Annotated in this window: 56 protein-coding genes (2 of these 56 running past the window's edge); 23 read left to right on the top strand and 33 right to left on the bottom strand. The window is 71.7% G+C overall.

What is annotated here, in order from left to right:
* Both ACIBSW_RS37390 and ACIBSW_RS37385 read left to right on the top strand, forming a co-directional pair.
* Positions 1-849: the 3' portion of a sensor histidine kinase gene (locus tag ACIBSW_RS37390; RefSeq protein WP_354727113.1), read on the top strand. 279 nt of this gene lie to the left of the window's left edge; 849 of the gene's 1,128 nt are visible here — the last part of the coding sequence; its start codon lies off the left edge, out of view; it ends in the stop codon at positions 847-849.
* Positions 846-1,508: a response regulator transcription factor gene (locus tag ACIBSW_RS37385; protein ID WP_354727115.1), complete on the top strand. Its 663-nt coding sequence runs from the start codon at positions 846-848 to the stop codon at positions 1,506-1,508. The genes ACIBSW_RS37390 and ACIBSW_RS37385 overlap by 4 nt, the downstream gene beginning before the upstream one ends.
* A gap of 9 nt (positions 1,509-1,517) precedes the next feature.
* On the opposite strand, the gene ACIBSW_RS37380 is transcribed toward ACIBSW_RS37385, so the two are convergent.
* Entirely contained in the window at positions 1,518-2,471 is a 954-nt protein-coding gene (locus ACIBSW_RS37380; protein ID WP_354727117.1) for a calcium-binding protein, read from the bottom strand.
* A gap of 251 nt (positions 2,472-2,722) precedes the next feature.
* On the opposite strand from ACIBSW_RS37380, the gene ACIBSW_RS37375 reads away from it, so the two are divergent.
* Positions 2,723-3,040 carry a hypothetical protein gene (locus ACIBSW_RS37375; protein WP_354727119.1) on the top strand — a complete coding sequence of 106 codons (318 nt, stop codon included), beginning with the start codon at positions 2,723-2,725 and terminating at the stop codon, positions 3,038-3,040.
* Here the strand turns inward: ACIBSW_RS37375 and ACIBSW_RS37370 are convergent.
* Genes ACIBSW_RS37370 through ACIBSW_RS37360 form a run of 3 tightly spaced genes read right to left on the bottom strand, consistent with a single transcriptional unit; the run spans position 3,037 to position 4,615 of the window.
* Positions 3,037-3,714, bottom strand: a complete 678-nt coding sequence (locus ACIBSW_RS37370) for a DUF2786 domain-containing protein (RefSeq protein ID WP_354727121.1) — start codon at positions 3,712-3,714, stop codon at positions 3,037-3,039. The two genes, ACIBSW_RS37375 and ACIBSW_RS37370, sit on opposite strands and share 4 nt — an antisense overlap.
* Before the next feature lie 52 nt (positions 3,715-3,766).
* A complete protein-coding gene (locus tag ACIBSW_RS37365; RefSeq protein WP_354727123.1) occupies positions 3,767-4,159 on the bottom strand; it encodes a hypothetical protein in 393 nt (130 codons plus the stop codon).
* A 36-nt stretch (positions 4,160-4,195) separates the two neighbouring features.
* Positions 4,196-4,615 carry a hotdog fold thioesterase gene (locus ACIBSW_RS37360; protein ID WP_354727125.1) on the bottom strand — a complete coding sequence of 140 codons (420 nt, stop codon included), beginning with the start codon at positions 4,613-4,615 and terminating at the stop codon, positions 4,196-4,198.
* A 189-nt stretch (positions 4,616-4,804) separates the two neighbouring features.
* Between ACIBSW_RS37360 and ACIBSW_RS37355 the strand changes: the two genes are divergently transcribed.
* Positions 4,805-5,053: a hypothetical protein gene (locus ACIBSW_RS37355; protein WP_354727127.1), complete on the top strand. Its 249-nt coding sequence runs from the start codon at positions 4,805-4,807 to the stop codon at positions 5,051-5,053.
* Positions 5,054-5,059: 6 nt separating this feature from the next.
* Here the strand turns inward: ACIBSW_RS37355 and ACIBSW_RS37350 are convergent, their stop codons facing one another.
* The 4 genes from ACIBSW_RS37350 to ACIBSW_RS37335 are packed head-to-tail and all read right to left on the bottom strand — an operon-like array spanning position 5,060 to position 8,308.
* Entirely contained in the window at positions 5,060-6,355 is a 1,296-nt protein-coding gene (locus ACIBSW_RS37350; protein ID WP_354727129.1) for a PrsW family intramembrane metalloprotease, read from the bottom strand.
* On the bottom strand, positions 6,352-6,921 hold the full coding sequence (locus ACIBSW_RS37345; protein ID WP_354727131.1) for a hypothetical protein: 570 nt from the start codon (positions 6,919-6,921) through the stop codon (positions 6,352-6,354). Before ACIBSW_RS37345 ends, ACIBSW_RS37350 begins: the two co-directional genes overlap by 4 nt.
* Positions 6,922-6,977: 56 nt before the next feature.
* Positions 6,978-7,535: an RNA 2'-phosphotransferase gene (locus tag ACIBSW_RS37340; RefSeq protein ID WP_354727133.1), complete on the bottom strand. Its 558-nt coding sequence runs from the start codon at positions 7,533-7,535 to the stop codon at positions 6,978-6,980.
* Positions 7,532-8,308, bottom strand: coding sequence for a methyltransferase domain-containing protein (locus tag ACIBSW_RS37335; RefSeq protein WP_354727135.1), 777 nt, complete (start codon positions 8,306-8,308; stop codon positions 7,532-7,534). The genes ACIBSW_RS37340 and ACIBSW_RS37335 overlap by 4 nt, the downstream gene beginning before the upstream one ends.
* An 18-nt stretch (positions 8,309-8,326) precedes the next feature.
* Between ACIBSW_RS37335 and ACIBSW_RS37330 the strand changes: the two genes are divergently transcribed.
* Complete coding sequence (locus ACIBSW_RS37330; protein WP_354727137.1) at positions 8,327-8,713, top strand: PPOX class F420-dependent oxidoreductase; 387 nt, start codon at positions 8,327-8,329, stop codon at positions 8,711-8,713.
* Positions 8,714-8,800: 87 nt separating this feature from the next.
* Here ACIBSW_RS37330 and ACIBSW_RS37325 read toward each other — a convergent pair whose 3' ends face one another.
* A complete protein-coding gene (locus ACIBSW_RS37325; RefSeq protein WP_014687221.1) occupies positions 8,801-9,010 on the bottom strand; it encodes a BldC family transcriptional regulator in 210 nt (69 codons plus the stop codon).
* 302 nt (positions 9,011-9,312) lie between these two features.
* A complete protein-coding gene (locus ACIBSW_RS37320; RefSeq protein WP_354727140.1) occupies positions 9,313-10,152 on the bottom strand; it encodes a hypothetical protein in 840 nt (279 codons plus the stop codon).
* Between the two features lie 324 nt (positions 10,153-10,476).
* On the opposite strand from ACIBSW_RS37320, the gene ACIBSW_RS37315 reads away from it, so the two are divergent.
* Together ACIBSW_RS37315 and ACIBSW_RS37310 are read left to right on the top strand one after the other, a co-directional pair.
* Positions 10,477-11,559 carry a Glu/Leu/Phe/Val dehydrogenase dimerization domain-containing protein gene (locus ACIBSW_RS37315; RefSeq protein ID WP_354725445.1) on the top strand — a complete coding sequence of 361 codons (1,083 nt, stop codon included), beginning with the start codon at positions 10,477-10,479 and terminating at the stop codon, positions 11,557-11,559.
* 216 nt (positions 11,560-11,775) lie between these two features.
* Complete coding sequence (locus ACIBSW_RS37310) at positions 11,776-11,994, top strand: DUF3073 domain-containing protein (RefSeq protein WP_184998193.1); 219 nt, start codon at positions 11,776-11,778, stop codon at positions 11,992-11,994.
* Between the two features lie 125 nt (positions 11,995-12,119).
* Here the strand turns inward: ACIBSW_RS37310 and amcA are convergent, their stop codons facing one another.
* From amcA to ACIBSW_RS37285, 5 genes are all read right to left on the bottom strand, one after another.
* Positions 12,120-12,344, bottom strand: a complete 225-nt coding sequence (amcA, locus tag ACIBSW_RS37305; RefSeq protein WP_354725447.1) for a multiple cyclophane-containing RiPP AmcA — start codon at positions 12,342-12,344, stop codon at positions 12,120-12,122.
* Positions 12,313-13,416, bottom strand: coding sequence for a cyclophane-forming radical SAM peptide maturase AmcB (amcB, locus tag ACIBSW_RS37300; RefSeq protein ID WP_354725448.1), 1,104 nt, complete (start codon positions 13,414-13,416; stop codon positions 12,313-12,315). Before amcB ends, amcA begins: the two co-directional genes overlap by 32 nt.
* Positions 13,417-13,560: 144 nt before the next feature.
* Positions 13,561-14,712, bottom strand: coding sequence for a phosphoribosylformylglycinamidine cyclo-ligase (gene purM, locus ACIBSW_RS37295; RefSeq protein ID WP_184998195.1), 1,152 nt, complete (start codon positions 14,710-14,712; stop codon positions 13,561-13,563).
* 104 nt (positions 14,713-14,816) lie between these two features.
* The gene (gene purF / locus ACIBSW_RS37290; protein WP_354725449.1) at positions 14,817-16,424 is read right to left on the bottom strand and encodes an amidophosphoribosyltransferase; all 1,608 of its coding nucleotides are present in this window, start codon (positions 16,422-16,424) and stop codon (positions 14,817-14,819) included.
* Positions 16,425-16,502: 78 nt separating this feature from the next.
* The gene (locus ACIBSW_RS37285; RefSeq protein WP_354725451.1) at positions 16,503-16,865 is read right to left on the bottom strand and encodes a sterol carrier family protein; all 363 of its coding nucleotides are present in this window, start codon (positions 16,863-16,865) and stop codon (positions 16,503-16,505) included.
* Positions 16,866-17,141: 276 nt separating this feature from the next.
* On the opposite strand from ACIBSW_RS37285, the gene ACIBSW_RS37280 reads away from it, so the two are divergent.
* The gene (locus ACIBSW_RS37280) at positions 17,142-19,142 is read left to right on the top strand and encodes a carboxypeptidase-like regulatory domain-containing protein (protein WP_354725453.1); all 2,001 of its coding nucleotides are present in this window, start codon (positions 17,142-17,144) and stop codon (positions 19,140-19,142) included.
* 216 nt (positions 19,143-19,358) lie between these two features.
* Here the strand turns inward: ACIBSW_RS37280 and purL are convergent, their stop codons facing one another.
* Genes purL through purS form a run of 3 tightly spaced genes read right to left on the bottom strand, consistent with a single transcriptional unit; the run spans position 19,359 to position 22,953 of the window.
* The gene (gene purL, locus ACIBSW_RS37275; protein WP_354725455.1) at positions 19,359-21,980 is read right to left on the bottom strand and encodes a phosphoribosylformylglycinamidine synthase subunit PurL; all 2,622 of its coding nucleotides are present in this window, start codon (positions 21,978-21,980) and stop codon (positions 19,359-19,361) included.
* Entirely contained in the window at positions 21,977-22,690 is a 714-nt protein-coding gene (gene purQ, locus ACIBSW_RS37270; protein ID WP_354725457.1) for a phosphoribosylformylglycinamidine synthase subunit PurQ, read from the bottom strand. The genes purL and purQ overlap by 4 nt, the downstream gene beginning before the upstream one ends.
* The gene (gene purS, locus ACIBSW_RS37265; protein ID WP_354725459.1) at positions 22,687-22,953 is read right to left on the bottom strand and encodes a phosphoribosylformylglycinamidine synthase subunit PurS; all 267 of its coding nucleotides are present in this window, start codon (positions 22,951-22,953) and stop codon (positions 22,687-22,689) included. The genes purQ and purS overlap by 4 nt, the downstream gene beginning before the upstream one ends.
* A gap of 325 nt (positions 22,954-23,278) precedes the next feature.
* On the opposite strand from purS, the gene ACIBSW_RS37260 reads away from it, so the two are divergent.
* Entirely contained in the window at positions 23,279-23,962 is a 684-nt protein-coding gene (locus ACIBSW_RS37260) for a trypsin-like serine protease (protein WP_354725461.1), read from the top strand.
* A gap of 63 nt (positions 23,963-24,025) precedes the next feature.
* On the opposite strand, the gene purB is transcribed toward ACIBSW_RS37260, so the two are convergent.
* The 3 genes from purB to ACIBSW_RS37245 are packed head-to-tail and all read right to left on the bottom strand — an operon-like array spanning position 24,026 to position 27,248.
* Entirely contained in the window at positions 24,026-25,447 is a 1,422-nt protein-coding gene (purB, locus tag ACIBSW_RS37255) for an adenylosuccinate lyase (protein WP_354725463.1), read from the bottom strand.
* Entirely contained in the window at positions 25,444-26,709 is a 1,266-nt protein-coding gene (locus ACIBSW_RS37250; RefSeq protein ID WP_354725465.1) for an MFS transporter, read from the bottom strand. The genes purB and ACIBSW_RS37250 overlap by 4 nt, the downstream gene beginning before the upstream one ends.
* Positions 26,706-27,248: a helix-turn-helix domain-containing protein gene (locus ACIBSW_RS37245; RefSeq protein ID WP_354725467.1), complete on the bottom strand. Its 543-nt coding sequence runs from the start codon at positions 27,246-27,248 to the stop codon at positions 26,706-26,708. The genes ACIBSW_RS37250 and ACIBSW_RS37245 overlap by 4 nt, the downstream gene beginning before the upstream one ends.
* 130 nt (positions 27,249-27,378) lie before the next feature.
* On the opposite strand from ACIBSW_RS37245, the gene ACIBSW_RS37240 reads away from it, so the two are divergent.
* Entirely contained in the window at positions 27,379-27,831 is a 453-nt protein-coding gene (locus ACIBSW_RS37240; RefSeq protein ID WP_184998204.1) for an SCP2 sterol-binding domain-containing protein, read from the top strand.
* Between the two features lie 83 nt (positions 27,832-27,914).
* Here ACIBSW_RS37240 and purD read toward each other — a convergent pair whose 3' ends face one another.
* On the bottom strand, positions 27,915-29,156 hold the full coding sequence (gene purD, locus ACIBSW_RS37235; protein WP_354725469.1) for a phosphoribosylamine--glycine ligase: 1,242 nt from the start codon (positions 29,154-29,156) through the stop codon (positions 27,915-27,917).
* A 229-nt stretch (positions 29,157-29,385) separates the two neighbouring features.
* On the opposite strand from purD, the gene ACIBSW_RS37230 reads away from it, so the two are divergent.
* The 3 genes from ACIBSW_RS37230 to ACIBSW_RS37220 are packed head-to-tail and all read left to right on the top strand — an operon-like array spanning position 29,386 to position 33,859.
* Positions 29,386-30,678: an adenylosuccinate synthase gene (locus tag ACIBSW_RS37230; protein WP_354725471.1), complete on the top strand. Its 1,293-nt coding sequence runs from the start codon at positions 29,386-29,388 to the stop codon at positions 30,676-30,678.
* A gap of 1 nt (position 30,679) precedes the next feature.
* The gene (locus ACIBSW_RS37225) at positions 30,680-31,648 is read left to right on the top strand and encodes a diacylglycerol kinase family protein (RefSeq protein WP_354725472.1); all 969 of its coding nucleotides are present in this window, start codon (positions 30,680-30,682) and stop codon (positions 31,646-31,648) included.
* A 48-nt stretch (positions 31,649-31,696) separates the two neighbouring features.
* Entirely contained in the window at positions 31,697-33,859 is a 2,163-nt protein-coding gene (locus tag ACIBSW_RS37220) for a chromosome partitioning protein (protein ID WP_354725474.1), read from the top strand.
* 407 nt (positions 33,860-34,266) lie between these two features.
* On the opposite strand, the gene ACIBSW_RS37215 is transcribed toward ACIBSW_RS37220, so the two are convergent.
* Together ACIBSW_RS37215 and ACIBSW_RS37210 are read right to left on the bottom strand one after the other, a co-directional pair.
* Positions 34,267-34,689, bottom strand: coding sequence for a DUF3151 domain-containing protein (locus tag ACIBSW_RS37215; RefSeq protein WP_354725476.1), 423 nt, complete (start codon positions 34,687-34,689; stop codon positions 34,267-34,269).
* A gap of 100 nt (positions 34,690-34,789) precedes the next feature.
* Positions 34,790-35,782 carry an ADP-ribosylglycohydrolase family protein gene (locus tag ACIBSW_RS37210; RefSeq protein ID WP_354725478.1) on the bottom strand — a complete coding sequence of 331 codons (993 nt, stop codon included), beginning with the start codon at positions 35,780-35,782 and terminating at the stop codon, positions 34,790-34,792.
* A gap of 18 nt (positions 35,783-35,800) precedes the next feature.
* Between ACIBSW_RS37210 and ACIBSW_RS37205 the strand changes: the two genes are divergently transcribed.
* Positions 35,801-37,009: a hypothetical protein gene (locus ACIBSW_RS37205; protein WP_354725480.1), complete on the top strand. Its 1,209-nt coding sequence runs from the start codon at positions 35,801-35,803 to the stop codon at positions 37,007-37,009.
* Between the two features lie 68 nt (positions 37,010-37,077).
* A complete protein-coding gene (locus ACIBSW_RS37200) occupies positions 37,078-37,326 on the top strand; it encodes a hypothetical protein (protein WP_354725482.1) in 249 nt (82 codons plus the stop codon).
* A 25-nt stretch (positions 37,327-37,351) separates the two neighbouring features.
* Here the strand turns inward: ACIBSW_RS37200 and ACIBSW_RS37195 are convergent, their stop codons facing one another.
* Positions 37,352-37,876, bottom strand: a complete 525-nt coding sequence (locus tag ACIBSW_RS37195) for a hypothetical protein (protein ID WP_354725484.1) — start codon at positions 37,874-37,876, stop codon at positions 37,352-37,354.
* 110 nt (positions 37,877-37,986) lie between these two features.
* The gene (gene fbaA, locus ACIBSW_RS37190; RefSeq protein ID WP_354725486.1) at positions 37,987-39,012 is read right to left on the bottom strand and encodes a class II fructose-bisphosphate aldolase; all 1,026 of its coding nucleotides are present in this window, start codon (positions 39,010-39,012) and stop codon (positions 37,987-37,989) included.
* 185 nt (positions 39,013-39,197) lie between these two features.
* Here fbaA and ACIBSW_RS37185 point away from each other — a divergent pair, with 185 nt between their 5' ends.
* On the top strand, positions 39,198-39,389 hold the full coding sequence (locus ACIBSW_RS37185; protein ID WP_354725488.1) for a hypothetical protein: 192 nt from the start codon (positions 39,198-39,200) through the stop codon (positions 39,387-39,389).
* Between the two features lie 183 nt (positions 39,390-39,572).
* Here the strand turns inward: ACIBSW_RS37185 and ACIBSW_RS37180 are convergent, their stop codons facing one another.
* Entirely contained in the window at positions 39,573-40,610 is a 1,038-nt protein-coding gene (locus ACIBSW_RS37180) for an LCP family protein (RefSeq protein ID WP_354725490.1), read from the bottom strand.
* A complete protein-coding gene (locus ACIBSW_RS37175) occupies positions 40,607-41,089 on the bottom strand; it encodes a SigE family RNA polymerase sigma factor (RefSeq protein WP_354725492.1) in 483 nt (160 codons plus the stop codon). The genes ACIBSW_RS37180 and ACIBSW_RS37175 overlap by 4 nt, the downstream gene beginning before the upstream one ends.
* Before the next feature lie 98 nt (positions 41,090-41,187).
* Between ACIBSW_RS37175 and ACIBSW_RS37170 the strand changes: the two genes are divergently transcribed.
* From ACIBSW_RS37170 to ACIBSW_RS37160, 3 genes are read left to right on the top strand one after another with little or no spacing between them, the layout of a single operon-like run.
* Positions 41,188-42,615 (top strand): 3' terminal RNA ribose 2'-O-methyltransferase Hen1, encoded by a 1,428-nt coding sequence (locus ACIBSW_RS37170; RefSeq protein ID WP_354725494.1) that lies wholly within the window; start codon positions 41,188-41,190, stop codon positions 42,613-42,615.
* A complete protein-coding gene (locus tag ACIBSW_RS37165) occupies positions 42,612-45,110 on the top strand; it encodes a polynucleotide kinase-phosphatase (RefSeq protein ID WP_354725496.1) in 2,499 nt (832 codons plus the stop codon). Before ACIBSW_RS37170 ends, ACIBSW_RS37165 begins: the two co-directional genes overlap by 4 nt.
* Before the next feature lie 54 nt (positions 45,111-45,164).
* Positions 45,165-46,097, top strand: coding sequence for a DedA family protein (locus tag ACIBSW_RS37160; protein ID WP_354725497.1), 933 nt, complete (start codon positions 45,165-45,167; stop codon positions 46,095-46,097).
* Between the two features lie 74 nt (positions 46,098-46,171).
* On the opposite strand, the gene ACIBSW_RS37155 is transcribed toward ACIBSW_RS37160, so the two are convergent.
* The 4 genes from ACIBSW_RS37155 to ACIBSW_RS37140 all read right to left on the bottom strand — a co-directional run bounded on the left by ACIBSW_RS37155 (position 46,172) and on the right by ACIBSW_RS37140 (position 49,821).
* Positions 46,172-46,849, bottom strand: coding sequence for a class II aldolase/adducin family protein (locus ACIBSW_RS37155; protein ID WP_354725499.1), 678 nt, complete (start codon positions 46,847-46,849; stop codon positions 46,172-46,174).
* Between the two features lie 99 nt (positions 46,850-46,948).
* A complete protein-coding gene (locus tag ACIBSW_RS37150; protein ID WP_092549981.1) occupies positions 46,949-47,326 on the bottom strand; it encodes a helix-turn-helix transcriptional regulator in 378 nt (125 codons plus the stop codon).
* A gap of 824 nt (positions 47,327-48,150) precedes the next feature.
* The gene (locus ACIBSW_RS37145) at positions 48,151-48,936 is read right to left on the bottom strand and encodes a hypothetical protein (RefSeq protein ID WP_354725502.1); all 786 of its coding nucleotides are present in this window, start codon (positions 48,934-48,936) and stop codon (positions 48,151-48,153) included.
* A gap of 87 nt (positions 48,937-49,023) precedes the next feature.
* Positions 49,024-49,821 (bottom strand): hypothetical protein, encoded by a 798-nt coding sequence (locus tag ACIBSW_RS37140; RefSeq protein ID WP_354725504.1) that lies wholly within the window; start codon positions 49,819-49,821, stop codon positions 49,024-49,026.
* Between the two features lie 397 nt (positions 49,822-50,218).
* Here ACIBSW_RS37140 and ACIBSW_RS37135 point away from each other — a divergent pair, with 397 nt between their 5' ends.
* On the top strand, positions 50,219-50,398 hold the full coding sequence (locus ACIBSW_RS37135) for a hypothetical protein (RefSeq protein ID WP_354725505.1): 180 nt from the start codon (positions 50,219-50,221) through the stop codon (positions 50,396-50,398).
* A 49-nt stretch (positions 50,399-50,447) separates the two neighbouring features.
* On the opposite strand, the gene clpB is transcribed toward ACIBSW_RS37135, so the two are convergent.
* Positions 50,448-53,033: an ATP-dependent chaperone ClpB gene (gene clpB / locus ACIBSW_RS37130; RefSeq protein WP_354725507.1), complete on the bottom strand. Its 2,586-nt coding sequence runs from the start codon at positions 53,031-53,033 to the stop codon at positions 50,448-50,450.
* Between the two features lie 160 nt (positions 53,034-53,193).
* On the opposite strand from clpB, the gene ACIBSW_RS37125 reads away from it, so the two are divergent.
* The 3 genes in view from ACIBSW_RS37125 to ACIBSW_RS37115 are tightly spaced (at most 22 nt apart) and all read left to right on the top strand, a layout consistent with a single transcriptional unit that may run on beyond the window.
* Positions 53,194-54,399 (top strand): sugar efflux transporter, encoded by a 1,206-nt coding sequence (locus ACIBSW_RS37125; protein ID WP_354725509.1) that lies wholly within the window; start codon positions 53,194-53,196, stop codon positions 54,397-54,399.
* A gap of 22 nt (positions 54,400-54,421) precedes the next feature.
* Positions 54,422-54,919 (top strand): cation:proton antiporter regulatory subunit, encoded by a 498-nt coding sequence (locus ACIBSW_RS37120; RefSeq protein ID WP_354725511.1) that lies wholly within the window; start codon positions 54,422-54,424, stop codon positions 54,917-54,919.
* Positions 54,920-54,929: 10 nt separating this feature from the next.
* On the top strand, positions 54,930-55,879 hold the 5' portion of the coding sequence (locus ACIBSW_RS37115; RefSeq protein WP_354725513.1) for a cation:proton antiporter. It continues 256 nt past the right edge of the window; 950 of the gene's 1,206 nt are visible here — the first part of the coding sequence; its start codon is at positions 54,930-54,932; its stop codon lies off the right edge, out of view.

The following is a 55,879-nucleotide window of genomic DNA, read 5'->3' as shown; positions in this document are numbered from 1 at the left end:
CGGCTGGCCGCCGCGACCGCCAGCGTCGTCTTCCTCGGCGGCTTCCTGGCCCGCGACGTCACGGCCGCCCCCGCGGACCGGGTCGGCCAGCAGATCCTCGAACGTACGGCGCTGCTGCTGGGCTGGTTCGTCGCGGCCAACGTCGCCGGGCTCGTCGCGCGGCAGCGCCGGGCCTACCTCGACCAGGTCGAGCAGCGGGCGATCGACGCCGAACGGACCCGGGAGGAGACGGCGCTGCGGCGCGCCGGCGAGGAGCGGCTGCGGATCGCCCGGGATCTGCACGACTCGCTGACGCACTGCATCTCGGTGATCAAGGTGCAGGCCGGGATCGCCGTGCACCTGGCCCGCAAGCGGGGCGAGGAGCCGGCGGCCGCGCTGCTGGCGATCCAGGAGGCCAGCGGTACGGCGATGCGGGAACTGCGCTCGACCCTGGACGTCCTGCGAACTCCCGCCGACGACTGCGTCGGGTTGACCCAGGTGGGTGAGCTGGCCGAACGGACCCGGGCCGCGGGGGTGCCGGTGCAGATGACCGTCTCCGGGCGGGCCGAGGACCTGCCCGCCGAGGTGGACCAGGCCGGGTATCGCGTCGTGCAGGAGGCCCTCACCAACGTCGCCCGGCACGCCGGGCCGGCCACCGCCCGGATCCACGTCGAGTACGCCCCCGAGCGGCTCGTCGTCTCGGTGACCGACGACGGCCAGGCGTCTCCGGCCCGTCCGGTGACCCCGGGGGTCGGCCTGCACGGCATGCGGGAACGGGTCACCGGGCTCGGCGGGACGCTGCACGCCGGCCCGCACGACGACGGCGGGTTCGCCGTACGGGCCACGTTTCCGCTGGGTGGCTCGGAGTGATCCGGGTTCTGCTCGCCGATGACCAGGCGCTGATGCGGGCCGGATTCCGGGCGCTGCTCGACGCCGAGGACGACCTGGAGGTTGTCGGCGAGGCCGCCGACGGTGCCGAGGCCGTTCAGCTGTCGCGCCGGCTGCTGCCGGACGTCGTGCTGATGGATGTGCAGATGCCGGGGCTGGACGGCATCGAAGCGACCCGGCGCATCGCCGCCGATCCCGATCTTGTCGAGGTTCGGGTGCTCATCCTCACCAACTACGGCCTCGACTCCTATGTGTTCTCCGCCCTTCGCGCGGGCGCCAGCGGGTTCCTTCTCAAGGACGCCGACCCCGCTGACCTGCTGCAGGCCGTGGCGGTCGTGGCGCGGGGCGACGCGTTGCTCGCGCCGGCGGTCACCCGGACGCTCATCAGCGAGTTCATCGCCGACCCGGCACCGGCCGATCCGGCGGCCGGGCGGGATGTGCTGACCGCTCGGGAACAGGAGATCGTCGAGCTTGTCGCCCGAGGGCTCAGCAACGGTGAGATCGCCGAGCGGATGGTGATCAGTCCCTTCACCGCCAAGACGCACATCAACCGGGCGATGATGAAGCTCTACTGCCGTGACCGTGCCCAGTTGGTCGTTTGGGCGTACGAGTCGGGACTGATCACCCCGCGCAGCCGGTGACTGCCCTGATCAGCGTTCGCAGTTCAGCCTGACGTCGTTCTCCAGCGCGGCGCAGGCGTCGCCGATGGTGATGTTGGTGCCGCCGTCCAGCTGGTCGGCGACCCCGGCGGTGTCGCCGTCGGCACCGAAGAGCTCGTCGTCGCCGGCGTGGCCGTAGATCCGGTCGCTGCCGCCCTCGCCGTGGAGGATGTCGTTGCCCGCCTGGCCGTACAGGTGGTCGTTGCCGGGTCCGCCCCGGACGACGTCGTTGCCGCTGTTGCCGCTCAGCCGGTCGGCGCCGCCGTAGCCCCAGACGCTGTCGTGTCCGCTGCCCGCGTTGACGACGTCGGCCCCGGCACTGCCGTGGATCTCGTCGTTGCCGGCCTGGCCGTACACCGTGTTGGGGCCGGCGTTCGCCTCGATGTAGTCGTTGCCGTCGCCGCCGTAGATGGTGTCGTTGCCGCCCTCGCGCCGGACGTCCCCGCCGGTGGCTCCGGCGTTGGAGACGTCGCCGAAGATGCGGTCGACGCCGCCGACCCCGCGCAGGATGTCCGCACCGGCACCGCCCCAGAGGGTGTCATCGCCCTCGCCGCCGGTGATCTTGTCCTTGCCGCTGCCGCCGTCGGCGGCCAGGTTCAGCGTGGACTTGTTGACCAGGGTGTCGTTGCCGTCGCGCAGGTAGACGTGGACGCTGACCAGCTTGGTCTTGGCGGTGCAGCGAACCTTGGTCTTGTCGCCCTTGACCTTCTCGCAGCCCTTGCCGGCCTTGATCGCGACCCGGTCGTCGATCATCACGGTGTTGCCGTACTGCTTGATGACGACCTTGTTGGTCCTGCCGGTGGCCGCCTTGTACCAGACCTTTCCGCCGCTCTGCACGTAGGCCTTGCCGGTGCCGGCGGCCTGCGCGGGCGCCGCCAGGGCGCCGGTCGAGACGGTGGCGAGCAGGGCCAGACCGACCCCGGCCAGCCATTGTGGACGTGACATGGAACCTCCCCCGTGTAAGCCGTGCGAACGGCAGCTTAGTGATGATCACCAAGTCGTCGAAAGACGTAACTCACGGTGATCAGGAGCTATACGCGACGAGGTCCGTAGGGGCCGCTCGTCGAGCGTCTAATCGCCTGGCCAGAGGCGTCCGCGGGCAGTTTGACCTTTCTTGCAGTCTGCGTGGTGACCTAGCGCTTCGGCGTTGCGTTCCGTAGAGCTAACCGGGAACAAAGTTCACGGGAGGAACAAACGTGCTGAAGTTCAGGAACGTGGAAGAGCAGACGGCCTGGAACATGGCGGAGGCCCTGAGCGAGAAGGGCTTCTCCTGCATGAGACAGGCGGAGGAGGCCGCCGAGAACTTCCGGGCGGGCAAGATGCAGATGCGGCGCAATTTCAAGGCACGCGGCCTGTCCGAGGTGGATGCCGACATCCGCTGGTCCGGGATGACCCAGGCGAAGAAGGCGCTGGCGGACAACGGCTGGTACATGTCGCAGGCGACCATGTACAACGAGGCCGCCGCCGCGCAGTACGCCAAGGCGCTCTATCTGAAGAACTGTGAGGATGCCTAGCTCGCCGGCAGGCCGGTGCCGCCCAGGGAGGCGGTCCGGCCGGCCGCGTAGCCCAGCCGGCGGCCGGTGCCCGCCAGCCGGCGGGGCCCGAGCCGGGCCAGCTTCGGGTAGGTCTCGTCGCGCCTGCGGTCCACCTGCTCGGTGCGGTCGACCAGGACGAGTGCGACGCCCGGGACGTCGGCGGCCGCCTCCCGCTCCGCCTCGGTCAGCCGGGCCCGGATCGCCTCGGTGAAACCCCACAACCAGGATCGCCGGAACGCGGCCGGATGGTCGAAGCTCGGCACCTGCGTCGCCGCCAGGCCATGCGCGGCCTGCACGAGCAGGGACGTGAACAGCAGGTCGATCCGCTCCAGGTCCGCGACGTGGCCGAAGAGATGGATCCGCGCCGTGCCGCGGCGCTCCAGGTAGACGACCCGCGAGCGCAGCGCGCCGGCGACGGCACCGAGCAACCCGGCCTTGTCTCGGGCGTACGGCGCCTCGATCGTCACCAGCTTGTCCCCGACCGGGTCCAGTGCGGGATCGGCGCCCGCCAGCAGCGCCTGGTCGACGCCGTACTTGGCGATGAGCTGCGCCGCCTTCGCGGTGAACGCCTCGGCCTCCGCGGGCGTGCAAGCCGGATCCTCGGCCTTGGCAAGCAGCTTACGTACCCGAGCGAGAAGCGGATCCTCGGTCATGCTGTCCCTCTGGGCATGCCCTTCTGGCCCTCGCTTCGCTCGGTGCAGTCGGTCATGCCGCGCGGTGGCGGAGCGTGGCGACCGTCGAGCCCGCGAGCGCGAGCAGGCAGTCCGGTAGCTGGCCGTCGGCGATCGCCGCGCCGAACAGCGCCTCGCCGGTGAAGATGTCCCCGTTCACGTACGCGCTGACGAACCGCGCGACCCAGCGCTTGTCGTAGCGCGCGTCGTCGATCCCGGGGAAGTCCAGGGTCCAGGCGCCGCCCTTGGGCACGTTCTGTCCCACCATGGTCGCGGCGAGACACCAGGCCACGTCGTAGGCCCCGACGACGCCGGAGCGGTCGACCACGGCGTCGAAGGTGCCCACCACAGCGTCGCTGTCGCCGCTGAGCGCGCAGTGCAGCACCTGCGTCGCGTCGTCGAATGCGTGCTGTGGTATTTCCGTCACGGTGAAAAGGTACGCGGATCCGTCAAGAAATGCCGGTCAGACGCCCCTGAGTAGGCACGTGATCCGGGCCGTGCAGACCCGCTCGCCGTCCTCGTCGGTGATGACGATCTCGTAGGTCACCGCCGTGCGGCCCCGGTGCACGGGCGTCGCGACGCCGGTGACGACCCCGGAGCGCACCCCCTTGTGATGGGTGGCGTTGATGTCGACGCCCACCGCGAACGGCCGGTCGACGGTCGCGCCGTGCAGCACCGCACCGACCGAGCCGAGCGTCTCCGCGAGCACGCAGGACGCGCCGCCGTGCAGCAGGCCGTACGGCTGGGTGTTGCCCTCGACCGGCATCGTGGCGACGACCCGCTCCGGGGTCGCCTCGGTGATCTCGATGCCCATCCGCTCGCCGAGCGAACCGCCGCCCGCACTGCCGAAAAGCCTCTGCAAGCCGTCCGCCGCTGTACTCATGTCGGGCAACGTTACCGGCGAGTTGCGCGGAGACCAGCGACATCTGTCACACCCGGCTGGCACGTTCCCGGGAGCAATCCGGCGCGACGGATCTTTAAAGTTCGATCTCGGTCTCGGGTCGCGAGGGGGCGGCCCGGGCCCTAGGTTGGGCAGGACCCACCCTGCGCCGCAGCCCCGAGGAGATGACTCATGAGCGAGCCCAAGGAGATCGTCGAGACCCGCGGCGACGACCGCGTCGACCTGCTGACAGGCGACACGAACGGCGACGGCAGGCCGGACGTCTGGATCTCCGACACCGACGGCGACGGTACGGCCGACCTGTTCCAGTTCGACACCGACGGCGACGGCAAGGTCGACATCACCATGGTCGACCTCGACGAGGACGGCACCCCGGACAAGATCGTGGACGGCGACGGCGGGCTGCCCCCGAAGGTCTGACCGGTACTACCCGCCGCCGAGCGTGCTGATGGCGGCCCAGAGCACGGCGATGGCAAGGGCCGTGGTGAATACCGCCGACGCGGTGCGCCGCCACGGCCCCTGGCCCTCGGGCGCGGTCGCCTCCGGGTGGCCGAGCCCGACGAGGATGCGGCGCTGCCGGCGTACCTCGTGGCACCAGCGGCCCAGGTCCGGCGTGCCGCGGCTGAGCTCGACCGCGAGCCGGGCCTGCGCGCGCTGCAACCGCCGCACCGCCGACCGGGCCCGCAGGCCCGCCCGGATGCGGGCGTGCCAGCGCGCGGTCGCCCGGCGCGAACCCGACTTCAGCACCTCGAGCTCGTCCGGCGTGATCAGTTCCGGGTCGTCGAGCTTGGCCAGCTGGTCGGCGTAGTAGTCCGCCTCGCGGTCGTGCGCGGACCGCACCAGCACCATGATCAGCAACAGCGGCGGCAGGCCCTTGAAGAGGAGCACCGCGAGCAGCGCCAGCGCGCCGTTGCCGAGGCCGTCGCGGAAGAGCGGCGAGTTCCAGAGCACGTGCGAGGCCCACGCGCCGAGGACCGCGAGCATGGCGACGCCGAGCCGGGTGCGCCAGTTGCGGTCCGCCCGGACGACCAGGTAGCCGATGCCGGCGCCGGCCAGCGCGCCGAAGAGCGTGTGGCTCCACACCCCGGAGAGGAAGCCGCGGAGCAGGAACGTCGTGATCACCGGCTCCACGTGGTCGCCGCGGCCGGCCAATGCGACCGCGCCGAGGGCGTACACGATGTCTTCGACGATCTGGAAGCCCAGGCCGACCATCGCGCCGTAGACGACGCCGTCGAGAACGCTGTTCACCTGCGCGCGGGCGATCAGCACGATCGCCACCACGCCGAGGGTCTTGGCGATCTCCTCGACGGTCGGGCCGGCCAGAGCGGCACCCCAGTCGGCCGCCAGGTGCGGCGAGCCCAGCTTCGCGATGAGGTCGTCGAGGGCCGCGCTGCCGGGCAGGGACACGGTGGTGGCCACCAGGCCACCCCAGGCGAAGGCCAGCACCAGCAGGGCGGTCGGCTCGCGCTCGAGGAAGTCGAGCTCGGTGACGACCAGCCAGAACGGGACGGCGAGCAGCGCGAAGAGCGCGGCCGCGGTCACCGTCGCCACCGGGTAGGTGCCGGCGAACCGCCCGGCGATCATCGTCATCCGGACGCCGCCGGTCACTAGCAGGGCGAGCACCACCCAGAACGCGGGCAGCCGCATCAGCCCCTCGCCCGGCGCGGACCCCGGCTGCACGGGTGCGCTCCGGGCGCTGCGCAGCCGTGGTTCGGCCGTCATTGCCCGGCCCTCGGCACGTACCGCAGCGTCCTGGTGCTGGCGTCGATCGCGGGCAGGATCCGGCCCAGGTCCAGGTCGGCGCCGCTGACGGTGACCTCGATGGTGCGGCCGTCGGCCACGAAGACCGCGTACCGGCCGCCGCGGCCGGGCGCGGTGTAGCCGCCCTGCAGGCCGGCCAGGCCGGTGCCGGTGGCGACGGTCAGCTCGGTGCCGGTGACCTGGTAGCCGGTCGTGCCGGTGATCCGCTGGCGGAGCCGGACCGCCGCGGCGGTCAGGTCACCGTCGAACCGGCGGACGGTGATCAGATAGCGGACCGGGCCGAGCCGGAACAGCACCGTGCCCGCGTCCTGGGTCGGCCGGGTCTCGGTGACGTCGATGCGCGCGCCGGGCGGCGGGACGACCGTCACCCCACCGCCGATCACGTACGGGCGGTCGGTCGGCACCGGCCGTTCGGCGGGCAGCGCGCGGTCGAACGCGGGGAGCCCGAAGGCGAGGCCGGCCAGGGCGGCGACGAGGCTGAGCGCACCGAGAAGGTTCGTCAGCTGACGCCGAGTGACCCACCCCATCCCAATACGCTAACGGCCCATTCGTGCGGACTCTCGGCATAGAACGTTATGTCCGTTTACTCCAAACGTTCGTGCAGCATCCCCGGTGGCACCGTTCCGGTCAGCCAGACCCCGTTTGCGCTGCGGTGGAAGGCGTACCCGGCCCGGGCCATGGCGCCGGCCGCCACCTCGAGTATCACCACGTTCGTGGCGCGGCGGCGGCCCACGAGCAGGGCCGTCGCGACATCGGGCGACAGGTGTACGTGGTCCCGGCTGCGCGGCCGCAGCCCGTCCCTCATGATCGAGTCGAGGTTGACGCGGGGCGTGCCGTGAAACAGCGTGGCCGGCGGCTCGACGACGGGCAGCCCGAGGTCGACGTGCACCCGGCGGGAGTGGCCCTGGCTGGCGCGGATCCGTTCGACGCCGCCGGGCCCGGCCTCGATCGCGAAGCGGGACTTGTCGTTGCCCGCGACCACGGCGTCGAGGTCGGTGCGGGAGATGTTCAGCGCGGCGAGCAGCTCGGCGACCGGCACCCAGCCGTTCGGGTCGAGGGTGAGGCCGGCGGACTCGGGCCGGTGGCGCAGCACCAGCGACATGCGCTTGCTGAGCCGAACCTGCTCACCCGTCAATGTCACGCGCACAACTCCATGACCGCCAGGTAGTAGGGCCGGTCGTCGTTGTCGACCGACCTCAGCCGCCACCGGGAACCCTCGAGCAGCTTCTCCAGCTCCTCGACCGAGCAGTTCAGGTAGTCGAACCACTCGGTCGCCAGCTGCCGGTACCGCAGCCGCAGCCGCAGCTGGCCGCCGAGCCGGCCCCGCTCGGCGTTGCGGCGCTGGTAGCCGACGTGCACCGGATCGGTGGTCCCGTACGGGTCGGTGCCCTGCGCGATGATCTGGGCACCCGGGCGGGCCAGGCTCGCGAGCGCGGCCAGGAAGCACGGCGCCCGTTCCGGCCCCTCGATCAGCCCGAGGTTGTTGCCCAGCAGCAGAAAGGTGTCGTAGCCGGCACCCGAGCGGGCGTACGCGTCGACGGTGTTGAGCACCGTGTCCCGCAGCCCGCGCTTGCGGGCCACCTCGATCGCGCCGGCCGAGGTGTCCAGCCCGGTGACGGCCATACCGCGCTTCTGCAGCTCCAGCGCGGTACGCCCGGCACCGACCCCGATATCGAGCACCGCGCCGCGCACCAGCCGCAGCGCGCGGTGGTCGTGCGGCTGCCACTCGTCCGGACCGGCCAGGTAGTGGTCGGCGGGCGCGCCGTTGATCAGCCCGTCGTCGCGCTCGATCACCTCGATGACCGGCCGGGGCACCCGCCCACCGGCCAGCGGCCGCGGCCCGATCCCGGTACGCACCGCGTACGCGTCCCGGATCATCTCCCCGAACACGTCTCCCAGCAGCGGCTGATCCATTGTCACTACTCTTGGTCCATGGCGACGCTGGAGCAACTAGGTTCCGAGAAGTACGTCCTTCTGACGACGTTCCGCCGGGACGGCCGTGCCGTGCCGACCCCGCTCTGGGTGGTGCCCGACGGGGCCGGGCTGGCGTTCTGGACGCCGAACGGCACCGGCAAGCTCAAGCGGATCCGCAACAGCGGACGCGTCACGGTGGCGGCCTGCGACATGCGCGGCAACGCCACGGGAGAGCCGATCGAGGCGCGGGCCCGGATCGGCGACGCCGCGGACCGTCGCCGGGTCGGCGAGGGCCTCAAGCGCAAGTACGGCCTGCTCGCCCGGCTCACCCTGCTGGGCAGCCGGCTGCGCCGGGGCGTCGACGGCACGGTCGCCGTCCTGGTCTCGGCGGAACCGGCCGCCTGACCCCAAACACCTGAGAAACGAAGAAGGGGCGACTGCCTTTCGGCATTCGCCCCTGCTATCGATCTCTCGGCCGACTGAGGTCCGTTTTCAGTCGCCCTGACGCTGCGTGGGGATCTGCCCCTGCAGCAGGGCACGAACCTCCGACTCACGGTAGCGACGGTGGCCGCCCAGGGTGCGAATTGCACTGAGCTTGCCCGCCTTGGCCCACCGTGTGACGGTTTTCGGGTCGACGCGGAACATCGATGCCACCTCGGCCGGCGTGAGTAGCGGCTCAGGATCATGCGTACGCGATGCCATCGGTCACTCCTCCACAGGTACCTAAAGACATCGGCCGGGGTCCCGCCGGCCGGTGCGTCTCTCATGGTCCGGCTAGTCCCCGATGTCCGACATGGGCCGAACGGCCGAACGTCCCTAGATAGACGGTTGAAGCATGCCCGATTTTTACCTGTTTTCTACGCCAGAAAGCGTCTTGTTTGGACCGATTATCACGCTTCGCGGGTCGGCGATTACGAGGAGTGTTCGCCTAGAGAGCGCTCTCTCGCGCCCACTTCCATACCCGTTCGTCCCATTTTCGCAGGTCACAGGCTTACATGTGTCGATCAGTTGCAACGCTCGAGTAGCTGGACCGCGCGCCACCGCGCGACCAGCTTCTCGTAGGCCTCGGTCGCCGCGTCGGCATCGCCGCGGGAGAGTGCCGAGAGGCCCGCCGCCGCAAGACCGGGTGAGTCGTCCTCGGCCAGGGCTTCCGCACCGAGCAGGCCGGTCAGGCCGCCGTAGTCCAGCTCGACGACCGATCGCGGGTGGAACTCCTCCAGCCACCGGGTGCCCTCCTCGACGGCGTCCGTGATCGGGGCGTCGCCCAGCGACTTGCGCAGCACCGAGACCGCCCGGTGCGCCCGGCGGCGGGCCTTGGAGATCTCCGTCCGGTACCGCAGCGTGCGCTTGCCGCCGGTCAGGTCGAACTCCCGCTCGTCGAGATCGACGAAGACGAACCAGCGCAGCGGCACGCCCCAGGTGGCGATCTGCTCGTGCACCCGGGGCACGCCGTGCTCGAGCACCTTCGCCCCGCTGCGCCAGTCCTCCACGATGGCCTTGGCCTGGCCGGCCAGCACCGGCGGCACGAAGGCGTCGGCCAGCACGCTGGGCACCCCGTCCCGGGCGTTCAGCGCGGCCTCGGCCACGCGCAGGCGCAGGTTCCAGGGGCAGACCAGCAGCGAGTCGCCCCACTCCAGCACGTACGCCTCGTCGGGCAGGTCGGGCAGGCGGGTCCAGCCCGCGCCGAGCGCCTCGAGGACGGCGGTGCGCTGCCGGACCGGTCCCTCCACCGGACCCAGCGCCCGGCCCTCCCGCGCGTAGCGGCGCCAGAAAACCTGTCGGTCCCGGTCGAAGGCGGTCAGTGGCTCGTAAACCCGCAGGTACGACGCGAACAGTGACGGCACGGCGCGATCCTTTCACGAAATCGGCCGCGATTGACTCGTGGCACGGGGCCAATCGGAGTGCCCGATCCACGGCAGTGCCTGTTTCGGACAGGGGGTCGAGGCGAGGCGAGGTCCAGGTGTTGGCTGGCCGCACGCCGGGATCACCCGGATACAACACCGGTATCCGGGCAATCCCGGCGTGCGGCCAGGCGGCAGCTGGGCCCGACGCAGCCCGGCCCCCTGTCCGAAACAGGCACTAGGCTCGCTGATGTCCGGCACACCCAGCCGGAGCAGGCAGCCAGGCCCCACAAGGGCCGACCAACACACCTGTAGGAGTGAGCAGTCATGGGCGTGTTCGTAAGCAGCGACGGCACCGATGCCGCCGGGCACGAGCAGGTCGTCTTCTGCCAGGACCGGCACACCGGCCTGAAGGCGATCATCGGTATCTACTCCACGGCCCTCGGGCCCGCGCTGGGCGGCACCCGGTTCTACCCGTACGAGAGCGAGGAGGCGGCGCTCACCGACGTCCTCAACCTCTCCCGCGGCATGGCGTACAAGAACGCGCTGGCCGGACTCGACCTCGGCGGCGGCAAGGCCGTGATCTGGGGCGACCCGAACCAGATCAAGACCGAGGGGCTGCTGCGGGCGTACGGGCGGTTCGTCGAGTCGCTCCGCGGCCGCTACTACACCGCCTGTGACGTCGGCACCTACGTGCCGGACATGGACGTCATCGCCCGCGAGACCAGCTACGTGACCGGCCGCAGCCTCGAGTACGGCGGCGCGGGCGACTCGTCGATCCTGACCGCGTGGGGCGTCTTCCAGGGCATGCGCGCCGCGGCCGAGCACACCTGGGGCACGCCGACGCTGGCCGGGCGCCGGGTCGGCATCGCCGGGCTGGGCAAGGTCGGCAAGTACCTGGCGGGTCACCTGATCGAGGACGGCGCCTCGGTGGTCGCCACCGACGTCAACGAGGCCGCGCTCGGGTGGGCCCGCACCACGTACCCGCAGATCGACCTCGTCGCGGACACCCACACCCTGATCACCAGCGACATCGACGTGTACGCGCCCTGCGCGCTCGGCGGTGCGCTCAACGACGACACCGTGCCGGCGCTGCGCGCCAAGATCGTCACCGGCGGCGCCAACAACCAGCTGGCGCACTCCGGCATCGAGAAGCTCCTCGAGGAGCGCGGCATCCTCTACACACCCGACTATGTGGTCAACGCGGGTGGCGTGATCCAGGTGGCCGACGAGATCGAGGGCTTCAACTTCGAGCGGGCCAAGCTGCGGGCGACCCGGATCTTCGCCACCACCGGTGAGATCCTGCGCCTCGCCGAGAACGAGGGCGTGCCGCCGGCGGTCGCCGCCGACCGGCTCGCCGAGCGCCGCATGGCGGAGGTCGGCCGGCTCCGGAGCATCTTCCTGAGCTGACCCGCCGCGGAGGCCGGGCGGCACCCCGGAAGGTTGCGCGGTTTGTACACCATCGCGCGTCGGGTCCGTGACAAGCGAGGACGCGCGATGGTGGTACACGCAACCCGAGGTGCCGAAGCAGGCATCGTCCATGTACCGTAAGACCCACGAGAGATGCCTGACGTCATCGGGGCCCGCCTTCGGGCTGCCCCGAATTCTGTGCGAGGGGGTCGAGCCATGGGGCGCGGCCGTGCTAAGGCCAAGCAGACGAAGGTGGCCCGGGAGTTGAAGTACCACTCCCCGAACACCGACCTCACCGCCTTGCAGCGCGAACTGGCGGGTGCCGGTGGTAAGTCCGACCATCATTTCAACGACGACGATGATCAGTTCGTCGACGACGATGACGAGGACGACGCGGACGACGACCAGGACCCCTGGTCGCCTACGAGGCGCTGACCCGTATTGCACAGAGCACGCGGCTTACCGCGTGCTTCCGTGTGTCGTGGTCATTCCGTGGTCATCCCGACGGGAACTATGAAGCCCACGCGGTGAACACCGCGTGGGCTTCATGAACCGCGACCTCAGCGGGGGCGGTTGTTCCAGTTGTAGAACGTCGGGATGTTCTCGAAGTGGTTCCAGGCGCAGACCGCCGAGCCGTCCTTCGTCGTGGCCTCCGCGCGCCGCTGCCGGGCCGCCTCCGCCTCGTCGATGAGCGCGGCCAGCCCGGTACGGGTCTGGTCCGGCCGTGCCGTCACGGGATCCGTCTCCACGCGGTCAGACGGCCGTGGGCTCGTGATCTCGGGCATGGTCCAGCACTCCCTCCAGTAGGCGAATCTTGCTGTTGCGGCAGTGGTCAGTCTCCGTGACGTCGAACCGGCCGTGCTCGAAGTAGCGGTTGGCGGCGTGCGCGCCGCCGCAGAAGCCGAAGTACGGGCACTGTGCGCGGCAGGACTCGACGCCGTCGAGGAACTCACGGATCCACGGCGTCTCCGCCGCCCGGGCCAGGATCTCGCCGAGCGGCGTCGTGAGCACGTTGCCGCTGGAGAAGTCGCCGTACCGGGGGTCGTCGAAGCCGGCCAGCTCGGGTGAGAGCAACACCACACTGCCGTCGTGCGCGACGGTCGGTATGGGGTCCAGCCGCCGGGGCAGCACCTCGTCGGCGGTGCCGTCCAGGGCCGCGGCCGCGTACCGCAGGGACCACTCGATCTCGCGCAGGTGTATCCGGGGGTCGCGGCGCCAGGCGCCGACCAGCTCGGCCCAGAACGCCGTCACGTCGGCCGCCGGATGCCGGTTGTCGCGCTTGTTGACCCCCTCGAGCTCCTCGACGTTGATGCCGAGGACGTCGCAGCCGAGGTCGAGGAAGTAGTCGTACAGCTCGGTGGCCAGGCCCGGCTCCGGCCGGCCGACCACGCAGAGCGCGGAGAAGGGAATCCCGTGCCGGCGCAGGGCCTCGATGCCGCGCACGATCCGGTCATAGGCCGGCCGGTCGCCGCGGGTCACCCGGTCGCCGTTGCGCGCCTCCGGCCCGTCCACGCTCACGCTGACCCGGATCTGGCGGTCGGCGAGGAACTCACACCAGGCGTCGTCGATCAGCGTCGCGTTGGTCTGCACATGGTGCTCGACGGCGGCCTCGAACGGCGCCAGCAGCGCCGCGAAGTGGTCGCGGCCCGCGGCGAGCGGCTCGCCGCCGTGCCAGACCACCGAGAACCTTCCCGTACGCGACCAGGGGTTCACCGACGCGGCGACGGCCTGCGCGACCTCGACGGACATCCTCCGGTCCACCTGCCGGAAGGGCAGGTAGCAGTAGGAACAGTCGAGGTTGCAGAGGGTGGTGGGTTGCATGACGACATAGGTGGGCACCGGCGCGATGCCCCGCATACCGCTCCATAGGCCTGCCACCGCTGATACACCCCCGTTCGTCGTCAGGCTAGGTGCCGTCGTCCACCCTTCTGTTGAAAAAATGATCCGCGCGTGCCAACACATCGACACGCGCGGATCATTTCACACCAGGCAAGGGATACTTCAGCCTCGGGTGTACTGGCCGACCATCTGCACCTGGCCGGTGCCCTCGATGACCTCGCCGACCTGCCAGGCCTCGACGCCACGGCCGGTCAGGTAGGCCATCGCCCGGTCCGCGTCGTCCGAGGAGACGATCGCGAACATGCCGACGCCCATGTTGAACGTGGCCTCCATCTCGGTGTCCTCGATCCGGCCCTTGGCCTGGATCAGGTCGAAGATCGACTGCGGGCGCCACGACGAGCGGTCGACGACCGCGTCGGCGTGCTCCGGCAGGATCCGGACCAGGTTGCCGGGGATGCCGCCGCCCGTGACGTGCGAGAACGCGCGGACGTCGGCCTCCTCGATCAGGCCGAGGCAGTCCTTGGCGTAGATCTTGGTCGGCGTCAGCAGCTCCTCGCCGAGGGTGCGCTGCCGGCCGAAGTCCTCGACCACCGTGTCCAGGCGCATCCGGCCGGCGCCGAGCAGCACGTGGCGCACCAGCGAGTAGCCGTTGGAGTGCAGGCCGGACGAGCGCATGGCGATGACCGCGTCGCCGATCTCGACCCGGTGTGCGCCGAGGATCTCGCTCTCCTCGACCACGCCGACGCCGGTCGCCGAGACGTCGTACTCGTCCGGGCGCAGCACGCCGGGGTGCTCGGCGGTCTCGCCGCCGAGCAGCGCGCAGCCGGCGTAGCGGCAGCCGTCCGCGATGCCGGCGCCGATCTCCGCGACCTTGTCCGGCACGACCTCGCCGCAGGCGATGTAGTCGAGCAGGAAGAGCGGCTCGGCACCGCACGCCACCAGGTCGTCGACGACCATGGCGACCAGGTCGATGCCGATCGTGTCGTGGATGTTGAGCTGCTGGGCGATCACCAGCTTGGTGCCGACGCCGTCGGTGGACGACGCCAGGATCGGGCTCTTGTACTTCTGGGTGTTGAGCTTGAAGAGGCCGGCGAAGCCGCCCAGGTCACCCATGACCTCGGGGCGGGTGGTCCGCTTGACCTTGGACTTGAGCAGCTCGACCGCGCGCTCGCCGGCGTCGATCGAGACACCGGCGTCCGCGTACGTCACCGTGCGCTTGCGCCCGCTCCGGCCGGCACCCGCCGACCACGGCTGGTGGTCGGCGCCTTCAGCACCGCTGGATCCGGCACTGTTGCGCTCGGACACGTGCGTCACGGTTCTCCCCTTAGTGCGCGGTTGCCCGCGCGGTTGCAACTGTCGGTGCCGCGGTCTACGACTTCTCGGGTGGTGCTGGTGGTTCCGGTGTGCGGACCTGTTATTTACGGTCGACGCAGGGCGTCGGCGCCGCCAGGGCTGCCCACCAGGGGTTTAGCGGTCTCCCGCTCGTCCTCCGGGTACTGCTCGTCCTCATGCTCCGGCTCGAGCCCGGCCAGCGCGGCACTTGCGTGCGCGGTGGCGTCGGGCATGGTGGCGCGCTTGCCGACACCCTCGAGCAGGTGCTTGCCGATAAGGTGACCCGCCGGCAGCTCGATCGGATACTGCCCATCGAAACAGGCCATGCAGAGCCGCGTCTTCGGCTGCTCGGTCGCCTGGACCAGGCCGTCCAGCGAAACGTAGCCGAGCGAGTCCGCGCCGATCGAGCGCCGGATGCCGTCGATCTCCAGGCCGTTGGCGATCAACTCGGCCCGGGTCGCGAAGTCGATGCCGTAGAAGCAGGGCCATTTCACCGGCGGCGACGAGATCCGCACGTGCACCTCGAGGGCGCCGGCCTCGCGCAGCATCCGGATCTGGGCCCGCTGGGTGTTGCCGCGCACGATCGAGTCGTCGATCACGACGATCCGCTTGCCGCGCACGACCTCGCGCAGCGGGTTCAGCTTCAGCCGGATGCCGAGCTGGCGGATCGTCTGCGAGGGCTGGATGAAGGTGCGGCCGACGTAGGCGTTCTTCATGAAGCCCGCGCTGTAGGGGATCCCGGAGGCCTCCGCGTAGCCGATCGCGGCCGGAATGCCCGACTCCGGTACGCCGATGACGAGATCGGCCTCGACCGGGTGCTCCTTGGCCAGCTTGCGGCCGACCGCGACCCGGGCCGAGTAGATGTTGCGGCCGGCGATCGTCGTGTCCGGCCGGGCGAGGTACACGTACTCGAAGAGGCAGCCCTTCGGCTCCGGCGCCGCGAAGCGGGTCGAGCGCAGGCCGTGCTCGTCTATCGCGATGATCTCGCCGGGCTCGACCTCGCGGACGAAGCTCGCGCCGACGATGTCGAGGGCGGCGGTCTCGCTGGCGACCGCCCAGCCGCGCTCCATCCGGCCGAGGACCAGCGGACGGACGCCCTGGGCGTCGCGGGCCGCGTACAGCGTGCCCTCGTCCATGAAGACGAAGCTGAACGCGCCACGCAGCCGCGGGAGCACCTCGACGGCCGCGGCCTCGACCGACAGGTCGGGACGGCTGGCCAGCAGCGTCGTCACCAGCGCGGTGTCGGAGGTGCCCATGTCGGCCTCGAGCCCGCGCTCGGCGATCTCACGGGCGAGCTCGGCGGTGTTGACCAGGTTGCCGTTGTGCGCCAGCGCGATCGTGGTGCCGGCGGTGGTGGCCCGGATCGTCGGCTGGGCGTTCTCCCAGTTCGAGCCGCCGGTGGTCGAGTAGCGGGTGTGCCCGATGGCAAGGTGCCCGCGCAGGCTGGCCAGGGTCGGCTCGTCGAAGACCTGCGAGACCAGACCGAGATCCTTGTAGACCACAACGCCCGAGCCGTCGCTGACGGCGATGCCCGCTGCCTCCTGGCCCCGGTGCTGAAGTGCGAAAAGCCCGAAATAGGTGAGTTTCGCGACCTCTTCCTCAGGGGCCCAGACCCCGAAGACGCCGCAGGCATCGCGAGGTCCGCGGTCCTGGGGGTCGAGATCGTCGGTCAACCGGCCGTCGCCTCGGGGCACGCGCTTGCTCCCTCATGCTGATCTGCTCGGACTTGCGGGTCTCTTCCGACCGACCAGTGTACGCGAGCCGGAGAGCGGTCAACTCGGGTGCACAGGGAGGTACGGAGTCAGATCTGTGCGTATTCCACTGGCCCGCACCCGGCCGGACTCCACGGCGTCACCCCAGGTCAGGCGCCCCGTGGCGAGCAGCAGCCAGGTCATCGGATCGGTCTCGACCACATTGGGCGGGGTGCCCCGGGTGTGACGCGGACCCGCTACGCACTGAATCGCACCGAAAGGTGGAATACGGACCTCCACCGATCGGCCGGGCGCGGTCCGCGCCAACTCGCCCAGCAGCGCCCGGACAGCGTCGCGAAGCACCGTGCGCTCGGGTTCGTCGCCCCGATCCAGCGCGTCCAACGCGTCTTGCACGGACTCGGATTTATTGTGCGCAGGAGACACGTCGGGACAATACGACCCGGCTTCGGATAAGAACCAGGCGGCCCTGGGTCGCGCCGACGTCGTGTGACAGGGCATAGTGGCCGACGGTGTGTACTCGTCGCGGGATCTTAGGGCAGTTCGAAGGCAGCCCGGTGTGACCGTGCGACCCGGAAGGCGGTGGACGTGACAACGCACCTACGAGCCAGGGCTCTCCAGGCCGGTGCGTTCCTGGCACTGATCGGTGGCGTTCTCGTCGCCGCGCCCTCAGCGGCCCAAGCGACAGCACCGACTGTAACCGTGAGTTCACTGTCGTCGGGTGACGTCCCGTCGGGCGGCGAGACCACGCTCACCTACAAGGTGACCAATCGGAACGCCGAGGCCGGGACCGTGACGGTCGTGGTCAGCGCCAACGGCATGTCCTGCAGCGGGCAGTGCAACTTCGACGAGCCGATCGGCCCGAACGAGGTCAAGAACTACACGGCCAAGCTGAAGGCCGGCGCGGTCGACCCGGGCGATACCAAGAACACCCGGATCCAGGTCTCCGCGGACATCGGCGGCGAGAGCGGCAACGCCGGCCGCGACGTCACCCTGCGCGGGCCGGAACAGGCACAGACCGTGCGCCAGGTCAGCGGCAAGGTGAAGGACCAGGAGGGCAAGGCCGTCGCGGGTGCGCTGGTCGGCCTGCGCGACAGCCAGAACCACCAGTACGACACCACCACGAACGGCGACGGTGGTTACTCCTTCACCAGCAGCGACAGCAAGCCCATCGCGGTCGGCGCGCTGGCCGTCGCCGCCACCAAGGGCGGCTACGACGTCGCCTCGGTGAACGCGCAGGGCAGCTCCGGCAAGTCGATCAACGTGCCGCTCACCATCAAGCTGAAGGCGGGCGCCTCGCCGTCCACCAGCCCGTCCGCGACGGCAAGCGCGAGCGCCGAGCCGACCGACGACGTCAGCGAGGAGGCCACGGACCCCGCCGTCGACGACAGCGCCGCGGCGCTCGACCAGACGCCGACCTCGGGCACGGACGAGGGCTCCGGCTCGATGCTCTTCATCATCCTCGGCGGCCTGCTCGTCGCGGCCGGCATCGGCGCGATCGTGCTGGTGCTGATGCGCCGCAAGGCCGGAGAGGATGCCGACGGCGCCGACGGCGCGGACGCACCGCTCGGTGCGGCGGCGGCACCCGCGGGCGCCAACCGGTACCCCGGTGCCGGCGAGACCCGGCTGGCCGGCGCGCCGATGGGCGCACAGGCCACGATGATCGCTCCGCGCTCGGGCGCACCGTCCATCGGGGACGCCCCGACGATGATCCACCGCGCGCCCCCGGTCGTCGACGAGTTCCCGGACCCGTACGGCGCGCCGATGCCTCAGGGCGGCGGCTACAACGCGCCCGGTGGCTGGGGTGCGGCGGGCGCCGCCGGTGCGGCGGGTGCCGCGGCGGGTGCGTACGGCGCCGCCAACCAGTACGGCGGCGCTGCTGTGCCGGCCCAGGGCGGCTACCCGGAGCAGGCCGGCGACGCCTACGGCGGCAACGCCTACGGCGCACCACAGGGCGGCTACGACGAGCCGGACGGCTACGACCAGGCGGCACCGTACGGCGCTCCCCAGGGTGGCTACGAGCAGCCGCCGCAGCAGCGCTACGACGAGCCCACCGGCATGTACCGGCCGGAGCCCGGCGGCTACCCGCAGGAGCCCGGCTACGGCGATCAGGGCGGCTACGGCGGCGCCGACCCGGCGTACGGCCAGAACGGCGGCTACGGCCAGGGCGGCGACGACTACGCCGGCCAGGCACCGGCCCCCCGGGGCGGCGCCTACCAGGGCGGCGGCAACGGCTACGCCGGGGGCGCTTACGGCGCTCCCGCCGAGCCGGCCGACCAGGGCGGCGGCTACGGCTCATGGGACGGCCAGGGCGGCGCGGTCGACAACGGCAACGCCTACGGACCGCCCGCCGGCGGCGGCGCCTACGGCGGGGCCCAGGGCGGCCAGGCCTACGGCGGCAACGGCAGCTACGGCGCGCCCGCGGGCGGCGGCTACGACCAGGCCGACGGCTACGCCGACCAGGGCGGCTACGGCGGCGCCGACCCGGCGTACGGCGGCCAGCCCGGCGGGTACGGCCAGCCCGGCGGCCGGGGTCCGCAGCCGCAGCAGCCAGGCGGGTACGTCGGCCAGGGCGGCTACGGCGCCGACCAGGGCGGCTACTACGGCGCGGAGCAGCAGCAGGGCGGGCGCCACGGCGGACCGCCGCCGCCGGAGGCGAACCGCCCGGGTCAGCGACGTCCGCTCGACTGGATGGACGACTGATCCACCGAATCACCGAAGCCGGCCCCGTCTACTGACGGGGCCGGCTTTTTCTCGTGCGTCTTGAGAAGGTCGCGCCACCCGGGTCGCGGGGTTCCTCAGCGGCGCGGTCGCCCGACGCCGGGTGCACCGGTCAGGCCATAAGTCGGTTGACCCGTGCTAAGCAGAAACGCCACGGCCGGGCTGGTGCCCTGCCGTGGCGTTCTGATCGTCCTGCTGTCAGCCCTTGCTCTCCGGCTCGTCGGACTGCTCCGGCTCCGGCGTGATCGGACCGCCCGGCACCTCCGCGACCTCGGCCGCCGGCGAACCCGTTGCATCCTGCGACGCGGTCGGCGCGGCCTTTGCGGGCGCGGCGGCCGGCTGGGCCGGCGCGGCCTGGGCAGCGATCGTCTCGACCGGGACGATCTCAGCAGGGCCGCCGAACAGGTTGCGCAGCGTCGCCGTGTGGGCCTCGCGCAGCTCGTCCAGCCCGATCGAGAACTCGTTCTGCACCTCGAGCACGGGCTCCGCCGCGGTGACGCCGACCTGCGCGCAGGAGACGTTGTGCTCCGCCGCGAGCGCCACGAACGCCTTGTCGTGTCCGCGAGGCACCGTCACCAGGGCACGGCCCGCCGACTCGCTGAACAGCCACACGAACGGCGTGCTGGTCGCGTCCAGCTCGGGCAGCGCGATCCGGGCGCCGACGTTGCGCCGCAGGCAGGACTCGACCAGCACCTGGGCGAGGCCGCCGTCGGAGAGGTCGTGCGCCGCGACCACGAGCTCGCGCTCGGCCGCCTGGGCCATCAACCGGCCCAGCGCCTGCTCGTGTGCGAGGTCGACCTTCGGCGGGCGGCCGCCCAGGTGGCCGTGGGTGACCCACGCCCACTCGGAGCCGGACAGCTCGCACCGGGTGTCGCCGAGCAGGAAGAGCAGGTCGCCGTCGCCGGCCGGCGGCGGGAAGCCCATCGGAACGCGGCGCGCCACGTCGGCGAAGACGCCGAGCACGCCGACCACCGGGGTCGGGTGGATCGCGGCCGCACCGGTCTGGTTGTAGAAGCTGACGTTGCCGCCGGTGACCGGGATGCCGAGCTCCTGGCAGCCGTCGGCGAGACCGCGGACGGCCTCGGCGAACTGCCACATGACCGCCGGGTCCTCGGGCGAGCCGAAGTTCAGGCAGTCGGTGACGGCGATCGGGTCGGCGCCGGTGACGGCGACGTTGCGGTACGCCTCGGCCAGCGCCAGCCGCGCGCCCTCGTAGGGGTCGAGGCGGGCGTAGCGGCCGTTGCCGTCGACCGAGAGCGCGACGCCGAGCCCGGTGCGCTCGTCGATGCGCAGCACGCCGGCGTCCTCGGGCTGGGCGAGCACGGTGTTGCCGAGCACGTACCGGTCGTACTGCTCGGTGACCCAGCTCTTGTCGCACAGGTTCGGCGAGGCGATCATCCGCAGGACCGTGGCGCGCAGGTCGTCCGCGGTGGACGGACGCGGCAGCGTCTCGGCGCGGTCGGCCTGCAGCAGGATCAGGTCGGCGGGCTCGCGGATCGGCCGGGCGTAGACCGGGCCGTCGTCGGCGAGCGAGCCGGGCGGCACGTCCACGACGATGTGGTCGTTCCAGCTGATCACCAGGCGGCCGGGCTGGCCGTCGGTCTCGCTGGGGGTGACCTCGCCGATGTTCGTGGCCCAGACGCCCCACTTCTCGGCGACCTTGAGCACGTCCTCGAGCTTCTCCGGCGCGACGATCAGGAGCATGCGCTCCTGCGACTCGCTGGCCAGGATCTCGGTCGGCGACATCGAGGCCTCGCGCAGCGGCACGCGCTCCAGGTAGACCCGCATGCCCGTGCCGGCGGCGGCGGCGGTCTCGGTGAGCGCGCAGGTCAGGCCCGCGCCGCCGAGGTCCTGGATGCCGACGACCAGGCCGGCGTCGTACAGCTCGAGGCAGCTCTCGATGAGCAGCTTCTCCATGAACGGGTCGCCGACCTGCACCGACGGGCGGCGCTGCTCGGCGCCCTCGTCGAACGTCGCGGAGGCCAGGACGGAGACGCCGCCGATGCCGTCGCGGCCGGTGCGCGCGCCCATCAGGACGACGACGTTGCCGACGCCGGCCGCCTCCTTGCGCTGCAGGCGCTCGACCGGCAGCACGCCGATGCTCAGCGCGTTGATCAGCGGGTTGCCCTGGTAGCAGGGGTCGAAGACGATCTCGCCGCCGATGTTGGGCAGGCCGAGGCAGTTGCCGTAGCCGCCGATGCCGGCGACGACGCCGGGCAGCACGCGCGCGGTGTCCGGGTGGTCCGCGGCACCGAAGCGCAGCGGGTCCATCACGGCGATCGGGCGGGCGCCCATCGCGAGAATGTCGCGGACGATGCCGCCGATGCCGGTCGCCGCGCCCTGGTAGGGCTCGACGAAGCTCGGGTGGTTGTGCGATTCGACCTTGAAGGTGACCGCGAGCTCGTCGGAGATCTGGACCACGCCGGCGTTCTCGCCGATGCCCGCGAGCATCCGGGTGTTCTTCGGGGCCTTCTCGCCGAACTGGCGCAGGTGCACCTTGCTCGACTTGTAGGAGCAGTGCTCGCTCCACATGATCGAGTACATCGCCAGCTCGGACGCGGTGGGGCGGCGGCCGAGGATCTGACGGATCCGGTCGTACTCGTCGTCCTTGAGGCCGAGCTCGGTGTGCGGCTGCAGCTCGTCGCCGGTGTTCAGCGCCCGCTCGACGGTGTCCGGTCCCCCGTCGAACTGGTTGACCAGCACATCGGTGGCGGCGAAGCCGCTCGGCTTGGCCGGCTGGTCGGACGCCACCGGCGGCTGGTTCGGTACCCCCAGCGGCGCTTCGGCGCCGCTGGTCGCCGTGTCGTGCTGGGTGGTCATCGCTGGGCTCCCCCTGTGAGCTGCCCGCCCGCGGCCGTTCCGGCCAGGTGCCGCAGTGCGGAGGTGAAGAAGCCGAGGCCGTCGAGCGACGGGCCGGTCAGCGCCTCCACCGCGTGTTCCGGGTGCGGCATGATGCCGACCACGTTGCCGGCCGCGTTGGTGATCGCGGCGATGTCACGCTGCGAACCGTTCGGGTTGCCGCGCGTGTATCGGGCGACGACCCGGCCCTCGCCCTCGAGCTCGTCGAGGGTCCGCTTGTCCGCGACGAAGCAGCCTTCGCCGTTCTTCACCGGGATCAGGATCTCGCTCCCGGCGGTGAACGCGTTCGTCCACGCCGTCGACGCCGACTCGACGCGCAGGTGCTGGTCGCGGTTGCGGAAGTGCAGGTGCTGGTTGCGGGTGAGCGCGCCCGGCAGCAGGTGGGCCTCGCAGAGGATCTGGAAGCCGTTGCAGATGCCGAGCACCGGCAGGCCGCCGCGGGCGGCGTCGGCGATGGTCTCCATGACCGGGGCGAACCGGGCGATGGCGCCGCAGCGGAGCGCGTCGCCGTAGGAGAAACCGCCGGGCAGGACCACGGCGTCGACGCCGTGCAGGTCCGGGTCGCCGTGCCAGAGGCGCACGGGCTCGGCGCCGGCGATCCGCGCGGCGCGGGCCGCGTCGCCGTCGTCGAGCGAACCCGGGAAGGTGACGACTCCGATCCGCATGGTCACGCGCTCATCTGAGCGGCGTCACCGGCGCTCTCGTCGACCCGGATCGAGAAGTCCTCGATGACCGGGTTGGCGAGCAGCTTGTCGGCGATTTCGCGAGCGGTGTCGAGGTCGGGTTCGCCGGCGAACTCGATCTCGATCCGGCGCCCGATGCGTACAGAGGAGATGTCACTGACGCCGAGCCGCGGCAGCGCGTTGGCGACTGCCTGGCCCTGCGGATCGAGGATCTCCGGCTTGAGCATGACGTCGACGACGACGCGAGCCACGGGCACTCCTGACTGTGTAGGTGCGCAGTTGGGTGGCCCTCTAAGGGGCGAGCGGCCACAGCCTACCCTGTACGACTCCCGTGCGGCCCATCGGCCGGTGTCGGCAGGCCGACGGCAACGCCGCTGAGCAGGGAATCTCGCCCGTGATCTCGACCACCGAGGAGATCACCGCGAGGTGTCGGGTGATCACATTCGGTCACCCGCGTCATCACACGGTGATATGTGTGAACTGGAGTCTTGTCGCGGTCGGCAGCCAACCCTAACGTTCGGTCGAAATAGTTCGATGAATCCCCCAGCATCGACTGACCTTCGGAAGGAGCTCGACGTGCGCATTCGCATCGTCGTCGCCTCTCTGGCCACCGCCCTGGCCGGCAGCCTGGCCGTCCCCGCAGCCGCCAACGCCGCCGCGGACGGGCCGGACCAGATCATCGGCGGCAGCACCGTCTCCTCGGCACCCTGGGCTGCCGCCGTCTTCAGCAACGGCAGCTTCACCTGCTCCGGCACGATCATCTCGGCGAACTACGTGCTCACCGCCCGGCACTGCATCAGCGGCACGATGTCGGTCCGGGTCGGCAGCGTCAACCGCACCTCGGGCGGCGTCACCCGCACGGTGAGCTCCACCTCGACCCGCTACGACCTCGCGCTCATGCGGCTGAGCAGCTCCGTCTCGACCAGCTACATGCCGCTGTCCAGCGCGTACCCGCCCGTCGGCTCGACGAACTCGCTCTACGGCTGGGGACAGACCTGCTACAGCGGTTGCGCCGCCTCGTCGGTGCTCAAGACCGCGACGGTCCAGGTCACCTCGACCAACGTCACCGACGCGTACGGCGGCCGGGCGATCGGATCGACCAGGATCAACGGCAACGCGTGGCGCGGCGACTCCGGCGGCCCGGAGGTCTACAACGGCGCCCAGGTCGGCGTGGCGTCGACCGCGGACGGCCAGAGCCGGCAGTACTACGGCAGTGTCGCCTACAACCGGGCATGGATCACCTCGGTCGCAGGCGTCTGATTTCTCCGTCGGGGTGCGGCGCGATGGAAGCTCCGCCGCGCCCCGACGGCACCAACCAGAGAACTAAAGAATCGGCGCCGGGGCGTACTTCGCCGCCTCCGGGTGGGCCGCGACGATCTCCGCAACCCGCTCCGCCACCGCCCGGACCTGCGCCGGGGCCGCGCCGATGAAGGCCGCCCGGTCCGCGACCAGCGCGTCGATCTCCGCACGGGAGAGCGGTAGCCTGCCGTCGGCCGCCAGGCGGTCGAAGAGGTCGTTCTCCGCGATTCCCTGCTCGCGCATCGCCAGCGCGACGGCCACCGCGTGTTCCTTGATGACCTCGTGCGCCAGCTCGCGGCCGACACCCTTGCGCACCGCCGCGACCAGCAGCTTGGTGGTGGTGAGGAAGGGCAGGAAGCGGTCCAGCTCGCGCGCGGTCACCGCCGGGTACGCCCCGAACTCGTCGAGCACCGTCAGGAAGGTCTGGAACAGGCCGTCGGTCGCGAAGAACGCGTCCGGCAGGGCCACCCGGCGGACCACCGAACAGGAGACGTCGCCCTCGTTCCACTGGTCGCCGGCCAGCTCGCCGACCATCGACAGGTAGCCGCGGACGATCACCGCGAGGCCGTTGACCCGCTCCGACGAGCGCGTGTTCATCTTGTGCGGCATCGCCGACGAGCCGACCTGGCCCGGCTTGAAGCCCTCGGTGGCCAGCTCCTGGCCGACCATCAGCCGGATCGTGGTGGCCAGCGACGACGGCGCGGCGACGACCTGGGCCAGCGCCGAGACCACGTCGAAGTCGAGCGACCTCGGATAGACCTGGCCGACGCTGGTGAGCACCCGCTCGAAGCCGAGATGCGCCGCGACTTTGCGCTCCAGCTCGGCCAGCTTCGCCGCGTCGCCGTCGAGCAGGTCGAGCTGGTCGGCGGCCGTGCCGACCGGACCCTTGATGCCGCGCAGTGGGTAGCGCCCGATCAGGTCGTCCAGCCGCTCGTACGCGATGAGCAGCTCCTCGGCGGCGCTGGCGAACCGCTTGCCCAGCGTGGTCGCCTGCGCCGCGACGTTGTGCGAGCGCCCGGTCAGCACCAGGTCGCTGTGCTCGAGCGCCCGCTCGGCGAGCCGGGCCAGGGCGGTGACGACGCGGCTGCGTACCAGCTCGAGCGAGGCCCGGATCTGCAGCTGCTCGACGTTCTCGGTGAGGTCGCGCGAGGTCATGCCCTTGTGAATGTGCTCGTGCCCGGCCAGCGCGCTGAACTCCTCGATGCGCGCCTTCACGTCGTGCCGGGTGACCCGCTCGCGCCGGGCGATGCTCGCGAGATCGACATCGTCGACCACCGCCTCGTACGCCTCGACCACGCCGTCCGGCAGCGCCACACCGAGGTCCCGCTGCGCTCGCAGCACCGCGAGCCACAGCCGGCGCTCCATCCGGATCTTCTCCTCCGGCGACCAGAGGTCGACGAGGTCGGCGGACGCGTAGCGGCTGGCGAGGACGTTCGGGATGCTCACGGCGCCGATTCTTCCATGGTCCGCCCGGCGGCCTGTTCGCTCGTCGGCAGACGGTGCCGCAGGTTACGCACGGAACCGCTGCTCAGCATCCCGGCGACGGCGAACGCGATGAGCGCGGCGGCGCCGACCAGCGTCGACTCGACCCCGACCGCCTCCGCGATCGGCCCGGCGGCGACCTGCCCGATGGGGATCGCGACGAAGGAGCCGACCATGTCGTAGGAGTAGACGCGGGCGAGCCGGTCGGTGGGGATGTGCTCCTGCATCGTCGTCTCCCACGCGACGCTGAACTGTTCGATGCCGGCGCCCGCCAGGAACGCGGCGCCGAGCAGCAGCCCGAGATGCGGCGCGACGCCGAGGGTGAGCATCGGCAGCACCTCGAACGCGGTGCAGAGCACCCCGACGAACAGCAGCCGCCGCACTCGCAGCCGCAGGGCGAGCACGGCGCCGAGCACCATGCCGACGGTCTGCGCGGCGAGCACGAGGCCCCAGGCCCGGCGGCCGACGGTCTCGTCGGCCACCACCGGGCCGAGCACGCTGATCCCGCCGCTGAGCGCCGCGTTGATGACGCTGAAGCCGGCGACGACGACCCACAGCCAGGTGCGGCTGCGGAACTCGGTCCAGCCGGTGCGCAGGTCCGTGATGATGCCGCTGCGCGCGGCGGCGGCCGGTGCTCCGGCCGCGGGCGGGACGCGGAGCAGGCCGAACGCGACCGCCGAGAGGGCGAAGGCGGCGGCGTCGATCGCGATGCCCCAGCCCGGGCCGGAGGTCGCGACGATCACGCCGCCGAGCGGGGCGCCGACGATGACCGCGCCGTTGAGGAAGAGCCGGTTCAGGGCGTTCGCCTGCTGGCGGATGTCTGCCGGGACGAGCTGCGGCACGATCGCCGACGAGGCCGGCAGGGCCAGCGCGCTGACCATGCCGTTGGCCGCGGACAGGGCGATCAGCAGCGGCACCGTCGCCGTACCGGAGAGGACCAGTGCGGCCACCGCCGCCTGGGTGAGCGCCGCCGCGACGCTCGCGCCGACCATCAGCAGGTGTTTCGGCAGGCGGTCGGCGAGCGCGCCGCCGAAGAGCAGGAACACGACGTTGACCAGCATCCGGGCGCCGACGACGAGGCCGAGGTCGCGTGGCGACCCGGTCAGGTCGAGGACCGCGAAGGCCAGCGCGATGGGCGCGATCGCGTTGCCGAGTGCGTTGATCGTGCGGCCGGCGAGCAGGAAGCGGAACGGCGCGAGGCGCAGCGGCGCAAAAGCACCACTCATGAGTCCTCCATGTGAAACATGGCGATGGTGGTGTTGGCGCGGACGGTGCCGGGGGTGTGCGGCGGCCGGGCCGCGTCGTGCAGGGCGCGGGCGGCCTCGGCGATCCGGGCGCGGGTCTCGCGCCAGACCTCGGGGTCGACCCACAGCTCGGCGTCGACCAGCAGGCCGGCGACGGACCAGTCGGCCTCGGCCGTGCGACGGATCAGCTCGTTGGCCACCGCCGCGGTCAGGGCGCGCTGGGCGTCCGCGGCGTGCTGGTCCCGGAGCGTCCCGGTGTCGCGCGCGCAGTCCGCGTCATAGCGGTAGCGCTTGGCGACGCCCCCGCGGATGCGCTCCTCGCCGGCCGGCACGATCAGGCCGGCGGACAGCAGGTTGCGCAGGTGGTAGCTGGCGTTGGCGTGAGTGAGGACGAGCTCGCGGGCGACGTCCGCGGCGGTGAGCGGCGCGCTCGTCAGCAACGACAGGATCCGCAGCCGGACCGGGTGTGCCATCGCCCGCAGCGCGGCCTGCCGGCGCTCGGGTCCATCTCCCAAAGACATGTTGGGGAGTTTGACAGAGACGGGCCTCACTGTCCAACAATTGTTCGGCGGTTGAGACACTGCAATATGACGCGGTTATCGCTAGGGTTACCCGCGAGTAGGTCTGGCGCTCATTCCGAAAGGTCCACCGATGACTGATTTCAGCCCAGAGTCGTTCGCCGCGATCGGCCCCGCGGAGTTCGCACAGCTCGTCAAGTCCACTCCGGACTCCAAGCTCGCCGAGGTGATGGCCGCGGAGAACCGGAACAAGATCCTTGACGAGGTGTTCAACCGCATGCCCACGCTGTTCCGCGCGGACCGCGCCGGGGCGACGCAGGCCGTCATCCACTGGAACATCTCGGGCGGCCCGGGCGGCAGCACGGACAGCTACGAGACCGTGATCGAGAACGGCGCCTGCACGGTCACGAACCAGCCGGCCCGCGAGCCGAAGCTCAGCATGACCATGGAGCCGGTGACCTTCCTCAAGGTCGTGACGGGCGATGGCAACCCGATGATGATGTTCATGACGGGCAAGATCAAGGCGAAGGGCGACCTCGGCCTGGCGGCCCAGGTGGCCAAGCTCTTCGACATCCCGAAGAACTGACCGGAGTACCCGCGCAGCAGCGCACCCGGCACGAAACGCCCCGGCGGGCCGGCCCTAGCGGCCCGGCCGGGGCGTTCTGCGTGTCAGAGCTTGATCCGGCCTTCCACCGCGCCGAGGGCGATGTCGCCGCGATGGTGCGAGCCCTCCAGCGTGATGCCGTCCACGAGGGCGTAAGCCGCCGCGCGCGCCGCGGCCAGGTCCGGGCCGGTCGCCGTCGCGCTGAGCACCCGGCCGCCCGCCGAGACCAGCGCGCCGTCCGCCCGGCGAGCGGTGCCCGCGTGGATCACGCCGGGCTGCTCGCCGCCGGAGATGACGTCACCCGTACGCGGGGTGCCCGGGTAGTTGTGGCTCGCCACCACCACCGTGACCGCCGAGCCGCCGTGCCAGCGCAGGGGCGGGAGGTCGGCCAGCGTGCCGGTCGCCGCCGCGTGCAGCAGCCCGCCCAGCGGCGAGGCGAGCAGCGCGAGCACGACCTGGGTCTCCGGGTCGCCGAACCGGGCGTTGAACTCGATCACCCGGGGCCCCTTGCCGGTCAGCGCCAGCCCCACGTAGAGCAGCCCGGCGAACGGCGTGCCCCGGTCGCGCATCTCGGCCAGCGTCGGCAGCACGGTCTCGGCCATCACCCGCTCGACCAGGTCGGCCGGCGCCCAGGGCAGCGGCGCGTACGCGCCCATGCCGCCGGTGTTGGGCCCCTCGTCGCCGTCGGCGACCCGCTTGAAGTCCTGCGCGGGCATCAGCGGCACCGCGGCCGTCCCGTCGGTCACCACGAACAGCGACACCTCGGGCCCGTCCAGGTACTCCTCGATGACCACCCGGCCGCAGTCACGGGCGTGCTCCAGCGCGGCCTCGCGGTCCGCGGTGACCACGACGCCCTTGCCCGCGGCGAGGCCGTCGTTCTTCACCACGTAGGGCGGGCCGAACTCGTCGAGCGCGGCCGCGGCCTGCTCCGCGGTGGTGCAGGCGTGCGAGCGGCCGGTCGGCACGCCCGCCGCCGCCATCACGTCCTTGGCGAACGCCTTCGAGCCCTCCAGCCGGGCGGCCGCGGCGCTCGGGCCGAAACAGGCGATGCCCTTGGCCCGCACCGCGTCGGCGACGCCGGCGACCAGCGGCGCCTCCGGGCCGATCACCACCAGGTCGGCGGCCAGCTCGACGGCGAGCGCCGCCACGGCGGCCGGGTCGTCGGCCTTGACCTCGCGCAGCTCGGCGACGGTGGCTATGCCCGGATTGCCCGGGGCCGCCGTCAGGCTCTCCACCGAGGGGTCCGCGGCCAGGCCGACGGCAAGGGCGTGCTCGCGGCCGCCGGATCCGATCAGAAGTACACGCACGCCGCAGATCCTACGGCCCGCCGCCGATCACCATTCCTCCTCGTCCGCGGTCCACAGTAAACGTGCTGCTACGGCCGGATGACCGCCTGTGGATAACTCGCCGCCGACCTGTGGATAACCGAGTGCCGCCTGTCGGGACCGAACGGCGGTGAGCTGCGGGGTCGCGTAAACTTCGGCAGTACCCGGGCCTCTCCGCGTACGACGTGTGTCAACGGAAGGCGTCAGTCAAGTGCCGGTGATCGTGTTGGTCGGCGCCCAGTGGGGCGACGAGGGCAAGGGCAAGGCCACGGACCTCCTGGGCGACCGGATCGACTACGTGGTCAAGTTCAACGGCGGTAACAACGCCGGCCACACCGTCGTCATCGAGGGCGAGAAATACGCCCTGCACCTGCTCCCGAGCGGCATCCTCACCCCCGGCGTCACGCCGGTGATCGGCAACGGCGTCGTAGTCGACCTCGCGGTGCTGTTCCAGGAGATCGACGGGCTCGAGGCCCGCGGCATCGACACATCCCGGCTGCGGATCAGCGCGAACGCCCACGTCATCGCGTCCTACAACCGCACCCTCGACAAGGTCAGCGAGCGCTACCTCGGCGCGCGGCGGATCGGCACCACCGGTCGCGGCATCGGCCCGACGTACGCGGACAAGATGAACCGTCTCGGCGTGCGGGTGCAGGACCTCTTCGACTCCTCGATCCTGCGGCAGAAGGTCGAGGCGGCCCTGTCGTTCAAGAACCAGGTGCTCTCGAAGATCTACAACCGCAGTGCGATCAAGCCCGACGAGGTCATCGCCGACCTGCTGTCGTACACCGAGCGGCTGCGGCCGATGGTCGCCGACACCGCGCTCGAACTGTCGCAGGCGCTGGACGCGGGCAAGGTCGTGCTCTGCGAGGCCGGCCAGGCCACGCTGCTCGACGTCGACCACGGCACCTACCCGTTCGTGACCAGCTCGAACGCGACCGCCGGCGGCGCCTGCACCGGCTCCGGCATCCCGCCGACGCGGGTCGACCGGGTGGTCGCGGTGCTGAAGGCGTTCACCAGCCGGGTCGGCGAGGGCCCGTTCCCGACCGAGCTGCACGACGAGGTCGGTGACTACCTGCGGAAGGTCGGCCACGAGTACGGCACGACCACCGGCCGCCCGCGCCGGATCGGCTGGCTCGACCTGGTCATGGGCCGGTACGCGCAGCGCATCAACGGCGTCACCGACTTCGTGCTGACCAAACTGGACAATTACGACGGGCTGGACGAGATTCCGGTCTGTGTCGCGTACGACGTGAACGGCGTGCGGCACGACGAGATGCCGTACAGCCAGAGCGACTTCCACCACGCGACGCCGATCTACGAGACGCTGCCGGGCTGGAAGAAGGACATCAGCGGCGCCCGCGCCTTCGCCGATCTCCCGGAGAACGCGCAGCGGTTCGTCGAGTTCGTCGAGGCGCGGATCGGCGCGCGGATCTCCGTGGTCGGCGTCGGCCCGGGCCGCGAGGAGGTCATCGAGCGGCACTCGGTGCTGAGCGGCGCCTGAGGTGTACGACGTCGTCCTGCTCAGCCTCGCCGAGGGCGCCGGCTCCTCCGCCGGCGCCTGCGGCTCGGCCTGCGGCGGCTGCGGCCCCGCGGAGACACAAGCCTGCGACACCCCGCGGGTGCCGGTGCTGAAGTGCGCGGATGCGCTCACCCAGGCCGGTGCGCGGGTCGAGACCGTCACCGCGTCCTCCGACGCGGAGATCGACGCGGTCATCGCCCGGTTCGACGCCGCCGATCGACCCGACGGCCTGTCCTGGCCCGACCCCGACAGCAAGGTGCGGCTGGTGGTCGCCGCGGCGGCGGACGGCCAGCTGCGCGCCGTCATGCGGCGGCTGGTCCGGCGGTACGCCCCGCCGCCCAGCCGGCGCCCGGCCGACCTGGCCGACAACCGCACCCTGCCCGACCTGCCGCCGATCGCGATCCTGCCGCTCGACCCGGCCGGCACCACCGACCTCGCCGCCCAACTCGGCCTGCCGCGTGAGCCGGCCGCGGTGGCCGCGGCCGTGCTCGGCGGCACCGTCCGGCGGCTCGACCTGCTGCGCAACGACGGCGGCTCGGTGACCATCGACGGCGCGCTGATCGGCGGCTCCGACGACAACGGCGCCGCCGTGCCGTGGCGCGGCCGGATCGAGGTCGACGACGCCGTGCTCTCCGACGGCAGCGACCGGATCATCGCGTGCGCGATCGGCAACGCCGGTGCCTACGCCGAGTTCGACGGCCTGCCGCTGCTCGCCGAACCAGACCCGACCGACGGCCGGGTCGAGGTCGCCGTTGCGGTCCCGGTCCTGGTCGAGCGACGATTCAGGAAGCCGCGGGTACGCATAGAGGTGCGCCGTGCCCGCGGGCGCGCGGTTTCGGTGCTGCCCCGCGAGGGTGAGCTGCAGTTCCTCGACGACGGCGTGGCCGGGACGATGAGCCGCAAGCGCTCGTGGTGGACCGAGCCGGGCGCCTGGGCGGTGTACGCGGGATAATCTGAAACAGCATCCAGATACGGCTCTACATACGGGGAGGTCGCATCCGTGGAGGACGAGAACGCCGACCGCGTCTACGTCCCGGGCACGAACGGAACACCGCCTGACCGGGACGTCGAGCCGTTCTGGCCGCCGGAGGAGCTGAGCGCTCCGGTGCACGGCGGCGGTCCGGTGCCCCGGGACGCGCCGCCGGCATTCCCGCTCCCGCCGGCCCCGCCGGTGTCCGTGCCCCAGCAGGGCGACCCCGTGGTGTATCGCCCTGCGGACCGGCCCGTACCGCCCCAGCCGGCGCCACCGGTCTACCACCAGCAGGCGCCCGCGCCACCGCCGCGGCCGCTGCCGACGGGGAACCCGGACGGGCCGGCGCAGCCCTGGCCGAACCTGGCACCGCGGCACGCGGCGGAGTCCAGCCACTTCTCGGGTTCGGCGCACGTCTCCCCCGCTCCACCAGCTTCGGACGATGAGGCCACTATCGGGCTGAGCGCCGCCCCAGCTCCGGAGGACGGCGCGGCCGGTGGTTCGCCCGCCGCGCCGATCAGTGCCGCGCCGATCAGTACGGCGCCGATCAGTACGGCGCCGATCAGTACGGCGCCGGCCGCCGCCGCGTCGGACTCGCCGTGGGCTCAGCCGCCGCAGCGCCCGGCGCCCGCGCAGCCCACCGCCGACGGCGGCCCGGTACCCGAGCAGCGCACCGGGGCGGAGGGCGCCGAGCCGCGCACCACGGCAATCGTGCCGAGCCTCGGTGCCGCCTACTACCCGGCGGTCACGCCGCGGCAGAGCCCGGAGAGCGGCGACGCGCAGCACCAGGGCGCGGTCTACCGGCCGGGCCCGGTCGGCCCGAACGGCGTGCAGCCACCGCCGCACCCGCAGAGCCAGGGCGCACCCGGCCCGGCGGTCCCCCAGCAGCGCGGCCCACAGCAGCCTGGACCGCAGCCTGGACCGCAGCACGCCGGCCCGGCCCATACCGGCACCCCGCCTGGACCGGCCGCACCCCAGCCGCAGCAGCCCGGGCCACCGCAGCCCGGGCCGCCGCAGCCCGGGCCGCCGCCGCACCACCGTGGTCAGCCCGCGCCCGGGCCGGTCGCCCCGCTGCCGCAGTGGGCGGCGAACGGCCAGCCCGCGCCACCCGGCCCCTACCCGCCCGCACCACCCGGCCCCTACCCGCCCGCGGTCGACCCACGGGCCGCGGGGCCGCACCCACAGGCCCCGCCCGCACCCGGCCCGCAGCAGCTGCCGCCGCCGGCAGACCCGTACCAGCAGCAGCCGTGGGTCTCGGACGGCACGCCGACCGCCGAGGAGTTCGCCCGGCGCCGGCTGGCGAAGCCGGCCGAGCCGACCGCGACCATGGGCGCCCGGGCGATGCTGCAGAAGGGCACCATGGGCCTGGTCCGGCTGGCGCCGGGCAAGCGCGAGCAGGAGTACAAGCAGGACGTCGAGATGGTCCGGCGCAACTTCGGCGGGCTGCGGCAGGTCACCGTGGTCAACCCGAAGGGCGGTGCCGGCAAGACCGTCGCGGTGCTGCTGCTGGCGATGACTTTCGGGCAGAAGCGCGGCGGCTACGTGCTGGCCTGGGACAACAACGAGACCCAGGGCACCCTCGGCATGCGGGCGCAGCAGGACTTCCACGCCCGCACGGTCCGCGACATGATGCGCGACCTGCAGCTGTTCCGGGGCTCGCACGGCCGGGTCGGCGATCTGAGCCAGTACGTTCGCGCGCAGGGCGAGGGCATGTTCGACGTGCTCGCCTCCGACGAGTCCGCGACGGCCGGCGAGATGCTCACGGCCGGCGCGTTCGCGGAGATCCGGGAGATCGTCAGCCGGTTCTACAAGCTGATCTTCGTGGACACCGGCAACAACGTCCGGGCGCAGAACTGGCAGGCGGCGATGGACGCCACCGACCAGTTGGTGATCACGATGTCGGCCCGTAACGACTCGGCCGAGACGGCGGCGCGCATGCTCGACCACCTGGAGCAGAGCGGCCGGCAGCGGCTGGTCCGCCAGGCGGTGAGCGTGGTGACGATGCCGCCGACCCGCAAGGACATCGACCTGCCGGCGATCCAGCGCCACTTCGCGGCCCGCACCCGCGCGGTGCTGCTGGCGCCGTACGAGAAGCTGATCGACTCGGGCGAGCCGCTGCGCTACGGCCAGCTGTCGGCCGGCAGCCGCGACTCCTGGCTCAAGATCGCCGCAGCGGTCGCCGAGGGTCTGTAGCCGCCGATCGGATCCGCACAACGGCCAGGCCAAGCGGCCTGGCCGTTGTCGTCACCTAAGGCAAACGCCACGCCGCCGCGAGCGTGGCCTGCCCCGAGGGTCGCCGGACGGCCGGGGCGAGGTCGCCCCGAGGGTCGCCGCACCGCCGGGGCGAGGTCGCCTCGAGGGTCGCCGCACCGCCGGGGCAAGGTCGCCCCGAGGGTCGCCGCACCGCCGGGGCAAGGTCGCCCCGAGGGTCGCCGCACCGCCGGGGCAAGGTCGCCCCGAGGGGTCGCCGCACCGCCGGGGCAAGGTCGGCCCTGAGAACAGACGCCTTACCCCTGCGGTGCTGCCTCTGAGGACAAAGGACTCACTCGTGCGGTGTGAATCGCGCCTCCGTAGCCGGGGGGCGGGTCCTGTGATCGGGATCAGGTGAGTGCGTCGGCCGCCGCCGGGTCGCTGTCGCGGAGGAACTGGGCGCAGCGGGCGGCCTCGTCCGACTCGCCGATCTCCGCGGCCGCCAGCGACAGGCTGTGCAGGCAGCGCAGGAAGCCCTGGTTCGGCGCGTGCGACCACGGCACCGGGCCGTGCCCCTTCCAGCCGTTGCGGCGCAGCGCGTCCAGGCCGCGGTGGTAGCCGGTCCGGGCGTACGCGTAGGCCGTCACCGGCTGCTTCTCCGCGAGCGCGCTCGCCGCGAGCGCGGCCCAGCCGCCGCTGTAGGAGGGGAAGCGGGCCGCGACGGTCTTGTAGGCGTCGGCGGTGCCGGCCTTCGCGGCCTCGGCCAGGGCCGCGTCGGCCTCGACTTCGGCGGGGAGACGGGTGGCCGGGGGCTCGGGAAGAAGGTTCTGCATTGCCCTATTCAACCCCGTTGAACCCACGCTTCCGGGCGCGGGTCGCGGAGGTCACCCACGAGCATCCGGGAGCTGCCGCCTTGGCGACGTTGAAACAGGCTCACTGATCCCAGGCGGCGCCGAGGGCGTGCAGGCGGTCCGCGTACTCGATCCGCTCGCGCCAGGCCGGCGGCCAGGCGGCCAGGCCGAGCGACGCGCCCGCGAAGCCGCCCGCCAGGCAGGCGATGGAGTCGGAGTCACCGGAGGAGGCCGCGGCGCGGCCGAGGACGGCGACCGGCTCGTCCGGCGAGATCAGGTAGCAGTACAGGGCCGTGGCCAGGGCCTCCTCGGCGATCCAGCCGGCGCCGGTGGCGAGGCACGGATCGCCGGCGAAGTCGCCGCGGCGCAGGGCGTCGTCGACCCGGCGCAGGGCCGCCGCGCTCTCGTCCCAGCCGCGCGTGATGAATTCCTCCGGCGTGCGCACCGTCGGCCGCTGCCACAGGTCGCCGAGCCAGTCGTGGTGATAGACCGAGCGCTGCTCGGCGCAGTGCGCGAGCAGCCGGGCCAGCAGCTCCTTCGGCGCGAGACCGTCGGCGAGCCACCGTACGGCGAAGGCGGTCAGCTCGCTGGCCGCCAGCCCGGTCGCGTGCCCGTGCGTGAGTCCGGCCTGCAGCTGCGCGGCCCCGGCGCGCTGCGCGGGGGTGAGCCCGGGCATCAGGCCGACGGGTGTCACCCGCATGTTCGCGCCGCATCCCTTCGAATGAATCTGCGACGCCTGCTGCCAGGGCCGGCCGTCCTCGAGGTCGGCGCAGGCGCGCAGGCAGGTCATGCCGGGTGCGCGGTTGTTGTCGGGGCTGATCGCCCAGTCGAGAAACCCCTGCCGCAGCGCCGGCTCGAGGCGCTCCGGGGTCGGGTCACCGGCCGCGACCAGGGCTTCCCCGACCGCGAGCATCATCTGCGTGTCGTCGGTGACCAGCGCGGGATCGCCGTCGAGCGCGAGCGGCCCGGCCGGGCCGTGCTCGGCGACGATGGTGGCGTAGTCCTGGAACTCGGTCGGTTTCCCCAGCGAGTCCCCGTACGCGAGTCCGAACAGCGAACCGGAGGCCTTTTGCACGGTGACTACCCTACGATGATGCCCGGTGATCCATTGCAGCCCGTTTTCGGCGGCGACATCCCCTTCGACAGCACCGCGGGTGAGGTCGAGTCCCGCGCCGAGTTCAACGGGCACCTCGCCAAGCGGTCGCTCGCCGGGCTGATCGTGCTCGGGCTCCGGCTCGACCTCGACCCGCCCGACTTCACCGGCGTCGACGTCAAGGGCACCCTGTTCGTCGGCTGCCGGCTGGCCGCGCCCGAGGTCGAGATCGACCTGATCCGCCGCGGCGCGCACCTGGTCCCGCCGTTCGACGCCCGGCCGTACCCGACCCATCCGGCGCACCTGTACACGCCGGAGGACCTCGCGTACGGCTTCGCGCAGGACGGCTTCGCCGGCATGTACGACACCTGCGTCTACGAGCACTTTCTCGAGCACGGCGGCGCGGCGCCCGACCTGCGGGAGGCGATCGCGCAGCGGCTGCACGACGCCGGCATCGACAACGCGCTGGGCAAGGCCCTCGCGGCCTGGGTGCACGCGCACGGCGCCCGCGGCGCGGTCGGGATCATGGGCGGGCACGCGGAGCCGCGCGGCTCGGACGCGTACCGGATGGCCGCGACGCTGGCCTGGCGCCTGGCCGGGGCCGGTCGGCTGATCGTGACCGGCGGCGGGCCGGGGGTCATGGAGGCCGCCAACCTGGGTTCCTACTTCGCCACCCGCACCGCCGGGGAGCTGTCCGAGGCGATCGACCGGCTCGCGCCGACGCCGGACTTCCTGGACCACGATCCGTACACGGCGGCGGCGCTCGCGGTGCGGGCCGCCTATCCCGCGCCGCCCGCCGTCGTCGGCGACGTGGTCGGGCGTCTCACCCACGGCGGCCTGGCCCTGCCGACCTGGCTGTACGGACACGAGCCGGCCAACCTCTTCGCGGGCCAGATCGGCAAGTACTTCTCCAACGCGGTCCGGGAGGACTCGATCCTGCGCCTGTCCCGCGGCGGCATCGTCTTCGCGCCGGGCTGGGCGGGCACGGTTCAGGAGATATTCCAGGCGGCGACCAAGACGTTCTACCGCACCGACGGCCCGTCCGGCGCGTTCGTCTTCCTCGGCGTCGACCACTGGGCGGCGCTGCCGGTCGAGGCGCTGCTCAGGCCCCTGCTGGCCCGCTCGCCGCACGGCGACCAGTCGGGCCTGATCCTGGTCACCGACGACCTGGACGAGGCGATGCTGGCCCTGAGCGTCGACGACGCCTGAGGGGTACGGCCACGGTCCGCAGTCGCGCCCCTACGGGCGGGTGGCGGGCGTGCCACACACTGCCAGGCATGGTGATGGTCTTGTTCGTTCTCGGGTTTCTGACGGTCGTCGGCGTCGCGCTCTGGGTCGGCCGACGGACCGTCGGCGGCGGCCCGTCGCACAGCAACCGCTACCTGGGCGACGCCTCCTCCGGCAATGAGGTGGGCTTCGGCTCCCACGGCGGCGACTCGCACCACGATCACGGCGGCGGCTGGTCCGGCGGAGACGGCGGCGGCTGGTCCGGCGGAGACGGCGGCGGCAGCGGCGGAGGCAACTGACCGCCGACCGCCCGAGGCACCCGCGTCAGGCGACGCGGACCCGGCGCCAGCTGTTCACCGGTAGATCCATTTCCGGTACGTCGGTGAGGCCGTTCTCGTCCATGGCGTTGTAGACCGCCAGTCGCGCACCCTCGAAGAGAAACTCGACGGCGTGCAGCACCCGGGGACGCCACTCGGTGAGGGTGGTCCGTTCCACGATGTTGACCTCGCGCAGCTTCTTGCCGCGGGCGTTGCGCAGCGCCGCGTGCGGATCGGCGCGCCAGTCGAGCTGGATGCCCGTCGAGTACCACTCGACGGGTCCGCTCATGTCCACCTGGTCCCAGGTGATTGCACATTCGTCGAACTTACGGTGGGTTATTTCGACGTTAGTGTCACCAAAGCCGAGGATCACCGGCCCGTCCGCGAACCAGCCGCGCTCGGAGAGGTCCCACATCAGCCATCCGGCGATGAGCTCACGCCCGATGAGCCGGGAAAACCGCGCCCTGTGCACGGCGGCAAGCGCCTCGGCGTCGTGGTGCCAAACGGGATCGTACCCGCCGATGCCGAGCATGATCACCGCCCTCGTCCGGACAAGACGACGATCGTACCCATGCCTCTGCGTAATGCCGCAAGACAGGAACGGCCGGTCCCCACGTCCGGGGACCGGCCGTTACCGGTGAGTCACTTCTTGAGAGTGGTGCCCGCCGAACGCAGGTGCTCGCACGCCTCGACGACGCGCTTGGCCAGACCGTCCTCGGCCAGCTTGCCCCAGGCGCGCGGGTCGTACTGCTTCTTGTTGCCGACCTCGCCATCGATCTTCAGCACGCCGTCGTAGTTGCGGAACATGTGGTCCGCGACCGGGCGGGTGAACGCGTACTGCGTGTCGGTGTCGATGTTCATCTTGACCACGCCGTAGTCCAGGGCGCCGTGGATCTCCGAGAGCAGCGAGCCGGAGCCGCCGTGGAAGACCAGGTCGAACGGCTTCTCCTTGCCGTACTTGGCGCCGACCGCCTCCTGGATCTCCTTGAGGATCTCCGGGCGCAGCTTGACGTTGCCGGGCTTGTAGACGCCGTGCACGTTGCCGAACGTCAGGGCCGTCATGTAGCGGCCCTTCTCGCCCAGGCCGAGCGCGGCGGCCGTGGCGAGGCCGTCCTCGACCGTCGAGTAGAGCTTGTCGTCGATCGCGGCGGAGACGCCGTCCTCCTCGCCACCGACCACGCCGACCTCGATCTCGAGGATGATGTGCGCGGCGGCGGACAGGGCGAGCAGCTCCTCGGCGATCTGCAGGTTCTCCTCGACCGGCACGGCGGAGCCGTCCCACATGTGCGACTGGAACAGCGGCGCCCGGCCGTTCGCGACCCGCTCCTTGGAGAGCGCCAGCAGCGGACGCACGTACGAGTCGAGCTTGTTCTTCGGGCAGTGGTCGGTGTGCAGCGCGATGTTGACCGGGTAGTTCTTGGCCACCTCGGTCGCGTACTCGGCGAGGGCGACGGCGCCGGTGATCATGTTCTTCACCGTCGGGCCGGACGCGTACTCGGCGCCGCCCGTGGACACCTGGACGATGCCGTCGCTGCCGGCCTCGGCGAAGCCCTGCAGGGCCGCGTTGAGCGTCTGCGAGGACGTCACGTTGATCGCGGGGTACGCGAACGCGCCCGCCTTGGCGCGGTCGAGCATCTCGGCGTAGACCTCGGGGGAAGCGATGGGCATCGGTGCGCTCCTTGATCTCAAGCGGAAACAGAGGGCAGGACCGCGCTGTCCTCCAGCAGGCAGAGTATTCCGCAGTCACCGTCCGCGACGGAAATCGGCCCGATACCGGAGCGCCCGTTTGCGCGCGGTACCGCCGGGGACCCGGCAGCATGAAGGGGGTGCCCGCGAGCCGGAGGGGAGTCACGATGAATTACCTGGAGGACGAGCGCGCCCTTGACGCGCCGGAGGGCGACGCCGCCGAGCAGGCGACGGTTGCCGACCCCAACGCGGACGACGAGGCCGACGAGGAGCCGGCGCTTCCGCGGTCGGCCGAGGTCTCCGAGTGGGACGCCCTGGAGCAGGCCAAGATCGTTCACCTGGAGGACGAGTACCGCTGACGATAAACGGGCCACTTGGGATTTAGTCGGCTATTTGACACGCAATCATCCCGATGCCCACATTCCTCACCGGCACCGCCAGACCGTCGCCGGCCGGCGTTGCCTCGGCCCCATGCGTCCCACCGCACCCCCGTGCGTCCTTCCCTCAGGCCGCACGTCCCCTCCCTCAGGAAGCGCGAGTCCCTACTTCAGGAGAAAGGTGGGGTTGGCGGCGGTCCACGCGGCCAGGTCGTCGTCCCGGATGGCCGCGTAAAGCCCAGCGCCGACGCCGGGGTAGATCCGCTCCCGGCCGTCGCCCATCGACTGGAAGCCCGGCTCGCTCACGCCGACGACCTCGGTCGACGCCCGCGGAACGGCGCGAAGCAGCGTGGCGAGCTCGCCGTCGATCTCGACACCGTCCCGGCCCGCCACCAGCAGCTCGTTCATCCGGATCGGGCTGCGGAGCGTGCCGTCGGTGGCCACCTTGGCGAACAGCGCGCTCAGGAACCGCTGAGCGTTGCGGTCGCGGTCGTAGCTGCCGTTCTCGAGCCCGTGTCGGGCCTGCAGGACCGGCGCGACGTCGGCGGCGCCCAGGTGCTGGCAGCCTCTGGGATATTTCCGGCCGTTGTGCACGGAGGTGAATGCCTGCGGCAGGCACACCTCGACGCCGCCGACGGTCTCGGTGACCGCGCGCAGGGCCCGGAAGTCGACCGTCACGGTGGCGGCGAACTCGACCCCGGTCAGACCCGTGACGGTCTGCTCGGTGAGCGCCGGGCCGCCGATCCGCAGCGTCTCGTTGAGCTTGCCGCGCGCGCCGCCGGGCAGCGTCACCTCGCCGTCGCGGGGCAGGCTGACCAGGTAGACCCGGCTCCGATCCGCCGGCACGTGAATGATCATCACCGTGTCGGCGCGCCGATCCTTCGGGTCGTGGTTGCGCAGCCGGTTGTCGCCGCCGATCAGCAGCACGTCCACCGCGCCGGTCGGTGCGGGAGCGGTGAGCCCCAGGTCGGACACCTCCACCGACAGCGCCGCCCCGTGCACCCATCGCTCCACCACGACCGGCACCGCCGCACCGGCCATCAGCACGGCGGCGGCCGCACCCGCGGCACGGCGGACCAGTCGGCGGCGCTTCGCGCGTACCCAGGCCACGTCGATCCGGGCCCGCACCGGGCCGGCGGCCGGGACCTCGGCCTCGTGCCGCCGGAAGACGGCCCGCAGTTCATCCTCGATCGGGCTGCTCATCGGACCTCCACCAGCTCGGTGCGCAGCGCGGCGAGCGCTCGCGATATCGACGAACGGACGGTGCCGACGGCGCAGCCGAGCACCTCGGCGATGTCACCGTCCGGCAGATCCTCGTAGTAGCGCAGGACCAGGGCGGCCCGCTGCTGGCGCGGCAGCCCGGCCAGCATGCTCCAGACCCGGTCCCGCTCGGCGGTCTCGTCGGCGTGATCGCCGGGCTGCGCCCGCACCGGCGCGGGCTCCGCGCGCAGCAGCACGCGCTTGAGCCAGGAGCCCCGCCGGAGGTCGATGAACTGGTTGGTGAGCATCTTGCGCACGTAACCGTCGGGCGAATCGCTGCGGGCCACGCGGCGCCAGTTGAGCTGGACGCGGACCATGGTCTCCTGCACCAGATCCTGCGCCGTGTGCTCGTCGCCGGTGAGCATCACGGCGTAGCGCAGCAGCGCGCCGAGCCGGCTGTCGGCGAATTCCTCGTAGGTCACGGGCACCTCCGCTCATACGACGGATCCGGGCACCGGAATCATTGCGGCGGCCGTCAAATAGGTCGCCACCGACGCCGGCCCGCTGCGATCATCTGCCGGTGCTGCTCACCGTGACGACCACCCGACGGCCGGCGACCGACCTCGGATACCTGCTGGTCAAGCACCCCGACCGGGTGCACTCCTTCGACGTGCCCACCGGCACGGCCTACGTCCTGTTCCCGGACGCGGCCGAGGACCGGTGCACGGCCGCGCTGCTGCTGGACGTCGACCCGCAGCGGCTCGGCGCCGCGCGCGGCGCCCGCGCGCAGCAGCCGGCGCCGGAGTCGTTCACGCTGGGCCGATTCGTCAACGACCGCCCGTACGCCGCGTCCAGCCTGCTCGCCGGCGCGCTGGCCAAGGTCTTCCGCAGCGCGCTGCGCGGCGAGTCGAAGGACCGCCCGGAACTGGCCGGCGAGGCCATCCCGCTGGAGATCCACGTGCCGGTGCTGCGCTGCCGGGGCGACGCCGCCGCGCTGTTCGAGCCGCTGGGCTGGACTGTCACCGCCGACCCGATCCCGCTCGACGACGTGCCCGACGGGCACCCGCTCGCCGGCGACAGCCCGTACGTGAGCCTCACCCTGACCGGCACGCTGCGGCTCTGCGACGCACTCAATCACCTGTACGTGCTGATGCCCGTCCTCGACGACGCCAAGCACTACTGGGTGGCGCCCGACGAGATCGAAAAGCTGCTGCGCGCCGGCGAGGGCTGGCTGGCCGGCCACCCGGAGAAGGTGCTGATCACGCGGCGCTACCTGGCGCACCGCCGCGGGCTGGCCGCCAGCGCGCTGGAGCGGCTGGACCCGGCCGACCCGGACTCCGTCGACGCACCGGCCGACACGGTCGCCGACGAGGAGGCCGAGCTGCCGGTGGCCCGCAAGCGGCCGCTGGCCGAACAGCGGCGCGACGCGGTCCTGGCCGCGCTCGCCGAGTCCGGCGCGACCCGGGTGCTCGACCTCGGCTGCGGCGGCGGTGTGCTGCTCGCCGGGCTGCTGGCCGACCGGCGCTACACGGAGATCGTCGGCACCGACGTGTCGTCGCACGCCCTCGACCTGGCGCACCGCCGGCTGCGGCTGGACCGGCTGCCCGAGCGGCAGCGCGACCGGGTGACGCTGTGGCAGTCGGCGCTGACCTACCGCGACGACCGGCTGCGCGGCTACGGCGCGGCGGTGCTGATGGAGGTCATCGAGCACGTCGACCCGGCCCGGCTGCCCGCGCTGGAGGCCTCGGTCTTCGGCCATGCCCGCCCGGTCACGGTCGTCGTGACCACGCCGAACGTCGAGTACAACGCGCTCTACGAGGGACTGACCGGCATGCGCCACTCGGACCACCGCTTCGAGTGGACCCGTGCGGAGTTCCAGGCCTGGGCCGACCGCACCGCAGCCGGATACGGCTACGGGGTCGCCTTCCGCGGCGTTGGCGACGACGATGCCCTGCGGGGCACACCGACCCAGATGGCGATCTTCACGAAGGAGGAGGAGAAGGCATGACCGAGATCGACATTCCGGAGCTCGCGCTCGTCGCGCTGGTCGGCATCTCCGGGTCGGGCAAGTCGACGTTCGCCCGCGAGCACTTCAAGGCGACCCAGGTGCTCTCCTCCGACTACTTCCGCGGCCTGGTCGCCGACGACGAGAACGACCAGTCGGCGTCCGCGGACGCCTTCGACGTGCTGCACTACGTCGCCGGCAAGCGGCTGGCCGCCGGCCGGCTGACCGTCGTCGACGCCACCAACCTGCAGACCCACGCGCGGGCCGGCCTGATCCGGGTCGCCCGCGAACACGACGTGCTGCCGGTCGCGGTGGTGCTGGACGTGCCGGAGGCGCTGGCCTGGGAGCGCACGCAGGCCCGCGACGACCGCACGTTCGGCCGCCAGGTGCTCGGCCGGATGCACCGCGACCTGCGGCGCTCGCTGGGGCAGCTGTCCCGGGAGGGCTTCCGCAAGATCCACGTGCTGCGCGGCGCGGACGAGATCGCGGCGGCGACGATCCGCCACGAGAAGCTGTTCAACGACAAGCGCGAGGTCACCGGCCCGTTCGACATCATCGGCGACGTGCACGGCTGCCGCGCCGAGCTGGAGACCCTGCTGACCACCCTGGGCTACCGGCTGGTCCGCGACGACCTCGACCGTCCCGTCGACGCGGTGCATCCGGACGGCCGTACCGCCGTCTTCGTCGGCGACCTGGTGGACCGCGGCCCGGACTCGCCCGGCGTGCTGCGCCTGGTCATGGGCATGGTGTCCGCCGGAACGGCGATCTGCGTGCCGGGCAACCACGAGCAGAAGCTGGCCCGCAAGCTCGCCGGCCGCAACGTGCAGCTCACCCACGGCCTGCCGGAGACGCTCGAGCAGCTCTCCCGGCAGGACGAGGCGTTCACCGCCGAGGTCCGATCGTTCATCGACGGTCTGGTCAGCCACTACGTGCTGGACGGCGGCCGGCTGGTCGTGGCGCACGCCGGGCTCAAGGAGGCCTACCAGGGCCGCGCGTCCGGCCGCGTCCGCGCGTTCGCCCTCTACGGCGAGACCACCGGCGAGACCGACGAGTACGGCCTCCCGGTCCGCTACCCGTGGGCCCGCGACTACCGCGGCTCGGCGGCGGTCGTCTACGGCCACACGCCGACCCCGGAACCGGAGTGGATCAACAACACCATCTGCCTCGACACCGGGTGCGTGTTCGGCGGGCGGCTGACGGCGCTGCGCTGGCCGACCCGCGAGCTGGTCTCGGTGCCGGCCGAGCGGGAGTACTACGCGCCGGCCCGCCCGCTGGTCCCGGTCGACACCCGGCCCGACGAGGGCATCGACCTGGCGGACGTCACCGGCCGGCGGCACCTCGACTACGGGTACGGCCGCACCACGGTCGCCGCGGAGAACGCCGCCGCGGCGCTGGAGGTGATGAGCCGCTTCGCGCTCGACCCGGCGACGCTGGTGTGGCTGCCGCCGACGATGGCGCCGTGCTCGACGTCGAACCTCGAGGGCTACCTCGAGCATCCGGCCTCGGCGTTCGCGGACCTGCGCTCGGCCGGCGTCCCGACGGTGATCTGTGAGGAGAAGCACATGGGGTCCCGCGCGGTGGTGCGGGTCTCGAAGTCCGGCGACGGCGACGCGATCTGGACCCGTACCGGGCGGCCGTTCTTCGACGCCGAGCGCAACCGCGCGCTGCTGGCCCGCGTCCGCCGGGCGGCCGACGAGATCTTCGACGAGCTGGACAGCGGTTGGCTACTGCTGGACACGGAGCTGCTGCCCTGGTCGGCGAAGGCCGGCGGCCTGATCCGCGAGCGGTACGCGGGCGTCGGCGCCGCCGGACGGGCCGCGCTGCCGGCCGCCCTCGAGGTGCTGCGGAAGACCTCCGCGCGCGGCCTGGACGTGTCCGGGCTGCGGGACCGGCTCGAGCTGCGGGCGACGGAGATCGGGGGCTACTCGGCGGCGTACCGCGCGTACGTCCAGCCGACCGACGGGCTGACCGGCGTGACGCTGGCGCCGTTCGCGGTGCTGGCCGGGGCCGGGGTCAGCTACCGCGACCGGGACCACGGCTGGCACCTCGGCATCGCCGACGCACTGGTGCGGGCCGACCCGGAGCTGTTCACGCCGACCCGCCGCATGGTGGTCGACCTGGCCGACCCCGCGGCGGAGCTGGCCGCCACCGACTGGTGGCTGGCCCTGACCGAGGCCGGCGGCGAGGGCATGGTCGTCAAGCCGTACGCCGGGCCGGGCGCGACCGACGAGAAGGGCCGGCTGCTGCAGCCGGGCGTGAAGTGCCGCGGCCGGGAGTATCTGCGGATCATCTACGGCCCGGAGTACACCCGCCCGGAGCAGCTCGAACGGCTGCGGCAGCGCTCGCTGGGCCGTAAGCGCGGCCTGGCGCTGCGCGAGCACGGCCTCGGCCTGGCGGCGCTGGACCGGCTGGCCGAGGGCGCGCCGCTGTGGCGCATCCACGAACTTGTCTTCGCCATCCTGGCGGCGGAGTCGGAGCCGGTCGATCCGCGGCTGTAATCCACAGCATTCGTACAGGTGGCTGCGGGACAACGGCCGGTACCCTGGCTCCTCGTGGACATCCATGCGCTCTCCGAGCAGCTCGCCCTGAACCCGATGGACCCGAAGGATCTGCTGCAGACCTTCGGGCTGATCGGCGTCTGGGCGATCCTCTTCGCGGAGACGGGCCTGCTCGTGGGCTTCTTCTTCCCCGGGGACTCGCTGCTGTTCCTGGCGGGCGTCGCCGCCTCGCCGGTGGCGGATTCGATCTTCGGCAACGGCACCCGGCTCTCGCTGGCCGGGCTGCTGATCGGCGCGCCCCTGTGCGCCATCGCCGGCGCCCAGCTGGGCCACTGGCTCGGCGCGAGGTACGGCCGCCGCATGTTCGAACGCCCGGACAGCAAGCTGTTCAAGCGCGAGTACGTCGAGAAGGCGGAGTACTACTTCGAGAAGTTCGGCCCGGCCAAGGCCGTGGTTCTGGCCCGGTTCATCCCGATCGTCCGCACCTTCCTGAACCCGGTCGCCGGCACCCTCGGCATGCCGGCCCGCCAGTTCTTCATCTGGAACGTGGTCGGCGCGATCCTCTGGTGCGACGGCGTGATCCTGCTCGGCTACCTGCTGGCCCAGCAGATCTACGACGCCATCGGCGACAAGATCGACCACTACATTTTGCCGGTGGTCGCCCTGATCGTCCTGATCTCGGTGCTCCCGATCCTGATCGAGATCCTCCGCGAGCGGAAGGCGAAGAAGGCCACGCTGAAGGAGGCCGGTCCGGCCACCGCGATCGGCGTGGTGGCGGCCGCGACCGTGGTCGGCATGGCGGAGGCGATCGTGGAACACGAGCACGGCCACCACGGCCACCACGAGGCGGGCCAGCACCAGGCGGGCCCACACGGTCACCACGGCCAGCACCAGGCCGGCCACCACGAGGCCGAGCCGCAGGGGTCCGGCCACTACCGGTCCGGTCAGCACGACCCCGGCCAGCAGGAGCCACGGCCCTGGGCCTAGGGCCTGGCTGGAACGACGACGGGAACGCCCCGCGGCCCGGCTCCGGGGAGAGCCGGGACGCGGGGCGTTCTTCGTCAGACGGTGACCGGTGCGTGCGAGGCCAGGCGGTCCAGGAACTCCTCCGGGACTTCGCGGAGGTCTCCCAGGCGGCCCATGGTCAGCGCCTTGTAGGTCAGCGCCGCGGCCTCTTCCAGGTTGCGGGCCCGCTTGTGGGCCAGCTCAACGGTGTCTGCCATCACGACGCAGCCGTGCTGGCTCAGCACCAGGCAGTCTGTGCCGTCCGCGGCCATGGCCGCCGTCAGCGCCGCCACCTCGGTGCTGCCCGGCAGGCGGAACGGCACGGTGGAAATGCGCTTCAGGTAGAAGGCATGGTCGGTGGTGACAATGCGGATGTGCTCACCGAGCGCATCCAGTAGCAGCGCCGTCTGTGGGTGCAGGTGTACTACCGCGTTCACGTCCGGGCGGGCACGGTACAACGCAAGATGGAGGGCGATCTCACTGGTCGGGGGTATGCGTGGTGCCGGAATCGCCCCGATGGCCACAGGCGCGCCGTCGGAGATCTGTACCGATGTGAAGGCCGTCCGGCTGAGTCTGTCCAGCCAGGCGCCGCTCGCGGTCACCCAGCAGGCATCGTCCTCGTCCGGGATCCGGGCGGACAGATTGCCGCCGGAGCCGCAGACCAGTCCGGCCTGCACCACGTCATAGCCCACATGCGCGAGCTGGTCGCGCAGATCGCCGGGCACATAGTTCACCCGTTAACTCCTAGGGTCCGGGGGGTGGATCCTGATGGAGGTGGCCGGCCTGGCGTCACGCCTGATAAACGGTGACGCCAGGCTTTGTCGGGTCTACTTTCAGCGCGCCTTCTTCGTGGCCCGCTTGCGTGGCGGGGTGAGCAGGTCCGCGATGGTCGCGATCGCGGACGGGACCAGCCGGTAGTAGGCCCACACGCCGCGCTTCTCGCGCTCGAGCAGGCCGGCCTCCGTCAGGATCCGCAGGTGGTGGCTCACGGTCGGCTGCGACAGCCCGAGTGGGGCGGTCAGGTCGCAGACACACGCTTCGCCATCCGTAGCGGACTGGATGAGGCTCAGCAGCCGAAGCCGAGCCGGGTCGGCGAGTGCCTTCAGCACCCCCGCCAGACGCTCGGCATCCGCACGTTCAATTGGCTCGCCGGCAAGCGGCGAGATCTGAGGCATTGTCATTTCCGCCAACGCAGTTCCCACGATCTCCATCCTTCCACCAACTGCATCGATTCTCCTGCATGTGCGCAGGAACGAACCGGCTAACTTTCAGGCCGTAAGGCCGAGATCGGTCGAACGGTAGGCCGATCGGTACGTCTGTCCGGCACCCCGCACGGCAGCGTCCGCACCCCGATCAACCATTCCCGCGACACCGACTTCGGTCTCTGCCTCCTGCAACGCCTCAGCCGCCGTCTGGTCGCTGCTCATCGCCGTCGAGCTCTCGATCCCCGCCCCCGGAGTGAGACGCCCCACATTGTCGATTCACGATCAGGACGGTGGCCGTCCGACGTCCGCCCGGTCGTCGGAAGGGCCCGTGTACTGCACCGTCACACGGCGCGGGTCGAGGTCACAGTCAACTTCACGACCCGATGAAAGCACGACACAACGCTACGCGACGGGCAATTCAGCGATGAATTTACGCAGGTCGTGGCGGGCTTCCATGGCTTCGAGCGTACTTCCTGCCGGGAAACCGGAACGTTCTGCCCCGCCAGGGCGGAAAGGAACTATTGACCCACGGCATTGGCCCGACGGTACTGGAAATGTTGTTAACTGAAGCGGTCGCGGCCCACCCTTTCAAAGAGGCATAGACGCAGCTCAAAGCACGTTTTCGAGGTGCCGTTCCGGGGGCGGCAGACAACGACGGTCATCGAACGAGTACGCACCGACACCGTTGTCATCGCCGCACGTCTGCCCGTCCAGCGAAAAACCACCACCGAGCGGCAAGTCAAAATCGGCCAGACAGCGAAATCAGGCACATCCTCGGCGTACAACGTTACCCGTTCGGGTGACGCACGTTCGTCGATGCGTGTCGCCCGTCAGTTGGACGGACGCGACCAGTACTCATCGTCGGGGCCCGGCTGCGGGCGCCCGCCCGGCGGGATCGGCTGCCCCGCGGCCGGCGGTGCCGACGGGTACGGCGATCCGTAGCCACCGGCGGGCGGCGCCGGGTAACCGCTCATCGGCTGCGGGCCGTAGCCGGCGGGCACGGGCGGATAGCCGGCGAGGGCCGGGTTGGCGAAGGGGTCCGGCGGCAGCGACTTCGGCGCCCGCCCGAAGAACGTGCCGGGCGCGGCGAGCAGCAGCAGGCCGACGATCACGTATCCGGCCATCTGCGCGACGCACAGGACGACGTTGAGCCCGAGCCACGACCCGGGGTACGCGTCGGCCAGCGCGGCCTCCGGCGTGCCCGCGGTGGCGTCGCCGCCCAGCTGGACGGTCACCACCACCGTCGACGCGCAGCCGGCGAGCAGCCCGAGGCCGGAGACCACCCAGGTGGCGATCCGGGCGGCGTTGCTGCCCCGCCTCAGCCCGAGCGCCAGCACGACGTAGAGGGCGAAGAGGATCACGGCGAGCACCGCGCCCACCGCGGCGACGATCCAGACGACAGTGACCATGCCGTCGACGTCGGCGCCGCCCGAGCCGCCGGTCGCGTCCCGGAACCGGTCGACCGTGCCGGGCACGATCGCGATCGCGGCGATCGCGTACGCGAGCCCGGCCACCGCCATCACGACCAACAGGATGGCCGCGAACGCCACCGAGGCCGGGCGGCGGGGCGCGGCGGGTTGCGGCGCGGCGACCGGCGGCTGCATTGCGTACGACATGGACGTCTCCCGGTGATCCGTTGCGGACGAACCTACCCGGACGCGCAGCGCGCCGCCGGGTTACCGGCGGCGCGCGACGTACGGGTCTCAGACGGGATCGGTCGGCGACCGGCCCGGCTTGTCCTCACCGGGCGGCGGGGGCGGCGGCGCGCTCCACGGATCGGTGGGCGACGCCCCGGGGAGGTTCGGATCCGGGGCGGCCGGCGGGGCAGCGTCCGGCGCCGGCGGCGCGGGCGGCGGCGGCGTGGTGCCCGGGTAGGGCGGGTACGCCGGCTGGCCCGGGTAGGGCGGCTGCTGCGCCGGCTGGCCCGGGTAGGGCGGCTGCTGCGCCGGGTAGGGCGGGTACTGGTTCAGCGGGTCCCAGGCGACCTGCGGCTTGCGGAAATACTCGTTCGCCGCCGGCAGCGCCAGCAGGATCACGGCGGCCAGCAGGGCGAGCACGACGAGGACCGTCAGCAGCGTCGACACCGGCTCGACCCAGCCCGGCAGCTCGCTGGAGAGCCGCGCCTCGACCTCCTTGGCGCTGGGCCCGTCGGTGCTGCCGGTGTCCAGGCCGGTCGCGCCGGACAGGGCGGTGCCGAGCAGGCCGAAGCCGTTACAGCAGAGGAAAATGCCGCCGACCACCCAGGTGGAGATCCGGGCGGGCTGCTTGCCGCGGTTGTTGTAGATCGCGAGGATCGCCAGGGCGCCGGCGAACAGGACGTTGATCACCACGGCGCCGACCGTGGCCCCGACGATGAACGTCTCCATGCCGGCGTTCGCGGTGCCGTCGTAAAGCTCCGCGTAGACGTCCCGGACGGTCCCGACCGTGGTCAGGGACACCACCGCCGCGATGATCGACGCGGCGGCACTGAGATAGAGCAGATAGGACGAGACCGTCACCACCGATGGACGCGATCTCGGCGCTGACACTCCCGGGTACATCGGATCAGACACGGCGCTCCCTCCTAGATCCACTCACGGTATCGGGCGCACGCCAGATCCGTCGACCGGCCGACATCGCATCACGCTGTATGGCAACATCGCCCGATGTAGCACTAAATCGGACGATATAGGTCGCTCGTTCAGGGGGCGACAGAACTCGATCGCCGGCCATACACTCCAACTCGTGGCGTGCCGTAGGCAGCAGAGAGCTCCGGCGGCGCCCCCTGCCCGACCGCGTCGCCGCCCCCGCTCAGAGACAGCCGGGGCCCAGGCAGACCGGACACGGGCACCCTCCCGATTACGCCGGCCGCGTGACCATGCCGCGGCCGCCCAGACTCGACAAGGACCGGTGAGTCCCATGCCGCACGCAGACACCCTGACCGTGGTGCACCACGACGACACGAGAACCAGCTACACCGACGTCCGTTACCAGTTGCACCGCGACGGGATCAGGATCTGGTCCGAGGAGGGCGAGCACGCCTTCACGGACATCCTCATGACACACGCCTACCGGCAACGGGAGGCACAGGCGAGCTAGGAAACGCCGAAGGGGCCCCGCTCAGGTGAGCGGGGCCCCTTTCGGTCGCTCAGGACCGGACCGAGAGCCCGTCCTTCGTCTCGTTCAGGTCCACCACGACGGTGTCGCCGTCGACGATCTCCCCCGCGAGCAGCGCCTTCGCCAGCGAGTCACCGATCGACGACTGCACCAGCCGGCGCAGCGGCCGGGCGCCGTACACCGGGTCGTAACCCCGCTCGCCCAGCCAGAGCACCGCGGCCTCGGAGACCTCGAGGCTGAGCCGCCGGTCGGCGAGCCGGTTGCGCAGCCGGCCCAGCTGGATGTCCACGATGGCGGCCAGGTCCTGGGCGGTCAGCGCCTGGAACACCACGATGTCGTCGAGCCGGTTGAGGAACTCGGGCTTGAAGTGCGCCCGTACGGCGGCCATGACCTCCTCGCGCCGCTCCTCCTCGCCCAGGGTGAAGTCGGAGATGACCGACGAACCCAGGTTCGAGGTCAGCACGAGGATCGCGTTGCGGAAGTCGACGGTGCGGCCCTGGCCGTCGGTGAGCCGTCCGTCGTCGAGCACCTGCAGCAGCGTGTCGAAGACGTCCGGGTGTGCCTTCTCCACCTCGTCGAGCAGCACCACCGAGTAGGGCCGGCGCCGCACCGCCTCGGTGAGCTGCCCGCCCTCCTCGTACCCGACGTACCCGGGCGGGGCGCCGAGCAGCCGGGCGACGGAGTGCTTCTCGCCGTACTCGCTCATGTCGATGCGGACCATGGCGCGCTCGTCGTCGAAGAGGAAGCCCGCGAGGGCCTTGGCCAGCTCGGTCTTGCCGACGCCGGTCGGGCCGAGGAACAGGAAGCTGCCGGTCGGCCGGTCCGGGTCGGCGACGCCCGCGCGCGCCCGGCGCACGGCCCCGGACACCGCGGCGACGGCCTCGGCCTGGCCGACCACCTTGGCCTGCAGCGACTCCTCCATGCGGAGCAGCTTGGCGGTCTCGCCCTCCATCATCCGGCCGGCCGGGATGCCGGTCCACGACGCGATGACCTCGGCGACGGCGTCGGCGGCGACCTCCTCCTTGACCATCGGCGGCTCGGTCTTCTCCTCCTCGGCCGCCGAGGCGTCCTCGATCTCGGCGATCAGCGCGGGGATCTCCTGGTACTGCAGTCGGGACGCCTTCTCCCACTCCGCGTCGCGCTGCGCCCGCTCGAGATCGGCCTGCGCCTCGTCCAGCCGCTTCTTCAGCTCGCCGACCCGGTTCAGGCCGCTGCGCTCGCGCTCCCAGCGGGCGTTGAGCGCGGTGAGCTCCTCCTCACGGTCGGCGAGGTCGCGCTCCAGCCGCTGGAGCCGGGCGATCGACGCCGGGTCGGTCTCCTTCGTCAGGGCGAGCTTCTCGACGCGCATCCGGTCGACCTGTCGCTGCAGCTGGTCCAGTTCGACCGGCCGGGAGTCGATCTCCATGCGCAGCCGCGAGGCCGCCTCGTCGATCAGGTCGATGGCCTTGTCGGGCAGGAACCGGTCGCTGATGTAGCGGTCGGACAGCGCCGCCGCCGCGACCAGCGCGCCGTCGGTGATCTGTACCCGGTGGTGCGCCTCATACCGGCCCTTGAGCCCGCGCAGGATGCCGATCGTGTCCTCGACGGTCGGCTCGCCGACGACGACGGGCTGGAAGCGCCGCTCGAGGGCCGGGTCCTTCTCGATGTGCTCGCGGTACTCGTCCAGGGTGGTCGCGCCGACCATCCGCAGCTCGCCGCGGGCCAGCATCGGCTTGAGCATGTTGCCGGCGTCCATCGAGCCCTCGCCCTTGCCCGCGCCGACGACCGTGTGCAACTCGTCGAGGAACGTGACCACCTGGCCGTCGGAGTTGCGGATCTCCTCGAGCACGCTCTTGAGCCGCTCCTCGAACTGGCCGCGGTACTGCGCGCCAGCGACCATCGCGCCGAGGTCGAGCGAGACCAGCTTCTTGTCACGCAGCGACTCGGGCACGTCGCCGGCCACGATGCGCTGCGCCAGGCCCTCCACGATCGCGGTCTTGCCGACGCCGGGCTCGCCGATCAGCACCGGGTTGTTCTTGGTACGCCGGGAGAGCACCTGCACCACCCGGCGGATCTCGGCGTCGCGCCCGATGACGGGGTCGATCTTGCCGTCGCGGGCCAGCGCGGTCAGGTCGACGCTGTACTTCTCGAGCGCCTTGTAGGTCTGCTCGGGCTCGGCGGTGGTGACCCGGCGGTCGCCGCCGCGGACGGCGGGGAACGCACCGACCAGCGTCTCCTCGGTGGCGCCGACGTCGCGCAGGGCCTTGCCGACCGCGCCGCCGACGCGGGCCAGGCCGGCCAGCAGGTGCTCGGTCGACACGTACTCGTCGCCGAGCGGCTTGGCGATCAGCTCGGCCTCGCCGATCGCGTTGACGAACTCCCGCGACAGGCTGGGCTCGGCGGTGCTCGCGCCGCGGGCCGAGGGCTGCTGCTCGACCGCGCGTACGGCCGCGCGTCGCACGTCCGCGGGATTGGCGCCGACCGCGCGCAACAGGGCCGCCGCGGTCGAGCCGCCGGTGTCCAGCAGCGAGAGCAGCAGATGCCACGGCTCGACGGTGGCGTGTCCACGCTGGTTCGCGTCGGCAACCGCGCCGGTGATGACGTCACGGCTCTTGGTGGTCAGGCGTTCGGTGTTCATGAGCTCCCCTGGATCGGATCAGTTCCCGAGTAGTCCAGCAATCCGAGACTTGAGCGTATTCCACTCAACTCTAGGTCGGCGACACCACACACCCCGCCGGTACCGACCGTAACGGGAAACACGGTGCGCAACGGGACCCCCGGGCCGTAGCGTGGCCGCGGTGACCCAGGAGACCTCCGCACCGCCGGCGTCGCGCCTCGGTCGGACACTGCTCCCGCTGGGCCTGCTCTTCCTCGTCGTCGGCATCTCGGTGGCCCTGTTCAACCCGTTCCTGTCGCTGTTCCTGAGCACCGAGGTCGGCGCGGGCCCGGTCGAGATCACGGTCTTCCTGGTCGTCGCGCCGCTCGGCGGCGTGCTCGTCTCCTCGCTGATCGGCCGGCTCTCCGACCGGCGGCCGATCCGGCGCACGCTGCTGATCGGCGGCGCGGTGGCCGGCGTGATCGGCACCGGCCTGACCGCGGTGGTCCGCGACTACTGGGTGCTGCTCGCTCTCTCGGTCACCGCCTTCGCGATCGCCGGCTCGCTCTTCCCGCAGTCCTTCGCGTACGCCCGGCAGGTGCTCGAGCGCGACGACCCGGCCCGCGCGCCGATGGGCATCAGCGCGCTGCGGACCGTCTTCTCCCTCTCCTGGGTCGCCGGCCCGCCGCTGGCGGCGTTCCTGCTCGCCACCGGCGGCTTCGGCTGGATCTACGGCTCGGCCGCGATCATGTACGCGCTCGCGGCCCTGATCGCGATCCTCTGGCTGGACGAGGTGCCGGTTCGGGCGCACCGCGCGCCGGACGATCCGGCCGGCCCGCCGGTCGACGCCGGGCGGTGGACGCTGTGGCTGACCGCGGCCGCGTTCACCCTGCTGCAGACCCCGCTGACGCTCGCGGTGCAGGCCCTGCCGCTGTTCATCGGCACCGAGCTGCAGGGCGACGTCGGCGATGCCGGACTGCTGCTCGGGCTCTGCGCCGCGCTGGAGATCCCGCTGATGCTCGGCCTCGGCCTGCTCTCCGTCCGGCTACCGGTGCGCCGGCTGCTGTTCGCGGGCGCGGCCTGCGGCATCGCGTACTACTCGGTGGCCGCCCTCGCCACCGAACTCTGGATGCTCGTCGCCGGGCAGGCGCTCAACGCCATGTTCATCGCCGCCATCACCGGCCTGGGCATCTCCTACATGCAGAACATGCTGCCGGGGCACCCGGGACGGGCCACGACGCTGTTCACCAACGGGTTCCCGCTCGGCGCGATGCTGGCCGGGCCGCTGTTTGGGCTGGCACAGCACTTCGACTACCGGCTGGCGTACTGGCTCTGCGCGGCGCTGTGCACGGCCGGTCTGCTGCTCCTGATCGTGGTTCGTAACGACCGTCCGCCGCGACGCGCATGACAGATCGGTTACCGTTGGTCCCGTGCGCGTACGGGTAGAGCAAACACCGCTTCCGGGTATCGGGGTCCGGCATGACCTGATCACCTCCTCCGGCCGTACCGTCGGCGTCGTCTCGCATCGCAGCGGCCGCCGCGACCTGGTCCTCTACGACGTGGAGGATCCCGACGCCTGCCTGGCGTCGATACCGCTGACCGACGACGAGGCTGAGGCGCTCGCCGACGTGCTCGGCGCCTCCCTCATGCTCGGCCAGCTGGCCGGACTGCGGCAGCAGGCCGCGGGGCTGCTCACCGAGCAGATCGCCCTGCCGGCCGGTTCGCCGTTCGTCGGCCGCCGCCTCGGCGACACCCGCGCCCGGACCCGGACCAGCGCGTCGATCGTCGCGGTCCTGCGCGACCGAGAGGTGATCGCCTCCCCCGGCCCGACGTTCCTGTTCGAGGCGAACGACGTGGTCGTCGCCGTCGGCACCCGCGACGGCCTGGACGGTGTCACCGCCATCCTGGCCGGCGACACCGGCGACTGAGGCGCCGCCGGTGCACAGCACCACGCTCCTGCTGATCGAGCTCGGCGCGCTCCTCTTCGCGCTCGGCATGCTCGGCCGCATCGGTCGCCGCTTCGGCCTCTCGCCCATCCCGCTCTACCTGCTGGCCGGGCTCGCCTTCGGACACGGCGGCATGATCAACCTCCGGGCCAGCGAGGAATTCACCATGATCGGCGCCGAGATCGGCGTCATCCTGCTGCTGGTGATGCTCGGCCTGGAGTACTCGGCGAGCGAGCTCGTCGGCAACCTGCGCTCGGCCGCGCCCGCCGGCGTGATCGACGCCCTGTTCAACGCCCTGCCCGGCGCCGGCTTCGCGTTCCTGCTCGGCTGGGGCTGGGAGGCCGCGGTCGTGCTGGGCGGCATCACCTGGGTGTCGTCGTCCGGTGTGATCGCCAAGGTCCTCGGCGACCTGGGCCGGATCGGTAACCGCGAGACACCGGTGATCCTGTCGGTGCTGGTCATCGAGGACCTGGCGATGGCGTTCTACCTGCCGGTGGTCACCGCGGTGCTGGCCGGCGTCGGCCTGATCGGCGGGGTGAAGGCGCTCTCGGTCGCGGTGCTCACGGTGATCGCGGTGCTGGTCGTCGCGATCCGGTACGGCCACGCCATCTCGAGCTTCATCTCGGTCAAGGACCCCGAGGCGCTGCTGCTCAGCGTGCTGGGCCTGACCCTGTTCGTGGCCGGCGTCGCCGCGCAGCTGCAGGTGTCCGCCGCGGTCGGCGCCTTCCTCGTCGGCATCGCGCTCTCGGGCCCGGTGGCGCACAACGCCACCCAGATCCTGTCGCCGCTGCGCGACCTGTTCGCCGCGGTGTTCTTCGTCTTCTTCGGTCTGTCCACCGACCCCGCCGCGATTCCGCCGGTGCTCCTGCCGGCCCTCGCGCTGGCCGTGCTGACCATGCTGACCAAGGTGTTCACCGGCGTGCTCGCCGCTCGGCGCGCGGG

Source organism: Actinoplanes sp. NPDC049668 (genome assembly GCF_044465445.1).
In the GTDB taxonomy this organism is placed as follows: domain Bacteria; phylum Actinomycetota; class Actinomycetes; order Mycobacteriales; family Micromonosporaceae; genus Actinoplanes.
Note: the sequence above shows the minus strand (reverse complement) of the source record. Positions and strands in the feature narration are given on the sequence as shown.

Coding starts and splice junctions, on each gene's coding strand:
- amcA (WP_354725447.1), bottom strand. CDS start 12,344: ATGCCCGAGATCACGAGCCCACGGCCGTCTGACCGCGTGGAGACGGAT.
- ACIBSW_RS37350 (WP_354727129.1), bottom strand. CDS start 6,355: ATGACGGCCGAACCACGGCTGCGCAGCGCCCGGAGCGCACCCGTGCAG.
- ACIBSW_RS37355 (WP_354727127.1), top strand. CDS start 4,805: ATGAGCGAGCCCAAGGAGATCGTCGAGACCCGCGGCGACGACCGCGTC.
- clpB (WP_354725507.1), bottom strand. CDS start 53,033: ATGAACACCGAACGCCTGACCACCAAGAGCCGTGACGTCATCACCGGC.
- ACIBSW_RS37315 (WP_354725445.1), top strand. CDS start 10,477: ATGGGCGTGTTCGTAAGCAGCGACGGCACCGATGCCGCCGGGCACGAG.
- purL (WP_354725455.1), bottom strand. CDS start 21,980: ATGACCACCCAGCACGACACGGCGACCAGCGGCGCCGAAGCGCCGCTG.
- ACIBSW_RS37185 (WP_354725488.1), top strand. CDS start 39,198: ATGAATTACCTGGAGGACGAGCGCGCCCTTGACGCGCCGGAGGGCGAC.
- ACIBSW_RS37325 (WP_014687221.1), bottom strand. CDS start 9,010: ATGGCATCGCGTACGCATGATCCTGAGCCGCTACTCACGCCGGCCGAG.
- ACIBSW_RS37205 (WP_354725480.1), top strand. CDS start 35,801: ATGCCCGGTGATCCATTGCAGCCCGTTTTCGGCGGCGACATCCCCTTC.
- ACIBSW_RS37330 (WP_354727137.1), top strand. CDS start 8,327: ATGGCGACGCTGGAGCAACTAGGTTCCGAGAAGTACGTCCTTCTGACG.
- ACIBSW_RS37165 (WP_354725496.1), top strand. CDS start 42,612: ATGACCGAGATCGACATTCCGGAGCTCGCGCTCGTCGCGCTGGTCGGC.
- ACIBSW_RS37370 (WP_354727121.1), bottom strand. CDS start 3,714: ATGACCGAGGATCCGCTTCTCGCTCGGGTACGTAAGCTGCTTGCCAAG.
- ACIBSW_RS37360 (WP_354727125.1), bottom strand. CDS start 4,615: ATGAGTACAGCGGCGGACGGCTTGCAGAGGCTTTTCGGCAGTGCGGGC.
- ACIBSW_RS37335 (WP_354727135.1), bottom strand. CDS start 8,308: ATGGATCAGCCGCTGCTGGGAGACGTGTTCGGGGAGATGATCCGGGAC.
- ACIBSW_RS37195 (WP_354725484.1), bottom strand. CDS start 37,876: ATGCTCGGCATCGGCGGGTACGATCCCGTTTGGCACCACGACGCCGAG.
- ACIBSW_RS37380 (WP_354727117.1), bottom strand. CDS start 2,471: ATGTCACGTCCACAATGGCTGGCCGGGGTCGGTCTGGCCCTGCTCGCC.
- ACIBSW_RS37135 (WP_354725505.1), top strand. CDS start 50,219: ATGCCGCACGCAGACACCCTGACCGTGGTGCACCACGACGACACGAGA.
- fbaA (WP_354725486.1), bottom strand. CDS start 39,012: ATGCCCATCGCTTCCCCCGAGGTCTACGCCGAGATGCTCGACCGCGCC.
- ACIBSW_RS37250 (WP_354725465.1), bottom strand. CDS start 26,709: ATGAGTGGTGCTTTTGCGCCGCTGCGCCTCGCGCCGTTCCGCTTCCTG.
- ACIBSW_RS37215 (WP_354725476.1), bottom strand. CDS start 34,689: ATGCAGAACCTTCTTCCCGAGCCCCCGGCCACCCGTCTCCCCGCCGAA.
- ACIBSW_RS37150 (WP_092549981.1), bottom strand. CDS start 47,326: ATGGAGATCGTGGGAACTGCGTTGGCGGAAATGACAATGCCTCAGATC.
- ACIBSW_RS37180 (WP_354725490.1), bottom strand. CDS start 40,610: ATGAGCAGCCCGATCGAGGATGAACTGCGGGCCGTCTTCCGGCGGCAC.
- ACIBSW_RS37145 (WP_354725502.1), bottom strand. CDS start 48,936: ATGTCGTACGCAATGCAGCCGCCGGTCGCCGCGCCGCAACCCGCCGCG.
- ACIBSW_RS37245 (WP_354725467.1), bottom strand. CDS start 27,248: ATGTCTTTGGGAGATGGACCCGAGCGCCGGCAGGCCGCGCTGCGGGCG.
- ACIBSW_RS37345 (WP_354727131.1), bottom strand. CDS start 6,921: ATGGGGTGGGTCACTCGGCGTCAGCTGACGAACCTTCTCGGTGCGCTC.
- ACIBSW_RS37200 (WP_354725482.1), top strand. CDS start 37,078: ATGGTGATGGTCTTGTTCGTTCTCGGGTTTCTGACGGTCGTCGGCGTC.
- amcB (WP_354725448.1), bottom strand. CDS start 13,416: ATGCGGGGCATCGCGCCGGTGCCCACCTATGTCGTCATGCAACCCACC.
- ACIBSW_RS37240 (WP_184998204.1), top strand. CDS start 27,379: ATGACTGATTTCAGCCCAGAGTCGTTCGCCGCGATCGGCCCCGCGGAG.
- ACIBSW_RS37310 (WP_184998193.1), top strand. CDS start 11,776: ATGGGGCGCGGCCGTGCTAAGGCCAAGCAGACGAAGGTGGCCCGGGAG.